Genomic DNA, 56,522 nt, shown 5'->3' on the forward strand with positions numbered 1-56,522 from the left:
TGGACGCTGGTTATGGCTGGGGTTTGTTTTTATAATGGGGGCTTAACACAACCACAGAGGTACAACGGCATCATGACAACTGAAGTTGCAAGTTGCACAAAAAAAAGCCGTGGCCGACCAAAAGTGTTCGACAGGGATGTGGCGCTTGATAAGGCCATGACGCTCTTCTGGCAGCACGGGTATGAGGCAACGTCCCTTGCGGATTTAGTCGAAGCCACGGGCGCGAAAGCCCCCACGCTGTATGCAGAGTTTGTAAATAAAGAAGGTCTGTTCCGGGCCGTTCTCGACAGATATATTTCGCGCTTTGCGGATAAGCACGAAGCCCAGCTGTTTTGTGAAGAGAAACCGGTCGAAACCGCGCTGCGTGACTATTTCACCGCCGTCGCGACCTGCTTTACCAGCAAAGACACCCCGGCGGGCTGTTTTATGATTAACACCTCCGCCGCCCTCGCTGCTTCCTCAAAAGAGATTGCGCATACGATTAAATCTCGCCATGCAATGCAGGAAAAAACGCTGCAGGAATTTTTGACCAAGCGTCAGGCGAACGGTGAGATCCCCGCAGACAAATGTGTTGCTGAACTGGCGCAGTTTCTGAGCTGTATTCTGCAAGGCATGTCAATCAGCGCCCGCGAAGGTGCCAGCTTAGCAACGCTGATGCAAATCACCGAAACGACCCTTCGCCTGTGGCCACAGATGCTGAAAATCTAATCCGCGCCATAAAAAAGGCCCCTCAGCCTGAGCGAATGAGGGGCCAATTAACACGTAACGGCAGTGCTTTTTTACGCTTTGTTATTCAAAACCAGCTGACCGTTGCTGTCGAGTGGGATCTGGCTTCCCGGGTCCTTATCCATACGGATTTTCCCCTGCTGATCGCCAATTTTGTAGGTCACATCGTAACCCAGCATTTTGTCAGATTTGTCATACACCGTTTTACAACGCTGCTGCGTGGTGGTGTACGTGTCGTTATCCTGCATTGAGCCCTGGATCTGGTTACCTGCGTAACCGCCACCCAGCGCACCGGCAATCGTCGCCACGTCTTTACCACGGCCGCCACCGAACTGGTGACCAATCACACCACCGGCCACCGCACCCAATACTGAACCGGCGATACGGTTTTCATCCTGCACCGGACGACGGTGCGTCACGGCTACATTACGGCACTCCTGACGCGGCGTTTTGACAGACTCTTTAATCGGTGTGGCTGAAATAACCTGTGCATACTGCGGGCCACGATCTAACACGTTCAGACTGGCCACCGCTGCCACACCCAGCGCAGCAGCTACGCCAATCCCTATACCCGCTAACATTGATTTATTCACGGGAGTTCCTCCTTTGTTGCTGTTGGTAACAATTTTGCAACCAGAAGACCGGGATGGATATAAGAAAAGGGATGAAAAAGTGGGGTGACTACGCGGAGGAGAGCGTGATTCGGAGAAGTCCGAAGCATGCTGCCCGGCAAGCTCACGCCGCCGGGCAATCGGGCAAAACTTAGTGCAGCTTCAGGCGCGGGCGAATCACCCGGTTGATACTGCCCACCAGCATCATCAGCCCGGTTTTAAAGTAGCCGTGCAGCGCGATCTGGTGCATACGGTACAGCGAGATATACACGAAGCGCGCGATGCGCCCTTCCACCATCATCGAGCCACGCATCAGGTTGCCCATCAGGCTGCCCACGGTGGAGTAGTTCGACAGCGAGACCAGCGAGCCGTGATCTTTGTAGGTGTACGATTTCAGCGGCTTGCCCTTGGTTTGCGCCAGAATATTGCTGAGCGCAAGGCTTGCCATCTGATGTGCAGCCTGGGCACGCGGAGGTACAAAGCCACCTTCAGGACGCGCACAGGAAGCGCAGTCGCCAATAGCATAGATGTCGGCATCACGCGTGGTCTGAAGCGTTGGCTCAACCACCAGCTGGTTGATACGGTTGGTTTCGAGGCCGCCGATCTCTTTCATAAAGTCCGGGGCTTTGATACCTGCCGCCCACACCATCAGATCGGCATTGATGTATTCGCCGTCTTTCGTGTGCAGACCGCCCGCATCAGCGCTGGTGACCATCGTCTGCGTCAGGACACGCACGCCCATTTTGGTGAGTTCGCTGTGCGCGGCGCTGGAGATGCGCGGCGGCAGCGCAGGCAGGATACGCTCCCCGGCTTCTACCAGCGTCACATTCAGCGCATCGTTGGTCAGCCCTTTGTAGCCGTAGCTGTGCAGCTGTTTTACCGCATTGTGCAGTTCAGCAGAAAGCTCAACACCGGTCGCGCCACCGCCGACAATGGCAATATTGACCTTGCCGTTCGCACCCAGATTGCTTGAGTGTTTCAGGAACAGATTAAGCATTTCCTGGTGGAAACGACGCGCCTGATGCGGGTTGTCGAGGAAAATGCAGTTTTCCTTCACGCCTGGCGTGTTGAAGTCGTTGGAGGTACTGCCCAGCGCCATCACCAGCGTGTCGTACGGCAGCTTGCGCTCCGGCACCAGCAGTTCGCCCTTCTCATCGCGCAGTTCGGCCAAAGTGATCGTTTTGGCTTCGCGATTGATATCCACAACCGACCCCAGCTGGAACTGGAAGTGGTGGTTGCGGGCGTGTGCCAGGTAGCTCAGCGCGTCCACACCTTCGTCCAGCGACCCGGTTGCCACTTCGTGCAACAGCGGTTTCCACAGGTGGCTGTGGTTACGGTCCACCAGCGTGATTTTCGCTTTTTTGCCACGGCCAAGCTTTCTACCCAGTTGAGTAGCCAACTCCAGCCCGCCGGCACCACCACCCACAATCACAATCTTTTTCAATGGCGTAGTCAACGTGACCCCCTAAATTATTAACCAATTGTTAATTAAAAGTTATTGAAATAGCTTTTAATTAACAACAAGTTACCAGCCTGAAACCTGACATTGACGGCAAGAATATCACGCGAGGTGCATTGGTCATACCAAAATTGATATGAATCAAGTTTTACCGCTGAAAAGTTGAGCAAGTGTAGCTGATGCGAGGGAGATTGCGCGCCTGGAAGCGGGTTGCCACCAGGCGCAGAGCAGGACTAGCCGAGGGTTTTAAACGCTTTGATACGCTGCAGATGCGGAGAGATGTTTTTGAACTTGTGCGTCTGCACTTCGTCCCAGATGATTTCGTAATAGTGATGCAGCAGATCCGCCGAGCGCTGGCTGTTCAGGGCTTCATCCTGACGGGAAAGCACCACCAGGCAACGATCGCGGTTCTTCTCACGGAAGTTGCTCACGCATTTGGTGGCAATATCGCTGTACTCTTCCGGACGGTCAATCTTCCCTTCCATGTTCTCATTCGGGAACAGGTTCGGGTTGAAGATAACCTGACGAATATCGCACAGGAAACCGATGCGCTCCGCCCAGAAGCCGCCGAGCCCGACGCCACAAATTAGCGGACGGTCGTCCGCATTCAGCTGCAGCATTTTGTCCACTTCCTTCAGCAGATGCTGCATGTCGTGCTTCGGATGACGTGTGCTGTAGCTTATCAGGCGAACGTCCGGGTCGATGAACTGCAGCTGCAGCACCTTCTCGTGGTTTCCCGGACTGTTTGAATCGAAACCGTGCAAATAAATAATCATACGTCCTCACAACACTGCTAATCCCGTAGCGGGAGATTAAGGAGCGGCTTTGTGGGCCTGCCAGCGTTCGTGCAGTTCATTCAGCTGCGCGCTGACTGTCTTCCAGCGAGCGGAATCCATCAGCTCCTGACGGGTAAATGAACCTTTATGATACAATTTTGTAACACGCTCAGCTTTGATCGGCGACAGGTTATCCAGCACGCTAACCGCACCTTTACGATTATTGCAGACCAGGATCATATCGCAACCCGCGTCCAGAGAGGCCTGACCGCGCTCCGCATAGCTACCCATAATGGCCGCGCCTTCCATGGACAGATCGTCAGAGAAAATCACGCCGTCAAAGCCCAGTTCACCGCGCAGCACGGTTTTCAGCCAGTGCGGCGAGCCGCTGGCAGGACGTGGATCAACATCGTTGTAAATCACGTGCGCAGGCATAATGGCGTCGAGGCGATTTTCGGTGACCAGCGTCTGGAACACGGCCATATCTTTGGCACGAATCTCTGCTTCGTCACGCGGATCATGCGGCGTTTCCTTGTGTGAATCGGCAGTGACCGCGCCGTGGCCCGGGAAGTGTTTCCCGGTGGTTTTCATGCCTGCGTCGTGCATGCCGTCAATAAAATGGCGCGCCATTGCCAGCGCCTTGTGCGGATCGGCGTGATAGGAACGCTCGCCAATCGCCGCGCTGATATGCCCGACGTCCAGCACTGGCGCGAAGCTGATGTCGATGTCCATGGCGATCATTTCAGACGCCATCAGCCAGCCCGCGGCCTTCGCCATTTCGCCGCCCTGCTCCATACCCAACAGTTCAGCGAAGGATTGTGCGGCAGGCAGACGAGTGAAGCCTTCGCGGAAGCGCTGCACGCGCCCGCCTTCCTGATCCACGGCGACAACCAGATGATTTTTTGAAGCAGCGCGGATCTGGCGAACCAGCTCGCGCAGCTGGGCCGGATCGTGGTAATTACGGGTAAACAAAATCAGCCCACCGACCAGCGGGTGCGCCAGAATTTCCCTCTCTTCCGCATCCAGCTCATAGCCTTCAACATCTAACATCACTGGGCCCACATAAACCTCTCTTATCCTTTATTCGTAAACTGACGCCAGCCTTCATCGGCAAGCGTAATAAATTGTTGGTCGCCGGTCTGCTGCCAGCGGTACTCATACCAGGTCGTCATCAGCAGCTGCGTCCAGGGCCGCCATTTTTTGATTTGCCGAATCAGAATGGCTTCACTCAGATGCGCCCGCCTGGCGTAAGCGGCAATGAGCGTCGTCTTATCATCCGCCCACAACGCGGCCAGTTCGAGGGCGATATCACCGTCGGCGGCATATTCCCAGTCAATCAGCCTGAGCCCCGCTGGCGTATCAATGATATTCCCTGCGTGAACGTCCATGTGCAGCGGCGCCAGCCGTAAGGGCTGCGGTTCTCCCCGTTTGCGTAGCCGTTTTAATAAACGTAGCCAACGCGGCGTGCGGCGGGATGGACTGGCACCTTGCCAGTAACGTTCAAGCAAAGGCAAGAGCGAGACTCGCCAGCCAAAAGGCTTTTGCTGATGCAAATGATACAACAGCGCCGCCGTGGCGTCGGCATCCGGAAGCGTGGCGGGTATCTCACCTTCGAGATATTCCACCGCCATCCAGCCGGAAAAATAGCCGAGTGGTTTTGGGGCGAGCGTCGAAGGCAAGGAATGCAGCGCGCGATACTGGCGCAGGAAGTGAAAATCAGGTGCGGACGGGTCGTGATGCTGTCGCAGAACAACCCGCTGCCCCTGACCTTCGATAATGCAGCTTCCTCCGCTCAGCCCCGCCGTAGCGGAGCGAGTCAGAGGTTGAAACCCATGAAAATGGCGTGACAGGCATTCGTCACGAGTCAGCTTACTGTTGCGCAACCGAACCTTTACCTGACCAGACGATCTCGCCCGTCTGGACCATCATCAGCTGCGAGGAGAGCGTTGGCGTGTTGACGTTACCTGTCGCATTGGAATAAAGCACGTACTGCGCGCCCACGGTGCGGGCCAGGCCCATCGCTTTGTTGCGGGAACCCAGGCTATCCTGTGGTGAGAGGCCCAGCTGCTGCTTCGCCACGGCCAGCTGCTGCGGCGACACAAGGGTAAACGTCGTATTGCCTTTCAGCGCACTGGCCAGCGCACTTGTCGCTTCCGCCGTGTTCAGTGAGCCGTTGGTGCGGTTATTTACGCTATCGACCAGCAGCACGCTGCCCGCCGTCACGCCATCGGCCTTCAGCATTTTCGCCACCAGAGGCTGTGCGGCGCCATTCCAGTCGTAATGACGCACGCGCGGAGCAGGCTGCTCAGGCTGTGCGGCACCGTTTTCGATTGGGCCCGGCTGAGTTGGGATAGTGGGCACCGTCGGTACGGTCGTGGGTGGCGGCGTCTGCGGTTGTTCAGGCGTGGGCTTTGCTTCTTCTACCGGTGCGGGCTGTTCACGATGCCCCACGCACCCTGCCAGAAAAACGGCCACCGCCGCGATAAACGCATAGCGACTCAGTTTACTCATTACATTTTACCCCTCAAAGATAAAGATAAAGCCGGACTTTGTGCGCACCCAGACTGTTTGCGCTGCCGTAAAGTGTGACCGAAGACCTGGCCGGGATCGTCACCGTACGCGGTGTTTCCAGCGGATGCATTTCCAGCCCTCGCGCGTCATACCAGTAGAAACGATAGTGAAGCTTGACCGGCGCGGAGCGTTCGTTATAGATCCGCGAGGACGCTGTCGCCTGAATTTCTGAGGAGGTCAGTTCAGGATTTTCCGCACTGATCCCGGCCGCCAGCACGTTGGCTTCCATCACCAGCGTCTGCTGTTCTCCGACCGGGATCTCCGGGTGCGAGCCGCAACCCGCCAGCAGCAACGCCCCCAGCAAAGCAGCAATTCGGCCACTTTTCATTTTATTATCCTTTATGCGCCAGCATTGGCCCAAGCGGACGACCACCCAGCAGGTGCATATGGATGTGGTAAACCTCCTGCCCGCCGTGGCGATTGCAGTTCATGATCAGCCGATAGCCCTCTTCTGCGATGCCTTCCTGTGCTGCAATTTTTGCCGCTACCGTCATCATGCGGCCTAAGGCCAGTTCATGCTCAGCCGTGACGTCATTGACCGTCGGGATCAGTACATTCGGGATAATCAGAATATGGCTTGGTGCCTGGGGCGAGATATCACGAAAGGCGGTGACCAGTTCATCCTGATAAACAATATCTGCCGGAATTTCACGACGGATAATTTTGCTGAAAATTGTCTCTTCTGCCATGGCCTGTTCCTTTTTATAGAATACCCTTCGGTGCCGGGTTTTTATCTGACAACGTAAGAGTATGAGCGACTTACTTCCTCTCTTTCAAGCCGAACCCTCTATTTTCTTCCTCAATTCTGGATTTGTTGCTGCTTGCCTGAGCACAGCGACTTCCTCCTCGTCTCAGCGGATTTCAAAACAAAGTTTCAGATGCACTCTTACATTTGTTTACAGGGGTAATATGAATGCGTATATTTCGCATTTGCATTTTCATGCAGTGGCTTTTATATAACACAACAACATTAAGGGTTTATCGATGCCTTCCGTTTTTGACACCAGAGACAAGCAGCAAAGACTTGCCACCTCACCCTCCCGACTCGCCGCCTGTATTGCTTTCGCACTGATGCCCGCAGCCGCCTATGCCGCTGACACCAGCAAGGAAGAAACCGTGGTCGTGGAAGGAACAGCAAATGCTGTTACCGATAACGCACAGGATCAGGATTACAGCGTCAAAACCACCACCACCGGCACTAAACTTTTATTGGTGCCGCGCGATATTCCGCAGTCCGTCAGCGTTATCAGCCAGCAGCGTATGGAAGATCAGAATCTTCAGACTATCGGCCAGGTTCTGACCAACACCACCGGCGTCACGGCGCAGGTGCAGGACAGCGATCGTACGGTGTTTTATTCACGCGGCTTCTTCGTCAGCAACTACGCGTATGACGATCTGCCCACCTCCATCAGCGAAGTGTGGAACTTCGGCGATACCGCGACCGATACCGCTATCTATGACCGTATTGAAGTGGTGCGTGGCGCAACGGGCCTGATGAGCGGCACCGGCAACCCGGCGGCCTACGTCAATATGGTGCGCAAACATGCCGACAGCCGGGAATTCCAGGGCAACGCCACCGTCAGCTACGGCAGCTGGGACAAGCAGCGCTATGTGCTGGATTTGCAGGCGCCGCTGGTGGAATCTGGCAATGTGCGCGGGCGCGTGATTGCGGGTTATCAGGACAACGATTCGTGGATGGACAACTACCACTATCGTAAGAAATTCCTCTACGGCGTTGTGGATGCAGACATTACCGACAGCACCACGCTGTCTCTTGGCTATGAATATCAGGAAAGCAACACCGCCGATCCAACCTGGGGCGGCCTGCCAACCTGGTATGCGGACGGCAGCAAAACCCATTACAACCGCAGCGATACCGTCGCACCAGACTGGGCCTATTCCGATAAAGACAGCACCAAAGTCTTTGCCAACTTTACCCAGCGCTTTGATAACGGCTGGGAAGCCCACGTCAACGGCATGCACACAGATACCAACTTCGATACCAAAATGATGTACATGTACGGCTATCCGGACAAAGAAACCGGCAGCGGTATGGTAGGCTACGGCGGATGGAACCGCGGCGAACGCAAGCAGGATGCGGTGGATGCCTTCCTGCGCGGCGGCTTCGACCTGTTTGGTCGCCAGCATGAAATGATGATCGGCGGCAGCCTCAGCCATCAGAAGAACCATTACGACAACTCACTGCCGGATTCGCTGTACGGCATGGTCGATATTGGCAGCTTCAATAACTGGAACAGCAACATCGCGGATCCGCAGTGGACCGCCTGGAAGCTCTACAGCAAAGACGATATCAACCAGTCTTCCGCTTACACCTCCGCGCGCTTCTCGCTGATGGATCCTCTGCATCTGATCGTCGGGGCGCGTTATACCAACTACAACATTAAGTACAACCCGGCAGGCGCCCCGGACACGCGTCTTGAGAGCACCAAAGACGACGTCACACCGTATGCGGGCCTGGTTTACGACATTAACGAAGACTGGTCGGCGTATGTCAGCTACACCAACATCTTCCAGCCGCAGGACAAGCGTGACGCCAATGGCCGTTATCTCGATCCGACCACCGGGAAGAGTTACGAAGCCGGGGTGAAGGCTGACTGGTTTAACACCCGCCTGACGACCTCACTGGCCGTGTTCCGCATCGAGCAGGACAATGTGGCGAACAACACCTACACCTATCTGCCAAGCGGTGAATCGATCTATGAATCGCTCGATGGCGTGGTGAGCAAAGGGGTTGAGTTTGAACTGAACGGTGCACTGACGGATAACTGGCAGCTCACCTTCGGCGCGACTCGCTACGTGGCGGAAGACAAAGAGGGCAACGCGGTCGCTTCCGATCAGCCGCGCACCACGTTCAAATTGTTCACCCGTTACCAGCTACCGATGGTGCCTGAGCTCACCGTCGGTGGCGGTGTGAACTGGCAGAACAAAACCTGGGCCAACGTCGACGGCGGACCGAACGGTCGCGACTATATCGACCAGGGCAGCTACGGCCTCGTCAACCTCTTCAGCCGCTATCAGGTCACGAAGAACTTTGCCCTGCAGGCTAACGTCAACAACCTGTTCGATAAAGAGTACTACGACTACGTAGGGTCATACCTTGTGTATGGCGCACCGCTGAACTTCTCGGTTTCCGCCAGCTACGACTTCTGATGAAATCCCCGGTGGCGCTTCGCTTACCGGGGCTACAGTTTCGTAGGCCCGGGCAAACACAGTGCCGCCGGGTCATTATTTTGATATGTGCAATAAAAAAGGCAGCCATCTGGCTGCCTTTTGTTTCTCCCCAATTCACAACTTAGTTGTTGCGGATGTAATCATCCATTTCGGTTTTCAGGTTATCGGACTTGGTGCCGAAAATTGCCTGAACGCCGGAGCCTGCAACAACCACACCTGCCGCGCCCAGTTTCTTCAGGCCTGGCTGGTCAACTTTTGCCACGTCGGCAACGCTGACGCGCAGACGAGTGATACAAGCGTCGAGGTTGGTGATGTTTTCTTTACCGCCGAATGCCGCAACCAGTGCTGGGGCCATTTCGCCGCCGGCTACGCCTGCTTTGGACTCTTCGGTTGCATCTTCACGACCCGGGGTCTTCAGATCCAGTGCTTTAATCAGCACGCGGAACACGGTGTAGTAAATCGCCGCATAGCACAGACCAACGATCGGGAACAGCCACAGCTTGCTGCTGTTGCCGGACAGAACGATGAAGTCGATCAGACCGTGGGAGAAGGACGTACCGTCACGCATACCCAGCAGGATACAGATTGGGAACGCCAGACCCGCCAGAATCGCGTGAATGATGTACAGGATCGGCGCCACGAACATGAAGGAGAATTCGATTGGCTCGGTGATACCGGTCAGGAATGAGGTCAGCGCAGCAGAGATCATGATCCCGCCCACTTTCGCGCGGTTCTCTGGCTTAGCAGAGTGCCAGATAGCGATAGCGGCAGCCGGCAGACCGTACATTTTGAACAGGAAGCCGCCGGACAGTTTACCTGCGGTCGGGTCACCTGCCATGTAGCGTGGGATGTCACCGTGGAACACCTGACCTGCGGCGTTGGTGTATTCACCAATCTGCATCTGGAATGGAACGTTCCAGATGTGGTGCAGACCGAACGGCACCAGGCAGCGTTCAATGAAGCCATAGATACCGAACGCGACAACCGGGTTCTGGTAAGCAGCCCACTGGGAGAATTCCTGAATAGCCGTACCAATTGGTGGCCAGATGAAGGACAGAACAACACCCAGGAAGATAGCGGTCAGGCCGGAGATAATCGGCACAAAGCGTTTGCCCGCGAAGAAGCCCAGGTACTCTGGCAGCTTGATGCGGTAGAAACGGTTGAACATGTAGGCCGCAATAGCACCCGCGATGATACCGCCGAGAACACCGGTATCAGCCAGGTGTTTCGCTGCGATCTCTTCTGCAGGTAAATGCAGAACCAGTGGCGCAACAACCGCCATGGTTTTGACCATGATGCCGTAAGCAACGACGGAGGCCAGGGCCGATACACCATCGTTATTGGTGAAGCCCAGCGCCACGCCGATAGCAAAGATAAGCGGCATGTTAGCAAAAACAGAACCGCCTGCTTCCGCCATAACGTGGGAGACGACGGCTGGCAGCCAGCTGAAGTTTGCAGACCCGACGCCCAGCAGGATACCTGCGATAGGCAGTACGGATACTGGCAGCATCAGCGATTTACCGACCTTCTGCAGGTTAGCAAATGCATTCTTAAACATAATTGAGAGTGCTCCTGAGTATTTGTGCTTTTTTTACGCTTTCACGCATTGGCGAGGGGGGAGAACCTTGCCGTATACAGGACATCTAAGTGTCCTTTTATTTATTACGCAGAGTAAAATAATTCGGATTAATTTTGTTTGACAGCCATCACGTTTCAGCCAGCAATCACAGAAAACCTTGCACTATTTTACAAAAGTTGTTTCTGACCGTTACAAAGAGGAGGTTCACCGCCCCTTTGAAGGCGGTGAACTTTACTCGCTTTGAATATTAATTACGAGCTTTAAAATAAGCAGACGAATCAGGCAGATTGCAGGCGGGAGGGGGCGATGTGGAACAGCGTGGCGAAGTTTTCGGTGGTCTGCTGCGCCAGTTGCTCAAGCGACACCCCTTTCAGTACAGCCATGTATTCTGCGACATCGCGCGTCATCGCCGGCTGGTTCTCTTTCCCACGGTGCGGAACCGGCGCCAGATACGGCGAGTCCGTCTCCACCAGAATCCTGTCGAGCGGTACGTAACGTGCGGCATCGCGCAGCTGTTCAGCGTTGCGGAACGTCACAATGCCCGAAAACGAGATGTAGAATCCCAGATCGAGCAGCTTACCCGCCGTCTCTTTGTCCTCTGTGAAACAGTGTAGTACGCCTCCGCAATCCGTCACTTTTTCATCGCGAAGGATAGCCAGCGTGTCTTCACGCGCATCACGGGTATGCACGATAACTGGCTTGTTCAGCTCACGGCCGATGCGGATGTGGTTGGCGAAGGACTCCTGCTGCCGAGGTTTAGTTTCCGGCGTGTAATAATAGTCGAGGCCCGTCTCGCCGAGGGCTACTACGCCCTCTTCTGCCGCCATCCGGCGCAGATCTTCCACGTCATACATCTCATCCTGATTCAGCGGATGGACACCACAGGAAAACACCACATTGTCGCGCGTACCAACCAGATCGCGCATCCCGCGATAGCCAGGCAAGGTGGTTGCCACAGCCAGGCAGAACTTCACGTCCCGCGCTGCGGCTTTCGCCAGCACGTCGTCCACGTCTTTGTGCAGGGACTGATAATCGAGGCCATCAAGATGGCAGTGCGAATCGACTAAAAACATACTCTTTATCCTGGGTTATATTCTGACAGGTGATCTTTTACAGCGAAGGCGTTGGCAGCGGATCAGCCGAGCGCAGCCAGTGCTCCCAGCGTAATAAACAATCGTTGAGCATCAGCTCCCGGTTAAGACCCGTGACGCTCTGGAGCCGTTCACGACATTCACTGGCATCGCGAACCATTGCCTGCAGGCGTGCGGAAGATAGCTGATTTGCCACGCGCTGAACCAGCGCCCACGCGTCCACATTGGTCAACAGCGTGATGCCTTGTTGCATCTTCTGCGCGTCCAGCAGCAGCGAAGCCAGCCAGTACAGACGATCGGCAACGCTGTCGTGATTCAGGACCGGCAGTAGCGATAGCCAGTCGCCGCTTTGCAGCGCACCGTCGAGCGCCGCACAGAGCTGCTGGCGCGGAGCGGAATGTGATTCTGCCAGAAGGTCAAGCGCAGCGGCGGGAGCACCAGCGGTCAAACGCAGCGCAGTCAGCAGATGCTCTTGTGACATTGTCACTTCTCTGCCCAACCACGCCAGCCCATAATTCTCGGCAGGTGGAGCCAGATGAAAATGGCGGCAGCGGCTGCGAAGCGTGGCCAGCAGCCGGGCGGGCTCCTCACACTGCAGGAAGAACCAGGTGTTTTCCGGCGGCTCCTCCAGCGTTTTCAGCAGCGCATTGGCGGCCGCTTCCGTCAGCAGGGCCGCATCGTTCAGCCACACCACTTTCGCGCCGCCGAGACGCGCACGTTCATAGAGCTTTTCGGTGATATCCCTTACGGCATCAATCCCCAGCGTGCTCTTGCCCTTTTCTGGCGCGAGCTGATAGTAGTCGGGATGCGTGCCCGCCTGCATTAGCTGGCAGCTGTGACATTTGCCGCAGCTTTTTTGTCCTTCCGGCGAGTGGCACATCTGGAAGCGCACCAGCGCATATACCAGCGCCTCTGCGCCCATACCGGGCAACGCCTGCACTAGCAGCGCATGGTGACCGCGACCGGACTGATAGCTGCTGACCAGCTGTTCAAACGGCGGGCGCAGCCACGGATACCATTTCATGCGCCCTGCTCCTCAACCCAGGCAGCCAGCGTGTTGCGGATGTCCTGCATCACGGCTTCAAGCGGCTGCGTGGCGTCAATGGTACGGATGCTTGGGTCCTGAGCCGCCAGTTCCAGATAGCGCGCACGGGTGCGGTGGAAGAAGTTGAACGACTCCTGCTCAATGCGATCGAGATCGCCGCGAGCACGGGCGCGCTTAAGACCGACTTCAGGCGTAACATCAAGATAGAGCGTGAGGTCCGGGCGGAAATCGCCCAGCACGGCATCACGCAGCGTCGCCAGCAAATGTTGATCGATGCCACGCCCGCCGCCCTGATAGGCCTGAGTGGAGAGATCGTGGCGATCGCCAATGACCCATTTGCCTTCGGCCAGCGCCGGTTTGATGACCGTTTCTACAAGCTGCACGCGGGCTGCGTAGAACATCAGCACTTCCGCTTTGTCAGTAATGACTTCATCGCCGACGGATTTGATATCCAGCACCAGGCTGCGCAGTTTTTCGGCAAGCACAGTGCCACCCGGTTCACGGGTAAACACCAGTTCACGGATGCCCATCTGTTCCAGAGTCTCCACCACCAGATTGCGAGCGGTGGTTTTCCCTGCGCCTTCCAGGCCTTCGATGACGATATACTTACTGCGCATTTTTTTCCTTAAGTGCTTTCAGGTAATCCTGCACGGAGCGATTGTGGCTCGCAAGATTGGTATTAAAAGTGTGCCCGCCTTTGCCGTCGGCCACAAAATAGAGATACGGCGTTTTCGCCGGATGCGCGGCGGCGTTCAGTGACGCTTCGCCAGGCGTGGCTATCGGGCCCGGCGGCATACCGGCAATCACATAGGTATTGTAGGCCGTTGGCGTCTCGAGATCCTTGCGACTCAGCTTGCCATTATAGCTTTCACCCATGCCGTAAATCACCGTCGGGTCGGTTTGCAGGCGCATGCCAATCCGCAGACGATTGATGAACACCGAGGCCACGTTGTCGCGCTCTGCGGCGACGGCCGTCTCTTTTTCGATGATGGACGCCATGGTCACCAGCTGGTTTTTGTCCTGGTACGGCAGATTCTCCATCCGCCCTTCCCAGACCCGATCGACGGTTTCCACCATTTTTTGATGGGCGCGTTTGAGGATCTGCAAATCGGTGGTGTTGGCGGTATACATCCAGGTGTCCGGCCAGAACCAGCCTTCTACCCAATCGGCATGCTTCAGCTGCAGTGCCTCGGCAAGGGTCGCATAGCTGTCATCTTTCAGCGTGTGTTTCACGTAAGGCGCTTCGCGCAGCTGCTTGAGGTAATCGCTCACGCGCATCCCTTCGATAAAGCGCAGCGGGAACTGCGCCTCTTTGCCGCTGGCGAGAAGTTGCAGCATTTCACGCACGCTCATGCCTGACGTCAGGCGATAGGTGCCAGCTTTAAAGTGCGAAAGATCGGGCTCAACACGCAGCAGCCACTGAAATACGCGCGGGCGATTGATGATTTTTTCCGCATACAGCGAATCACCCAGCGCCATGCGGCCAGTGCCGGACTTGAGGGTAAAGATGGTGTCTTCTTTAATCAGGATTTTACTGGTCGCAAACTCGCGAACCTTCCACATCCCGACGCCTGCAGCGAGGGCAAACAGAACCAACAGCAGGAGGACAAAGCGAAACATTTTCTTCATGACTTCTTCGACTGCTCACAAAGGGGGGCCAAAAATTCAAACAGCTCGCGGGAAAGGTAGCGAGCCTCAGCATACTGGTTCACGGATACAACGGGCATCAGCGCATTACAGATCAGGACTTCATCCGCCTGGCGGACAGCCTCCTCCCTGGCACTGACTTCGACAACGCGAAAGCGACTTTGTGCCAGCAGCGACAGGCAATGCTGCCGCATGATGCCGTTAACGCCAGCGTGATCGAGGCGCGGCGTAAAAACCGTGTCGCCTGCACGCCAGAATAAATTCGCGGCACAGCATTCCGTAACCCAGCCTTCGCTGTCAAGCACCAGCGCTTCGTCGGCCTGCGTCTGTTCAAGATGCGTGCGAATCAAAACCTGCTCAAGGCGATTGAGATGCTTCAGACCCGCCAGCATCGCATTTCGACCGAGCCTGACCGGGCTCAGCGCAAGCGTAATGCCCTGCTGCTGCCAGAGAGGATAGTGTGCAGGTGCGGCAGAAACGCTAAGAATACGGCTGGGACGCTGGCAGGCTGACGGACTATACCCTCGCCCGCCGCTGCCACGGCTGATAATGACCTTCAATACACCATTCTGCTGGCTTTGTGCCAGAGCGTGCATTTCCTGACTGAGCAAGGTCCAGTCGGTGAAAGGGATCATTAATGTCTGACAGGTTTGCTGCAGGCGTTGCAGATGCCGGTCAAAAAATTCGGGGATACCGTTGGCAATTCGTGCCGTGGTGAAGCAGCCATCGCCAAACTGGACGCTGCGGTCGCTGGCAGCGAGTGAGTCCTGCTTCACACCATTAATCAAGAACATCGCGGCTCCTTGTCAGTGGCCCGTTAGTCTGGCAGGGGGAAGATAGGATCTCAAGCGGAGAAACCTTAAAGAAAAGGCCTGCATTGCAGGCCTTTTTCAGCGGGTCGGAGCCTCAGACCTTTTTAAAGATCAGCGATCCGTTGGTGCCGCCAAAGCCGAAGGAGTTACACAAGGTGTACTCCATGCCGCTGACCTGACGCGCTTCGTGAGGTACGAAGTCGAGGTCGATACCCTCTTCCGGATTATCCAGGTTGATGGTAGGCGGTACGGCCTGGTCACGCAGGGCCAGAATCGAGTAGATCGACTCCACAGCGCCCGCTGCACCGAGCAGGTGACCGGTCATGGATTTAGTGGAGCTGACCATCACACGGCTGGCTGCATCACCAAACACAGATTTCACGGCCTGTGCTTCAGCGATATCGCCCGCAGGAGTAGAGGTACCGTGGGCGTTGACGTAGCCAATCTGACCCGGTTCGATACCCGCATCGCGAATGGCGTTAACCATTGCCTGCGCGGCACCCGCACCGTTTTCCGGTGGCGAAGTCATGTGGTAAGCATCGCTGCTCATACCGAAGCCGATGAGTTCAGCGTAGATTTTCGCGCCGCGTTTTTTCGCGTGCTCATACTCTTCAAGCATCAGAATGCCTGCGCCGTCACCGAGGACGAAACCGTCGCGATCTTTATCCCACGGACGGCTTGCCGCCTGAGGATTATCGTTACGGGTGGAAAGCGCACGCGCCGCACCGAAACCGCCTACGCCCAGTGGCGTACTGGCTTTTTCAGCACCGCCGGCAAGCATCGCGTCTGCATCACCGTAGGCAATCATACGTGCCGCATGGCCGATGTTGTGCACACCTGAAGTACAGGCGGTCGCGATAGAGATGCTTGGGCCGCGCAGGCCAAACATGATGGTCAGGTGACCGGCCACCATGTTAACAATCGTGGACGGGACGAAGAACGGGCTAATCTTACGTGGGCCGCCGTTAACCAGCGAGCTGTGGTTTTCTTCGATTAAGCCAAGACCGCCGATACCTGAGCCGATTGCGGCACCGATACGCGTGGCGTTCTCTTCCGTCACTTCAAGGCCAGAATCCTGCATGGCCTGAACGCCAGCGACAATTCCATATTGAATGAAAGCATCCATCTTGCGCTGTTCTTTGCGCGAGATGATGTCTTGACAGTTAAAATCCTTTACTAAGCCAGCAAATTTCGTTGCATAGGCGCTAGTATCGAAATGGTCGATTAGGCTGATGCCGCTCTGACCGGCAAGAAGAGATTTCCAGGTGGACTCTACGGTATTGCCGACAGGAGACAACATGCCAAGTCCGGTCACAACTACACGACGCTTAGACACGCTTGTCCTCCAGGGAGGGATAAAAAAAGAGAGATGTGGGACCAAAAGATAAAACTCAGGCGGTCGAATGACCGCCTGGAGATGTTCACTTACGCCTGGTGACCGTTGATGTAATCAATGGCAGCCTGAACGGTGGTGATTTTCTCAGCTTCTTCGTCCGGAATCTCAGTATCAAACTCTTCTTCCAGAGCCATTACCAGCTCAACGGTGTCAAGAGAATCAGCGCCCAGATCTTCAACGAAGGAAGCGGAGTTAACAACTTCTTCCTGCTTAACGCCCAGCTGCTCACCGATAATTTTCTTAACGCGTTCTTCGATAGTGCTCATACTCTTAAATTTCCTATCAAAACTCGCTTTCGCGATGGTTTTCGTAGTGTATAAAATGTTGAAAAATTTGCAACTAAATCCCGGCAGGTCGTACCACGATTTTGCGCTATTTTGCGGGTGTTTGCCCTAATAACGCAAATCATTTTGCACATATTACTGCTCAGAGTCGCACAGACTGCGCGGATCCTGAGCATTTTGTGCAAACTACGGTCAGACCATATACATCCCGCCATTGACGTGGAGAGTTTCACCAGTGATGTAACTCGCTTCGTCAGAGGCTAAAAATGCAACCGCGCTGGCAATTTCTTTTGGATCGCCTAAACGACCCGCTGGAACCGCTGCCAGCGTACCCGCACGCTGATCATCAGTCAGCGCACGCGTCATGTCCGTTTCAATAAAGCCCGGAGCAACAACGTTCACAGTAATACCGCGAGACGCGACTTCACGCGCCAGCGATTTACTGAAGCCGATCAGACCCGCTTTCGCCGCAGCGTAGTTGGCCTGACCCGCATTTCCCATGGTACCAACCACAGAACCGATAGTGATAATACGACCATGACGCTTTTTCATCATAGCTCGCATTACCGCTTTTGACAGACGGAAAACTGATGACAGGTTGGTTTCGAGAATATCGTTCCACTCGTCATCTTTCATTCGCATTAACAGGTTATCGCGAGTGATTCCGGCATTATTGACCAGAATATCCACTTCGCCAAACTCTGCGCGAATATTTCCCAGAACAGATTCGATAGATGCCGGATCGGTCACATTCAACATCAGACCTTTACCGTTGACACCCAGATAATCGCTGATGGCCTGCGCACCGCTTTCGCTGGTCGCAGTGCCGACAACTTTCGCTCCACGGGCAACGAGCATTTCAGCGATAGCACGGCCAATGCCGCGGCTTGCACCGGTAACCAGTGCAACTTTTCCTTCAAAACTCATGGTTTTGCTTTCCCTCTTCTTATTGTTCAAGCGCCGCTGACATCGCCGCCGGCTCGTTAATGGCCGAGGCAGTCAGGGTGTCAACAATGCGTTTCGTCAGGCCGGTGAGGACTTTACCCGGGCCCACTTCATACAGGTGCTCAACGCCCTGAGCGGCCATAAACTCAACGGTTTTGGTCCACTGTACCGGGCTGTAGAGCTGGCGAATCAGCGCATCACGAATCGCGTCTGCCGCCGTTTCGCACTTCACATCCACGTTGTTGATTACGGAGATCTGCGGTGCATTGAAGGTGATATTGGCGAGCTCTGCGGCGAGTTTCTCTGCGGCAGGCTTCATCAGCGCACAGTGAGAAGGCACGCTTACCGGCAGCGGCAGCGCACGCTTGGCGCCCGCAGCCTTACAGGCAGCGCCTGCGCGCTCAACGGCTTCTTTATGGCCAGCGATAACCACCTGGCCCGGTGAGTTAAAGTTCACCGGAGAAACCACCTGCCCTTCAGCGGACTCTTCACAAGCTTTGGCGATGGCCGCGTCATCCAGACCGATAATCGCAGACATACCGCCAGTGCCTTCCGGCACAGCTTCCTGCATGAACTTGCCACGCAGCTCAACCAGTTTTACCGCATCGGCGAAAGCAATCACGCCAGCGCAGACCAGCGCGGAATATTCACCCAGGCTGTGACCGGCCATCAGCGCAGGGGTTTTACCGCCCTGCTGCTGCCAGACGCGATACAGCGCCACGGAGGCGGTCAGCAGCGCAGGCTGAGTCTGCCAGGTTTTGTTCAGTTCTTCTGCCGGACCCTGCTGAGTCAATGCCCACAGGTCATAGCCGAGTGCCGCAGAGGCTTCTGCGAAGGTTTCTTCGATAATCGGGTAGCTCGCGGCCATGTCAGCTAGCATGCCGACGGTCTGAGAGCCCTGCCCCGGAAACACAAATGCAAATTGCGTCATCTTATAATCCTTAATTAGAAACGAACCAGTGCGGAGCCCCAGGTGAAACCGCCACCGAAGGCTTCGAGCAGCACCAGCTGACCGCGTTTGATACGGCCATCACGTACGGCTTCATCAAATGCGCAAGGCACGGAAGCGGCAGAGGTGTTGCCATGACGGTCAAGGGTGACCACCACGTTATCCATCGGCATACCGAGCTTTTTCGCCGTGGCGCTGATGATGCGCAGGTTGGCCTGATGCGGCACCAGCCAGTCAAGCGCAGAGCGATCGAGGTTATTGGCCGCCAGCGTCTCTTCGACGATGTTCGCCAGCTCTTTCACCGCCACCTTGAACACTTCGTTCCCTGCCATCGTCAGGTGAATTGAGTTTTCCGGGTGAACGCGATCGGCGTTCGGCAGCGTCAGCAGCGCACCGTAGTTACCATCAGCATGCAGATGCGTGGAGATGATGCCTGGCTCTTCTGAAGCACTCAGTACGACGGCACCCGCGCCGTCGCCAAAAATAATAATTGTGCCGCGATCGGTTGGATCGCAGGTGCGTGCCAGGACGTCTGCACCGATAACCAGGGCGTGTTTCACCGCACCTGATTTGACGTACTGATCGGCGATGCTCAGCGCGTAGGTGAAGCCCGCGCAAGCGGCGGCGACGTCAAACGCCGGGCAGCCTTTAACACCCAGCATGGACTGAATCTGGCAGGCCGCACTTGGGAAAGCATGCGTCGCGGAGGTGGTTGCCACCACGATCAGACCAATCTGTTCGGCATCGACACCCGCCATTTCCAGCGCGCGCTTCGCAGCTTCATAGCCCATTGTGGACACGGATTCATCTGGCGCGGCGATACGACGCTCACGGATACCTGTGCGGGTGACAATCCACTCGTCAGACGTATCTACCATTTTTTCCAGATCGGCGTTCGTACGCACTTGTTCAGGCAGATAGCTGCCGGTACCTACAATCTTCGTATACATGTACGCTCAGTCTTTTGGTGGTAATACAGATTCGAGGCGAGCGGCGATCCGCTGTGGGACCTCACGCTGCACCGCCTGCACTGCCTGTTCAATCGCCACGCTGAACGCGCGCTGATTGGCTGCACCATGACTCTTAATCACCGTGCCGCGCAATCCTAACAGACAGGCGCCATTATACTGGTCGGGGTTGAGGTGACTGAATCGCCTTGAGAGGCTTTTTTGTAACCAATGCTTCACTATTTTCAGCCACCACGGTCGTTTTTTCCCCTCGCCCTGAGATTTCAGCAGGGAAAGAAACATTCTGACAACGCCTTCCATCGTTTTTAATGTGACGTTTCCCGTAAATCCGTCACAAACCAGCACATCAGTCTTGCCGGTTAATAATTCGTTCGCTTCGAGATAACCAATATAGTTGAGGGAATCGACATTTTTCAGCATCGCGGAGGCATCACGGATGCTGTCGAGCCCTTTGGTTTCTTCTTCACCGATATTGAGCAGCGCAACGCGTGGTTTGTTAATGCCGACCACTTCTTCGGCCATCACCGCGCCCATCACCGCAAACTGCACCAGCATCGTGCTGTCACAATCGACGTTGGCGCCTAAATCAAGCACCACCGTTTTGCCCTTTTGCTGATGCGGCAGAACGGTCATCAGCGCCGGACGCTCAATGCCTTCAATAGGCTTGAGCAGTAATTTGGCCAGCCCCATCAGCGCACCAGTATTACCGGCGCTGACGCAGGCCTGCGCCCTTCCTTCTTTCACTAACTCAAGCGCAATGCGCATCGAGCTTCCCCGGCTGTTGCGAATCGCCTGGGCCGGGCGGACATCACTGGCAATAACTGACTGGGCAGGGATAATCTGCAGACGTGAACGTTGTTCGAAGTCAGCTTTGGCAAGTAATGGCGTTATGGTGTCGGGATCGCCGACGAGAAGAAGCGAGAGTTGCGGGTTAGCGTGCAGTGCCTGCAATGCTGCAGGCACCGTCACGGTAGGGCCAAAATCGCCCCCCATGACATCCAACGCTAAGGTCAGACGTGTCAAGGTTTCGTCGCCGCCTGGTTCGGTGTATCCCCCGCTTGCGCGGGGAAATCCTCACTAAGCTTCATCACGCTCGCGCGTGATTACTTAGCGATAACCTTGCGACCGCGGTAGAAACCGTCGGCAGTGATGTGGTGACGCAGGTGTTTCTCACCAGAAGTCTTGTCTACAGACAGGCTGGTAACTGCAGTCAGAGCGTCATGGGAACGACGCATGCCACGTTTGGAACGAGTTGGTTTATTCTGTTGTACGGCCATGGACCTTACTCCTCAATTACTTACGCTTTAAGCTGGCTAATACGGCAAATGGGTTTGGTTTTTGTGCCTCTTCAGGCAGTTCGCCAAAGACCATGTCCGCGTCGGACACTTCACAGTGTTCAGAATCATGCACCGGAACTACAGGTAAAGAGAGGATAATTTCATCCTCAACTAAAGCCCGCAGATCGATTTCGCCGTATTCGTTAACCTGAATAGGCTCATACGCTTCCGGGAGTGCTTCAGCCTGCTCATCATTTTTGACCGGGCTGAAACAATACGTTGTGTGAACGGCAAGGGGGAACGGTTTCCCGCAGCGCTGGCATTCGAGAGTCACCGACACCTTTGCATCGCCCTTAATAACGGCGAGACGCTGGTTGTCGATGGCGAATGTCATATCGCATTCCACATCACTGTCCACACTGACTACAGACTCGGCAAGACGCTCCACCTGCTCCGGGGTGTAAACACCCTCGTAGTCGAGGCGTTTTTGAGCGGTGCGAACCGGATCAAGAGTCAGGGGTAATTTTACCTTTTGCATAGGGCGCGCATATTAACTTTGTAACGTCATAGAGTCAAAGAAAAAGGCACCCGCGGGAGCCTTTTGCCAATTATTCGCACACATTGCGGCCTGTAGTTTAAAATGTCGCAATCCGAATCACCAGATCCTGGTAAAAAAAATATGCCACAGCTTGTTCTTGCTTCCACTTCTCCCTGGCGTCGCGAACTGCTCAAGAAGCTTGAGATCCCTTTCCAGTGTGCGGCACCTGAGGTGGATGAACTCGCCCTGCCCGGCGAATCACCCCGCCAGCTCGTACTGAGACTTGCCCAGGCCAAAGCAATGGCGCTGGCGGAGCGCTTTCCCAACAACCTCATCATTGGTTCCGATCAGGTTTGCGTGCTGGGCGGGAAAATCACGGGAAAACCGCACACCGAAGAGAACGCGCGTCGCCAGCTGCGTGAAGCCAGCGGGCACGTCGTGACGTTTTATACCGGCCTTGCGTTGTATAACAGCGCTAACGGGCATTTGCAGACCGAATGCGAGCCCTTTGACGTCCACTTCCGCCACCTGACCGACGCTGAGATTAATCATTACATCCAGAAAGAGCAGCCGCTGAGCTGCGCAGGCAGCTTTAAAAGTGAAGGACTGGGGATTAGCTTATTTGAAAGGTTGGACGGACGTGACCCGAATACTTTGGTCGGGCTGCCGCTGATTGCGCTGTGCAAAATGCTGCGCAACGAACATTACAATCCGTTGATGCAATAGACAGCAAAACGCCCCTTTCGGGGCGTTCAGCTATCATTTCTTACTGCGTAACACCTTCAGACAATGTTTTAGCCCATTGTCCATTGGCGCTTCAACGCGCAGCGTTTCGCCAGTGCCCGGATGGGTAAACTTTAGCGCTGCGGCGTGCAGGAACAGGCGATTCAGCCCCGTGCCCGCCAGCTGTTTATCAAATTCACGATCGCCATAACGGTCGTCAAAAGCAATCGGGTGCCCGGCATGCAGCGTATGTACGCGGATTTGATGCGTGCGGCCTGTCACCGGGCTACAGCGTACCAGCGTCGCAAATTCGAATCGCTCTTCGACTTTAAAACGCGTTTCCGACGGTTTCCCTTCCTGGCTCACACGCACAATACGCTCGCCGCTTTGCAGAATGTTTTTCAGTAACGGCGCCTGCACCACTTTGGTGTGCGACTGCCATTGGCCGCGAACCAGCGCCAGATAATCCTTCTGCATGCCTTTGTCACGCAGTTGCTCATGCAAAGAGCGCAGCGCAGAACGCTTTTTGGCGACCAGCAGCACGCCTGACGTATCACGATCCAGACGATGCACAAGCTCCAGGAAGCGCGCTTCAGGCCGCAGCGCACGCAGCCCTTCAATCACGCCGAAGCTCAGCCCGCTGCCGCCGTGCACTGCCGTACCGGAGGGTTTGTTCAGCACCAGAATATGGTCATCTTCATAAAGGATAACGTCGTTCAGCGCCGCCACTTTTTGCAAATGCGGCGATACGGCGTCTTCTTCACGCTCGGCAACGCGAACCGGCGGAATGCGCACTTCATCGCCCGCTTCCAGTTTGTACTCCGGCTTCACGCGCTTTTTATTCACGCGCACTTCGCCCTTACGCAGGATGCGGTAAATCATACTTTTCGGCACGCCTTTCAGCTGAGTGCGCAAAAAGTTATCAATTCGTTGCCCGGCCTCATCGTCGGCAATGGCAACCATTTTTACGGTCGGTGTCTCAGTTTTCATGGGGGGCGATTCTAAAGAGGCACAGGCATTCGCGCCACTCCTTTTTCTGTGCTTATATTAACTTCGCTGCGGTGCTCATTTTTGCCTTCGCTTGTCGGATTGCTGCTTATTAGAGCAATCGGTTCCGGAAAGTGAAGAAACTGTGAGTAACCGGGTGATAAATGGCAAAAGTCATCTTGCTATAACAAGGTTAGCAGGGAATAATGATGCAGTTTCCGTGTAGAACCTTGTGAATAACAAGTGTGTATCGGAATGACCCATTTTGTCTGAACGATCTTTTATGCAGCAATGGCGTAAGACGTATTTATCTTTCAGACAGTTAGCGGGCTGCGGGTTGCAGTCCTTACCGGTTGATACTCTCTATTTCAAGCTGCAGGAAGGCGGCAAACCTGGGATCTCCAGGCGCTACTCCAGTAGATGACTGGGGTAAGCAGGTGAAGCCAACGCACCTGCAACTTGAAAGACAATGAGTATAGAAGGAACCTTGCTCTGGAGAATTATTCCCAGGCTGTTCCCCTGAATAATTGCGCTGTGTTTCCGTTTGAAACGCAGGCTACCGACACTCTGCGCCTCTTAAGCGAGCGACAACCGTGAGGTTGGCGACGTGAACAGTCACGAGGCCATCGGTTTACCCCCGGCAAGGAAAACTCTGCCCGTAGCTTAGTCGTCAATGCAAGAATAATGAGTAAGTTACGATGAAAAGAATGTTAATCAACGCCACTCAGCAAGAAGAGTTGCGTGTCGCCCTCGTTGATGGGCAGCGTCTGTACGATCTGGATATTGAAAGCCCAGGACACGAACAGAAAAAAGCGAACATCTACAAAGGCAAAATTACCCGTATCGAACCCAGCCTTGAAGCCGCATTCGTAGACTACGGTGCCGAGCGTCATGGTTTCCTCCCTCTCAAAGAAATCGCCCGCGAATATTTCCCTGCTAATTACAACGCTCATGGCCGCCCGAACATCAAAGATGTACTGCGCGAAGGTCAGGAAGTGATTGTGCAGATTGATAAAGAAGAGCGCGGCAACAAAGGCGCAGCGCTGACCACCTTTATCAGCCTCGCAGGCAGCTATCTGGTGCTGATGCCAAACAACCCACGTGCCGGTGGTATTTCACGCCGTATCGAAGGTGACGATCGCACCGAGCTGAAAGAAGCCCTTTCCAGCCTGCAGTTGCCAGACGGCATGGGCCTGATTGTGCGCACCGCAGGCGTCGGTAAATCTGCCGAGGCGCTGCAGTGGGATTTAAGCTTCCGTCTGAAGCACTGGGAAGCAATTCAGAAAGCTTCTGAAAGCCGCCCTGCTCCGTTCCTGATCCACCAGGAAAGCAACGTCATCGTGCGTGCCTTCCGTGACTACCTCCGTCAGGACATCGGTGAAATCCTTATCGACAACCCGAAAGTGCTGGAGCTGGCTCGCCAGCATATCTCCGCGCTGGGCCGTCCGGATTTCAGCAGCAAAATTAAGCTCTACACCGGTGAAATCCCGCTGTTCAGCCACTATCAAATCGAATCGCAGATTGAGTCTGCCTTCCAGCGTGAAGTGCGCCTGCCGTCCGGCGGTTCTATCGTTATCGACAGCACCGAAGCCCTGACCGCTATCGACATCAACTCCGCGCGTGCAACCCGCGGCGGCGACATCGAAGAAACCGCGTTCAACACCAACCTGGAAGCGGCCGATGAAATCGCTCGCCAGCTGCGTCTGCGCGACCTCGGCGGCCTGATCGTTATCGACTTCATCGACATGACTCCCGTTCGCCACCAGCGCGCGGTGGAAAACCGCCTGCGTGAAGCGGTTCGTCAGGATCGTGCGCGTATCCAGATTAGCCATATCTCCCGCTTCGGCCTGCTGGAAATGTCCCGTCAGCGTCTGAGCCCGTCGCTCGGCGAATCCAGCCATCACGTCTGCCCACGCTGTAGCGGCACCGGCACCATCCGTGATAACGAATCGCTGGCGCTCTCCATTCTGCGTCTGATTGAAGAAGAAGCGCTGAAAGAGAACACCCAGGAAGTCCACGCGATCGTCCCGGTTCAGGTGGCCTCTTACCTGCTGAACGAAAAACGTGCGGCCATCAGCGCCATCGAAACCCGTCAGGGTGGCGTGCGCTGCATCGTCGTGCCAAACGATCAGATGGAAACCCCACACTACTCCGTGCTGCGCGTACGCAAAGGCGAAGAGACTCACACCCTGAGCTATCTGCTGCCGAAACTGCATGAAGAAGAGATGGCGCTGCCGTCGGAAGATGAACCGGCAGAACGTAAACGCCCTGAGCAGCCTGCTCTGGCAACGTTCGTGATGCCTGATGCGCCGCCGGCACCGGTTGAAGAAGCGCCTAAAGCCGCTGCGCCACAGCCAAAAGCTGCCGCTGCAACCGCAGCTGCGCCTGGCCTGGTATCTCGCCTGGTTTCTGCCCTGAAGTCTCTCTTCAGTAGCGAAGCCCCTGTTGTGGCAGAGCCAGAACCGGTTAAGAAAGAAGAGAAGCCAGAGCGTCAGCAGGATCGTCGCCGTTCCCGCCAGTCCAACCGTCGTGACCGTAATGACCGCAACGACCGTCGTGATAACCGCGATAATCGTGGTGAGCGCAACGATCGTGACAACCGTGGTGACCGTGGTGAAAACAACGAAGGTCGTGAAGACAATCGTCGTAACCGCCGCGAGAAGCCGCAGCAAAATGCTGAAACCCGCGAAGCACGTCAGCAAAACGTCGTGGAAGACGCAGATAAAGCGAAATCCCGCGACGAGCAGCAGCCGCGCCGTGAACGTAACCGTCGCCGTAACGACGACAAGCGTCAGGCACAGCAGGACGTCAAAGTTCAGACTGAACAGCCCGCTCAGGAAACCGAGCAGGAAGAACGCGTTCAGGTAATGCCACGCCGCAAACAGCGCAATCTGTCGCAGAAGGTTCGCTTTGAATCTGCTGAGACTGTTGCCGCAGCAGAAACCGCAGCAGTGGCCACTGCGCCAGTTGAAGCCGCTCCGGCAAAACGTACTGAACTGGCGAAGGTCGATCTGCCAGCCGTTATCGACGCGCCAGCGGAAGAAGAAAGCACCGAAGGCCGTGATGCAGCCGGTATGCCACGCCGCTCCCGTCGTTCTCCGCGCCACCTGCGCGTAAGCGGCCAGCGTCGTCGTCGTTACCGTGACGAGCGTTACCCGGCTCAGTCAGCCATGCCGCTGACCGTCGCCTGCGCATCGCCGGAGATGGCTTCCGGTAAAGTGTGGATCAGCTACCCGGTTGCCCGTTCTCAGGAAAGCCAGGTGGAAGAGACCCGCGAGCAGGAAACCGTTGCACCGGTCATTGAAATCGCGCCAGTGGCAGCCGCCGTTGAAGCTCCGGTGGTTGAGCAGGTTGCTGCTGAACCGGTTGTTGTGGCTGAGCCGCAGGCTGTGGAAGCTGAAGTGGCTGCGCCAGTGGTTGAAACCACCCATCCTGAAGTGATTGCCGCGCCTGTCAGCGAAGCGCCGCAGGTCATCGCGCAGGAAGATGCCGTCGTGGCAGAAACCGTTGCCGAAGAAGCTGCGCCAGCTGCTGTGGTTGAAGAAGTGGAACAGGTCATTGTGGCTGAGCAACCAGTGGTTGAAGAAGCGCCAGCTCCGGCACCGGTTGTTGAAACCGCTCCGGTTGCGCCTGAAGTGGTTAAACCGGCTGTTACAGAGCAACCTGCCGCTGTAGCCAACAAGCACGCTACTGCGCCAATGACGCGCGCGCCTGCTCCGGAGTATGTGCCGGAAGCTCCGCGCAACAGCGACTGGGTTCGCCCGGCCTTCGGCTTCGAAGGTAAAGGTTCCGCCGGTGGCCACAGCGCCACTCATACGGCAACCGCAGGCCCGACCCGTCCGCAGTCCGTGGACTAAGCTTTAAAGCTCTGACTAAACCGCCTTCGGGCGGTTTTTTTATGCCCTCAGTAATCCCTGATGCCGGATGGCGCTGGCTAATCCAGCCTACAAATCCCCAGCATGTCAGGTAAGCCCAGCGCCACCTGACAACATTTTGTCACCCGTAAGCAGATAAAAAAAGCCCGCGCCGGGGTGAGTGGCGCGGGCACAGAGAACATGGCTGATTCAGGGCATGTTCAAAACCGTTAAATCACTTGTTCAGCTGGAACAGCGACATGCCCTGCATATCGCTGAACGCTTTGTAGGAGGCCTGAAGCGCCGCCTGTTGCATGGTGTAGTTGGAGATGGTCGAGTTCCAGTCCACGTCAACGAGGTCGCTCATTTGCTGGGTCTGGTTGAGCTTGCGGTCATCGCCAAGCGCATTGAGCTTATCGAGTTCGTTCAGCTGCGTGCCGACCTCCGCCTGTACGCTCAGCACGTTGTTGAGCGAGTTACGCAGTCCACGGTTGGTTTCATCAATAGTCGCCTGAGCCGTTGCCTGCAGGGCATCATCCCCAGCCACTGGCTTGTTCAGCGCGTCAATGGCGTTATCCAACAACTTAAAGATATTTTTCTCCGGCAGAGTACCGTCCGGATTTTTCACCGCGTTTAGCGTGACGGCATCGAAAATTTTGTCGCCAGTGTGGCCGATGACCATCGAGCGGGAGGAGTCCACCTGCTGTTCAACGTTGGTGTTGCCGCCACCATAAACGCCCGAGGATGAATCAAACGGCGCGCTGTCCGTTTTATAGCCGGCAAACATATAACGACCGTTGCCGTCCTGGCTGTTGGCCAGGTTCATCAGCTGATCGCGAATTCCCTGTAATTCCGTCGCCATCGAGGCGCGGTCATCGTCGCTCAGGGTGCCGTTACCGGCGTAAACGATTTTTTCCTGCGCCGTCTGAATGGCGGTCGTCACCGACGCCAGGGTGTTGGTTTCCTGCGAGATACGCTGCGTTGCGAAACTGCGGGCGGAAGCAAACTGCGCCGTCTGGGCCTGCGCCTGGGACAACACCACCGCCTGAGAGGCTGCAATCGGATCGTCTGAAGGACGGTTGACGCGCTGGCCGGTGGACATCTGCTCGCCATATTTCAGCCAGGAGGACTGGGAGTTGGTGATCCCGCCCATCGTCTGCTGGTACATCATTAAGGTACTGATACGCATTCGTCACGTCTCCTTAGCGAATATTGATCAGCGCGTCGAACAGCGTGCTGGCGGTCTGCATCACCTGGGCATTCGCCAGGTAGTACTGCTGATACAGCTGCAGGTTGCCGTACTCTTCATCGAGGTTAACGCCAGAAATGGACTGCTGCTGTTTGGTGAGCTGGGTAACGACGTTGCCCTGCGTAGTGCTGCTGGTTTCCAGCGTCGAGGTTTTGTTGCCCACGTCGCTGACCAGAGAAGCATAAGCATCGTTGACTGTTTTATTGCCGCCCACCAACTTGCTGTTTTGCAGATCCAGCAGCGCCTGGCCGTTGCGGTTATCGCTCTCGCCCGTTTCTAAGTCATCAACGCCCATGGCAATTTTGCTGGAGTCGCTCAGCGCCACGCTCATGTTCACAATGGCGTTAGCCACTGGCTTGACGGTAAAGCTGTCATTGGTCTGAACGTTGCCGCTGCTGATTTTGACACTCAAGCCGTCGAAATTGAGGCTGCCATCGGTTCCGGTCGTCGTTTTTACCGCCGTGTTATCCGATAAGCGCGTCACGTTCCAGTTCGTGCCGTCCCAGCTGACTTTATAATCCGTGGCCTGAACCTGGGTGCTGTCCGTCATGCTGACGCCGAGGCTGGCATCACCGGCGTTTTTGGTATTGCTAAGGGTCGTCGGGCCGCCGATATTGAAGAAATCACCGCCGTCATCGCCGTTGGCGTCAATGCCCTGCGCGTTCTGCTTGTTGAAGGCATCGGCAAAGGCCAGCGCCATCTGGTTCAGGCTGTTACGGGTCTGGTCCAGATCCTGCGAGCGGAAGGTCAGCAGGCCGCCGAGGGAGCCGGTGGTCAGCAGCTTCTCAGGAATTTCAATATTGCCCGCAACGTTGTCTACATAGGCCACGGTCGTACGAGAAGGATCTGCGCTGCTCGGTACAGCCGCCAGCTGGCGCGCAGTGCTGCCCTGCACCAGGCTGTAACCGTTCGCCATGGTGATGTTGTAGGTGCCGCCGTCCTGCACGTTCACTTCCACACCCACCAGCTGATTCAGCTGGCTGACGAGCTGGTCGCGCTGATCCAGCAGATCGTTAGGGGAAGCACCTGCCCCGACGCCGGTCAGTTTGGAAATTTTGTCGTTGAGCGTCGCAATCTGCTGCGAGTAGTTGTTGATCTGCGAAACGGTGGAGGCGATGGCGCCATTGACCTGTTTGTCCTGATCGCGCAGATACTGATCTGTAGTCTTAAACTGATTCACCAGCCCCTGAGCTTTGCCGAGCACGGACTGGCGCGCAGCCGGATCTTCGGCGTTGCTGACCAGCGTTTGCAGGCTGGAGTAGAAATCCTGCAAGGTCGCGGAAATAGAGTTGGTGGTGTCCGACATCAAATCATCGATTTTCGACATCTGCTGGTAACGCGTCGTCAGGCCGCTGCTCTGGTTCTGCGCCGCATTCAGCTGGTTGGTGATGAAGGCATTGTACTCGCGCTGTACGCCGGAGACCGTCACCCCGTTGCCCACCCAGCCGCCTGCGCCCAGCGTGCTGTTCGCCGCGGAGAGCACCGTCGTCTGACGGGTGTAGCCAGAGACGTTGTAACTGGCAATGTTGTTACTGACGGTGTTCAGTGCCGCCTGAGCCGCACCGAGCCCGCTCATGGCGCTATTCATTAAACTGGACATGGAGGTTCCTTTATTCTTTTAGACACGAGTCCTGACCAGAATTATCGGCACCGGTCAGCCGAACTTGAGCGGTTTCAGAACAGATTCTGGATATCGTTGCCGTAAGCCTTGCTCACCTTCTCACCCATCGCTTTCAGCTGCTGGATCATCCCGGTCAACTTACGGGCATAGTTTGGATCGGTGGCATAGCCCGCTCTCTGCAAAGCCTGTGCGCCCTGCTCTGGCGTTGCCGCTGATGTCACTGCCGCATAGCGCGGGTTACGGGTCAGTAGGCCGACGTAGTCGGAGAGCGCTTCAAGGTAAGAGCCGTAAACGCGGAAACGGGCTTTCACCTTCTTCATCTCCCCGTTTTCATATTCGGTGGTGGTGATTTCAGTGACTTTACCTTTCCAGTCGTTCGAGGCTTTCACGCCGAACAGGTTGAAGCTCGGCTCGCCATTTTCACGACGAATTTGCCGCTGGCCCCAGCCGGACTCGAGCGCCGCCTGGGCAAGGATCAGGTGATGTGGGATCCCGCTCTGTTCACTGGCAAGCTTAGCCGGGAGCGAAAGCTGGGCGAGGAAGTCGTGGCTGTCGCCCGGCAGATCTGCGGCATCGCTGGCATCCGGGGCTTTCGGCATCGCTTTGCGCACCATCTGCGTCAGCGCTGAGTTCTGATAGCTGGTGACGGTTTCCAGGTCAAACTTCAGCGGCACCTGGGCAGGCGCATCTTTCGGCCCGCCCTGTGCCGCGGTCATCTGACGGACCATTTCGTCCGCCAGCCCCAGGCCTTTGCCCGCGGTCATCTGCTGGGCAATTTGCTGATCGTACATACTGGTGTAGAGGCGCGTCTGGTCGCTGTTGAACAGGCCGTCTTTCGGCAACGCCTCGCGCATGCTTTTCAGCATCATCTGCACGAACATGCCCTCGACCTGCCGGGCCACAGGCCTTAAGTTTGCCTGCGGATCGTTCCCGGCCTTCACCTTCAGCTCGTTCAGCGACTGCGCGTCCCAGGCCGCGCTCGCCATTAGCTTGCTGTCGCCCAGCATCAGATAATTTCCACTTTGGCGCGCAGGCAGCCTGCGGTTTGCATCGACTGGAGAATCGACATCAATTCCAGCGGGGAAGCACCCAGCGCGTTCAGTGCCCGCACCACGTTGTTCAGGTTGGCGCTGGAACGAATGCTCTGCATCGCCCCGCCGCTCTGGCGCAGATCGATTTGCGTTTGCGGCGTCACCACCGTTGACCCTCCGCCAAATGGCGTATCCGGCTGGCTGACCTGGGCAGAACGGTTCACCGTTACCGACAGATTGCCCTGTGCCACCGCACAGCTATCGAGCGTCACTTCGCGGTTCATCACCACCGAACCGGTGCGAGAGTTGATTATCACTTTCGCATCCTGAGGCGTGACGTTCACTTCCATATTCTGAATATCCGCCAGCATCCGCACCTGATTGCTGCCGCCACTTGAAGCACGGATCTGCACGGTACGCGCATCAAGCGCCGTGGCACTACCGAAGCCGCCGCGGCGGTTGATGGTGTCGGCAATCTGCTGCGCCATGCCAAAATCATCGTCATTCAGCTGCAGGTTGATGGTGTTACCGGCGCCAAACTGCGTCGGCAGTTCACGCTCGATGGTGGCGCCATTGGTGATGCGCCCGCCGTTCAGCTGGTTGACCTGCACGCTGCTGCCGCCTGCCGAGGCACCTGCGCCGCCGACCAGGATGTTCCCCTGCGCCAGCGCATACACCTGGCTATCGACGCCCTTCATAGGCGTCATCAGCAGCGTCCCGCCGCGCAGGCTTTTGGCGTTGCCCATTGAGGAGACGACGACGTCAATCATCTGTCCCTGACGGCCAAACGCCGGAAGCTGCGCGGTTACCATGACAGCCGCCACGTTCTTCAGCTGCATGTTGGTGCCCGCAGGCACGGTAATGCCTAGCTGGGACAGCATGTTGTTCAGCGTTTGCGTGGTGAAAGGTGTCTGGGTTGTCTGGTCGCCCGTGCCATCGAGGCCGACGACAAGGCCGTAGCCAATCAGGGAGTTTTCGCGCACGCCCTGCACGCTGGTGAGGTCGCGAATACGCTCGGCCTGAGCGAATCCCACCACCAGAATCAGAGCAATACCTAGCAGAGTTTTAAACATGTTCCACCTCATTACATCGGCGACAGGTTAAGGAAGAAACGCTGCAGCCAGCCCATGTTTTGCGCTTCGTTAATATAGCCGTTGCCGACATACTCAATACGGGCATCCGCCACCTGAGTAGACGGCACGGTGTTGCTGCCGCTGATGGTGCGCGGGTTAACGACGCCGGAGAAGCGAATAAATTCGGTCCCCTGGTTGATGGCGATTTGCTTCTCGCCCACCACGTGCAGGTTGCCGTTCGCCAGCACCTGATCGACCGTTACCGTCAGCGTGCCGCTGAAGGTGTTGCTGGCGTTGGCCCCGCCTTTACCGTTAAAGGAGTTGCCGCCGGAAGCCTCCACATCGGCGCGCGCATTGCCAAACAGGCCCTGCAGATAGCGCGGCACGGTGTCGAAGCCGAAATTGGTTTTGCCATCGCGGCTGGCGTTCGCCGACGAGCTTTTCGACGCGCTGACGTTCTCCTGCAGCTGGATGGTCAGCGTATCGCCGATGTTGCGCGGACGTCGGTCTTCAAACAGCGGCTGATAGCCGTAGTTAATGGGCTGCGCGCTCTGGAAAATTGAGCCATTGACCACCGGTACCGGGCCGGGTACGGGCTGTGCGGTTGTCGCCCCTTCCACCAGCGGTTTTGAGGGGATCCATGCGCATCCGGCCTGAGTCAGGGCCAGGACCACGAAAAGCGGATAACGAAACGCTGAGGATTTTTGCATTGCTCTTATCTTCTGAATCAAAAAACCGGTGCAGGACATCTGCACCGGTAGAGTCTTACAGCTGTGTGAGTTTCTGCAGCATCTGGTCGGTGGTGGACACCGCCTTGCTGTTGATCTCATACGCGCGCTGCACCTGAATCATGTTGACCAGCTCTTCCGCCACGTTGACGTTAGAGGTTTCGACATAACCCTGATACAGCAGGCCCGCGCCGTTCAGCCCTGGCGTGGTGTCATTCGGTGCGCCGGAGGCCTGGGTTTCGGTGTAGAGGTTCTCACCGATGCTCTCCAGGCCCGTGTCATTCATAAAGGTCGTCAGGTTCAACTGACCGACCTGCACCGGGTTGGTCTGTCCCTGCTGAGTCACGCTCACAATGCCATCACGTCCGACGGTAATGCTCAGGGTGTTAGTCGGGATGGTGATCGCCGGCTGTACCTGATAGCCGCCCGCCGTCACCAGCTGGCCGTTCTGATCGACCTGGAACGAGCCGTCACGGGTGTAGGCAGAGGTACCGTCCGGCAGCAACACCTGGAAGAAGCCTTCACCTTTGATGGCGACGTCCTTGCTGTTATCGGTCTGCGACAGGTTGCCCTGGGTGTGAATACGCTCGGTCGCTACCGGGCGCACGCCGGTACCGATTTGCAGGCCGGAAGGCAGCGTGGTCTGTTCGGACGACTGCGCGCCGGGTTGGCGTACAGTCTGGTACAGCAAGTCTTCAAAGACCGCACGCTGACGCTTGAAACCATTGGTGCTGACGTTCGCCAGGTTGTTGGCGATAACGTCCATGTTGGTTTGCTGGGCGTCGAGGCCGGTTTTGGCAATCCATAATGAACTGATCATGTTTATTCCTGTTGTTAGCTCATGGATAACAGCTGGTTAGACTTCTGGGCCATTTCGTCCACGCTGCTGATCACCTTCATCTGCATTTCAAAGCGACGGGAGCTGGCGATCATGTCCGCCATCGCCGCCACCGGCTTGACGTTACTGCCTTCCAGCACGCCGGACTGCAGGCGAATGGTTGGGTCAGACTGCAATGTCTGACCACGGGTGGCCTGCGCCGCAGAGGTCAGACGGAACATGCCGTCATCGCCGCGCGTCACTTCGTTATCCGCCGCTTTCACCAGTTTCAGCTTGGCCACCGGGGAAATGGTGTTCGCCGGGTCGCCAGGGTTGAGCGCAGAGACAGTGCCGTCGGCACCGATGGTTATCTGCGAGCCTTCCGGTACCGTCACCGCCCCGCCACCGTCGCCCATCACCGGTAACCCCTGGATGGTGAGCTGCCCGGTGGAGGACACCTGAATGCCGCCGTTGCGGGTGTAGCCTTCCGAGCCATCAGCGGTTTGCACCGCCAGCCAGCCGTCCTGCTGTAACGCCACATCGAGCGGACGTCCGGTGTAGTCCAGCTGACCCGGCGTCATGTCGGCGCCCGGCGTAGAGCCGGTCACCAGCGTACGGGTCTGATACGTTTCGCCGTTGACCGGCACCGCACGCAGCGCGGTCAGCTGGGCACGAAAGCCTGGCGTGGAGGTGTTGGCAAGGTTGCTTGCGGTCACCCCCTGCATCTCCATCGTCTGGCTTGCCGCGCCCATCGCGGTATATATCGCGTGATCCATAAAACCGTCCCGTCAGGCGCTTAGCGCAGGTTAACCAGGGTGTTGAGGATCTGATCCTGGGTTTTGATGGTCTGCGCGTTCGACTGATAGTTACGCTGCGCGACAATCATGTTCACCAGTTCTTTACTCAGATCGACGTTCGAGGCTTCCAGCGCGCCGTTGGTCAGGGTGCCGAAGTTGCCGGTGCCTGCGGTGCCGAGCAGCGCCACGCCAGAGGCCTGCGTCGCCGACCAGACGTTGTCGCCTTCGGACTGCAGCCCTTCGTTGTTGGCGAAGTTTGCCAGCGTGATCTGCCCCAGCAGCTGCGTCTGTTCGTTGGAATAGTTGCCTACCACGGTGCCATCGTCGTTGATCTGATAGCTCACCAGGTTGCCCGGCTTATAGCCGTTCTGGTTGGTGGCCACGATGTCGTTGGAGCCGGTGTTCTGCTGCATGGAGTTCAGGAAACTCAGCTGGAAGGTGCTGGCCGCGGAGCCGTTCAGGCTGGCCAGGCTTACCTGGAAATCTGGCGTTGCGTTAGGTGCCGTGTTGAGGACGCCGCCGACGTAGTTATAAACGCCTTTCAGCGAACCGTTGTCATTAAACTGCATCTGCGCCTGCTTCACGGCAGTTGCCCCTGCCACGCTGGAATCCTGGGTATAAACATCCCAGTTGTTGGCGCTGTTTTTCACGTAATAGATGTTGACGTCGTGGGAGTTACCCAGGCTGTCAAACACCGTCACGGTGCCTTTTTTGTTGTAAGTGTCGGCGTCGGTGGCATCAAACGGGGCTTTCGTCGGAACGGCGTCCGTGGAGTTCAGGTTGATCTGCATGGAGGCGTTGGAAGTCACTTTCGCCGCCATCAGCGTGTTTGGAATGGTCAGGCCCACAGGGTTAGCACCCTGCTGGATGGTTGGCGGCGTGCCAGTTGCCGGGTAGCCGGTCAGCTGCAGGCCCTGCATGTTCACCAGGTTGCGGTTTTCATCCAGCTTGAACTGACCGTTACGGCTGTAGTACACGGAGCCGTTGGCGTCGGTCAGACGGAAGAAGCCGTTCTGGCTGATGGCCACGTCCAGCGCGCGTCCGGTGCTGGTGGTGGTGCCGTCGTTAAAGTCCTGGGTGATGCCAGCCACTTTCACGCCGAGGCCCACTTTGGAGCCGGCGAACATATCGGCGAAAGAGGCGGTACCGGCTTTAAAACCGTAGGTTGCGGAGTTGGCGATGTTGTTGCCAATCACGTCGAGGTTGGTGGAGGCCGCGTTCAGGCCGCTGACCGCTTGAGAAAATGCCATGTCTTAACTCCTGCCAGGTTGAAGGCTTAAATAATCTGACGAACTTCGTCGAGCGTGGTGGTGCCATACGTGCCGAGATCCAGCAGATTACCGCTGCTTCCCTTCGTGACCCCTTGCACCAGCGCGAACTGGAGCGGCTGAGCGACCAGCTGCGTGCCGTTGGTGCTGGCAGCAATCGAGACGCTGTAGGCGCCGTCAGGAACGGTAGAACCATCTGACGCGGTGCCGTCCCAGGTAAAGGTATGCACGCCCGCCGTCTGGCTACCGAGATCCAGCGTACGAATGACTTTGCCCGTGCTGTCGGTAATGGTGGCGGTCGCTTTATCTGCGGCCTGGGTCAGCTCCACACCAAACGGCGTTGTGCTGGCTTTGCCGTCCGTATCGGAACCGGCAAGCACGACGGAGCCCGGGATCATCACGCCGTGGCCAATCAGGTTTGAGGCCTGTAATGACTGGCTGTTGTCGATCTGTCCGGAGATAGAACCGAGGGTGGTATTGAGCTTTTCAATCCCGCTGACGGTGCTGATTTGCGCCAGCTGAGAGGTCAACTGGGCGTTGTCCATCGGGTTGGTTGGGTCCTGGTTTTTCAGCTGCGCCACCAGCAGCGTCAGGAAGCTGCTTTGCAGATCGTTGGCGCTGCTGCTGGTCAGGCTTCCGCTTGAAGTAGTGGACTGGACACCGGTGTTAGTCGGGTCATTGACGTTCACGGCAATAGACATCGTTTTCTCCGTTACTGACCGAGGGTCAGCGTTTTGAGCATCATGCTCTTGACGGTATTGAGGACTTCAACGTTGGCCTGATAGCTACGGGAAGCAGACATGGTGTTGACCATCTCTTCCACCACGTCCACGTTAGGCATCTTGACGTAGCCTTTGGCGTCCGCCAGCGGATTCCCCGGCTGGTAAACCAGTTTGAAGGGATCCTGGCTCTCGACCACGTCGGCCACTTTCACACCGCCCGTAGCCGCACCCACTGGCGCATCCACCTGGAACACAACCTGTTTGGCGCGATAAGGCTGGCCGTCAGGGCCGGTCACGCTGTCGGCGTTGGCGAGGTTACTCGCCGCCACGTTCAGGCGTTTGGACTGCGCGGTCAGCGCCGATCCGGCCACGTCAAAAATATTCAGTAATGCCATGACTTAGTTCCCCTGTAGCACGGTCATCATGCTTTTGATTTGCCCGCCCAGCACGGTGAGACCGGTCTGGTATTGCAGGCTGTTGTCAGCGAATTGCGTGCGCTCCCGGTCCATATCGACGGTGTTCCCGTCCATGGATGGCTGGTCAGGTACCCGATACATCAGGTCTACAGAGGGGGCGGTCATCGCCTGGGCTGGAATGTGACGTTCAGAGGTCAGCGTGAGTGACACGCCGGTGGTCTCCGCGCGCCCGCGATCCATCACTTTTTTCAGTTCCGAAGCAAAGTCAACATCGCGCGCCTGATACCCCGGGGTATCGGCGTTGGCAATGTTGGCCGCCAGGATTTCCTGACGCTGGGCGCGCAGGTTCAACGCTTCCTGTTGAAAACGTAGCGCGGCGTCGAGTTTATCGAGCATGTCTCCTCCGCTGGTGGCAGGTGTTCATTCAGCGTTCAGATTAATCCCAATTCCGTCACGCCATCGTCGGAATAAAAGCAAAATGCAGCGCTATTTGTTGCGTTGAAGTTATTCGCTTCCGGGTAAAATTTGCTTCATCCTGATGAGTGGAGTTGCCCATGCGAAACCTGAAAAACACGCTTATGCTGACGCTCACGCTGCTGAGTCCGGCGGCTATCGCGCAGGATTTAACGCAGCAGCTGGACGCTTTTTTTGTTCAGCGTCTGGCAGGGTTCAGCGACTCGGTGAAGGTGAGCCTGCGTAATCCAGGCAATGCGATGCCGCAGTGCGAACAGCCTGCGCTGAGCGTGATGGGTAACAACAAGCTCTGGGGAAACCAGACGGTACAGGCGCAGTGCGGAACGGAAAAACGCTATCTGCAGGTCTTTGTTGAAGCGACGGGGAACTACGTCGTTGCCGCACAACCTGTTGTCCGTGGCACGAAGCTCGAACCCGGCAGCGTGACGCTCAAGCGTGGGCGGCTGGACCAGCTGCCGCCGCGCACGATGCTGGACATCAATCAGGCTCAGAACGCGGTATCATTGCGGGATCTGGCCGCAGGACAGCCGGTGCAGCTGTCGATGCTGCGCCAATCCTGGCGAGTGAAGGCCGGGCAGAAGGTGCAGGTTATCGCCCAGGGCGACGGCTTTAGCGCCAATGCGGAGGGCCAGGCGCTGAACAACGCCGCCGTGGCGCAAAACGCCCGTGTCAGAATGCCGTCAGGCCAGGTGGTGAGCGGTCAGGTAGACGCTGATGGGAATATTCTTATTAATTTATAATGGCCTTAAAGAATCTGCGAACCCTGCCGATAAATAATCAAACACTGATGATGGCAGGCCACCGCGCCATATAACCTCGATGAGGACAGGACAATGAGCATTGATCGTACATCGCCCCTGAAGCCCGTTAACGCCGTTCAGCCGCGTGAGCCGAATGAAGCCCAGGCGCAGAAAGCGCGTCTGGATAAAACCTCGGCTGCCAACAGCACCAGCGTCACGCTGAGCGAAGCGCAGTCCAGCCTGATGCAGCCGCGCAATAGCGACGTCAACATGGAACGCGTTGAAGCGCTGAAAACCGCTATTCGTAATGGCGAACTGAAAATGGATACCGGCAAAATCGCCGATTCGCTGATTTCTGATACCCAGAGCTGGCTGCAGAGTAAATAACCCAATGAGTCACCTGCCGGAAATACTGGATCATATGACAGTCATCCTCAACTCGCTGAAAGAGGTGATGGATGCCGAGCAGCAGCAGCTTTCTGCGGGCAGCGTTAACAGCAGCGCCCTGCAGCGGATAACCGAAGAAAAAAGCTCGCTGCTGGCGACTCTCGACTATCTGGAAAAACAGCGTCGCCTCGAGCAGGAAGCACAGCGTTGTGCCAACGACGACGTTGCAGAGCGCTGGCAAAACATTACTGAGAAAACCCAGCATCTGCGCGATCTCAACCAGCATAACGGCTGGCTTCTGGAGGGTCAGATTGAGCGCAATCAGCAGGCGCTGCAGGTGCTGAAGCCACATCAGGAACCGAGCCTGTACGGCAAAGACGGCCAGACCTCGTCGACGCCGCGCGGCGGGAAGAAGTTTTCGGTTTAATCCCCTCTGCCATTCACTTGTGCAAGCCAGGCTTTCACCGCCGGGCTGCTCTCCTTTTTGCGGCTGATAACCAGCAGGTTTGCCGTAAGCTCCGGGGCATTTAACGCCCGGTAGATAAGCCCCGGCACGCTCACCTGACGCAGAGGAACAGGCACCAAAGCCACGCCGAGGCCCGAGGCCGCAATCGCCAGTACATTCAGGCTGCTGCCCGTGCGATGAGCAATATTCAGTTGTTCTCCCAGCGCCTTTGCCAGCAGCAGACTTAACCGTTCATCGGCATCATGCGCCTCATATAATATCAACGCTTCGTGTGCCAGCATGGCAAGGGTGATTTCGGGCACGCTGGCCAACGGATGATCGTCCGCCATCGCCACCAGCATTCCCCACTCACCGATTTTTTCAGCATGCAGATCGGGCTGGCGCAGCGCGCTATGATCGGGTGAGTAACCAATATCCAGAAGCCCCGCCTGGATTGCCTCCACCTGGCGTCGCGGCGTCATCTCCTCAACGCTTATCTCAACCTCAGGGCTGACGTGGTGAAAATGGCGTAAGTCGCGCATCAGGGTGCCGCTAAAAATGGCGTTACCGGCAAAGCCAATTCTCACAATGCCCGTTTCGCCGCGTAAAGCTCTCTGCGTCGACTCACGGGTGAACTCGGCCTGCGCCAGCGTGCGCCGTGCCTGGGTTTCAAGCACCTTTCCGGCCTCCGTCAGCTCAACGCGACGACTGGTGCGTTCAAACAGTGGCCCGCCCAGTTCTTCTTCCAGAGCGCGAATTTGCATACTCAGCGCAGGCTGAACGATATTCAATGCTTGAGCCGCGCGACCAAAATGCTTCTCTTTTGCCACGGCGAGAAAGTAGCGCAGCTGACGTAAGTCCATGCGATCCCCTTTTAATCATTTTTAATGATTGATTGGTCATTATTGCATATTGGATGTTATCAATCAGATCCCCAATACTCTATCGCATCGCAGCACCTGCTGCTTATTAGCCGGAGTTACCCTATGTCATATAACGTTGAAGATCGCCTGCAAATTACCGACCTGATGACCGGCTGGATCCACCGTGACCTGGCCGAGTGGGATAAAATGCACGCGCTGTTTCACGAAGGTGCAACGATTGAAATCACCTGGTTCGAAGGGCTTGCCCGCGAGTTTGTTGATGCTTCTGCCCGGATGGGCGAATCCGCGCTGAAAACCAAACATATGATTGGCAATCCGGTGATCACCTTTAACGGTGACAAGGCGCTGGTCGAAACCAATGCGATGATTATTGGTGAGAATATTGAGCTCAATGTGGGGTGCTGCACACACAACCGGTTTTTCGACCGGGTGGAAAAGCGTAACGGCCAGTGGAGGATCGTCCATCGACAGAGCGTCTACGATATGGGCAGCTTCACCTTCCCGGTAGGGCTGGTAGAGATTGATATGCACGTTGCGAAGAAATACCCGCGCGAATATGCGGCGCTGGCATATGTGCTTGAGAAAAGCGGCTTCCCTGTGAGTCGTGTATTCGCAACGCGTGGCAGCGAACTTGAGAAGAAGATGAAGGCAGAGGGCAAAGCGTGGCTTAAGGTGGCAAGGTAAATAGCAAAAATCCTCATACGAGAGGATTTTTTAATGTTTGCTCCCCTCGCCCTGTGGGAGAGGGGTTGGGGGAGAGGGCATCAGACAGCTCAGTCCCGTAAGCATTTACAGTATCAAGACTTAACCTCAGGCAGTCCTGCGCGCGAACTCCTTCACGCGGAAACCCAGCACCAGCAGAGTCGCAAAGTAAGCGGCAATGCCTGCCACCACGACCGCCATCAGGCGCAGAATACGGAACGGCATCGTCCCCTGCGACCATTCCGGCATGATGTACATCATCCCCAGCAGCACTGCGGCCATCACCACCACGGCGGCAACCAGGCGCGCCAGGAATTTCCCCCAGCCTGGCTGCGGGGTGAAGATTTTCTGCTTGCGCAGCTGCCAGTACAGCAGGCTGGCGTTCAGGCAGGCCGCCAGACCAATCGACAGTGACAGACCCGCGTGCTTCAGCGGGCCGATAAATGCCAGGTTCATCACCTGGGTCAGAATCAGCGTTACGATAGCAATCTTCACCGGGGTTTTGATGTCCTGGCGGGAATAGAAGCCCGGCGCTAACACCTTCACCACAATCAGGCCAATCAGCCCGACGGAATACGCCACCAGCGCGCGCTGGGTCATCGCAGCATCGAAGGCGGTGAATTTACCGTACTGGAACAGCGAAACGGTCAGCGGCTTGGCCAGAATACCCAGCGCCACGGCGCTCGGCAGCGCCAGCAGGAAGCACAGGCGCAGGCCCCAGTCCATCAGGCGGCAATATTCATCGTGGTTGCCGCTGGCGAAGCTTTTTGACAGCGATGGCAGCAAAATAGTGCCAAGCGCCACGCCCAGTACCCCGGACGGGAACTCCATCAGGCGGTCAGCGTAGTACATCCAGGATACCGACCCGGAAACCAGGAAGGAGGCAAAAATGGTGTTGATGATAAGCGAAATCTGGCTCACGGAAACGCCGAGAATGGCCGGGCCCATCTGCTTCACCACCCGCATCGACCCGGCATCTTTCAGGTTGATGCGTGGCAGCACCAGCATGCCGATTTTCTTCAAGTGCGGCAGCTGATAGAACAGCTGCAGCACGCCGCCAACGGTTACCGCCCACGCCAGCGCGAGAACGGGTGGATTGAAGTACGGCGCGGCAAACAGCGCAAAGCCAATCATGCTGACGTTGAGAAACGTTGGCGCAAAGGCCGGGACCGAGAAGCGGTTCCAGGTGTTCAGGATCGCGCCCACCAGCGAGGCCAGGGAAATCAGCAGAATGTACGGGAAGGTGATGCGCAGCAGCTGGCTGGTTAAGGCAAACTTATCGGCGGTATCGGCAAAGCCTGGTGCGGTAATGGTTATCACCCACGGCGCTGCTAGCATCCCGAGGATGGTCACAACGGCAAGTGCGAGGGTTAATAAGCCTGAAACGTAGGAGACAAACACACGGGTGGCATCTTCGCCCTGCTTGCTTTTGTACTCCGCCAGAATCGGTACGAACGCCTGGGAGAATGCCCCTTCGGCGAAGATTCGACGCAGCAGGTTCGGCAGCTTGAAGGCCACAAAAAAGGCATCCGTCGCCATTCCCGCGCCAAAAACCCTTGCCACGATGGCATCGCGCGCAAAGCCGAGCACGCGAGAGAACATGGTCATTGAGCTGACGGCCGCCAGCGATTTTAATAAATTCATTAACGTGAAATTCCACACCCGGGAACAAAAACGCCTGTCAGCAAACAGGCGTTGGAAAGTGGCGATAGTCTACCTTGATTCGCGCTAATTACTACTGGCAGATGTTACAGCCTCTTACTCGCTGATGGCCTCCTGCCACAACATTTCGACGATGCGCTGGGCGGCAATCGCCTGCTCACCGGCGGTTTCCGGAACCGTCTGATTTTGCACGCATTCGATAAAGTGATGTGCGCAGCCAGCGAACCCACGCTGTTCGAGCGTGCTTTGCCAGCCCGGCACCGGACGAGTCAGTAGACCGCTGCCCCGCTCCTCTCGCCAGTCACGCATGTCGGTGATATCAATCAGACCGCCGTCGGTTACGGCCTGAACACACTCCCGCTGGCTGCCCGCGCGACGGTGCATACTGGTGGTGATTTGCATCTGCGGCAGCGCGAAATGGTGCTCTGCATAAAACATCTCGCCCTGTTCGGTAGTCTGTAGGGTGCCACCGCTCAACTGCGGCTTACCCCCCGCCAGCCACAGCGCGGTATCCACCACGTGCAGGTAATCATCGAGCAATGTGAAGCGCAGATCGTTCGGCCCGATGCTGTCAGATCTGTGCTTGTCCATGCGCAGCGAAGCGCCGTGGGTAAGGCCTGCTTTTAGCTCGCGATAGAGCGGCGCAAAGCGGCGGTTGAAGCCCACCATCAGCGTCAGCTTTTTCTTCTCCGCTAATTCAATCAGGCGTATTGCATCGCTCAGTTTATCGGCCAACGGTTTATCAACGCAGACGTGCACGCCTGCGTTCAGTAATTCGCTCACCACGGCGTAGTGAGTAGACGTTGCGCTGTGGACAAATACCGCATCGCACTGCGAAGCCAGATGTTGCAGGGAATCCGCCAGCGGAATACGGTAGGTTTCACAGATACGCAGTGCTTTTTCACGCCCCGGTGACCATGCGGCCTGAAGCGTCCAGTTGTTGGCCGCGGTAAGTACGGGAAGCCAGGCTTTTTGCGCGATACCGCCGAGCCCTACTACGCCAATTCGAAGTTTTGCCGTCACGATCAGTCTCCCAGATGGGCCAGTAAGGAATCGAGGCGCTGTTTCAGCTCCTCTACTTCACTTTCAAGCGCTTCCACGCGTGCAACCAGGTCGTCCGTTGCAGGTGCCACCGCTTCCACGGCGGTAATCAGGCTCTCAACGTCACCACTAAACAAATGCATGTAGCGATGCTCCCTCTTGCCCGGTTCGCGCGGCAGGCGCGCCACATACGGCCCGTCTTCCCGCGTCGCCAAATGCTCCAGCGCGTTTTCTACTTCCGCCGTATCGGCAAACTCATGCATACGCTGGCCACGACTGCGCAGTTCTCCCGGCGTTTGCGGGCCGCGCAGCAGCAAGGTGGTAATAATGGCCACTTCGCCCGCGGTCAGTTTCAGGTCGCCAAACTCAGAGTTGCAGAAGCGCTGTTCATATTTAGTGACCCGGTTGCCAAAGCCGCTGACGGTCCGCAGATAGTGACGCTTGACCAGCTGGTCGAGCAGGTCCTGCACTTCGCTCTCACTCAAGGACAGCACCGGTTCGCGGTTACTCTTTTGATTGCATGCGAGCGTCACGGCGTTCACTGACAAGGGATACTGTTCTGGCGTAGTGACCTGCTTTTCCAGCAGGCAGCCAATCACACGCGCTTCGTGCGCCGTTAACTGATACTTCATGGTTTCTCCTTAGCGGCCCGCCGTCCACTCACGGGTGGTCAGCGCCGTCAGCACATGGTCACGCCACTGCCCATCGATCAGCAGATAATCTTTGGCGTACCCTTCTTTTTCAAATCCGAGCTTTGCCAGCAGCGCCCCGCTGCGCTGGTTATGCGGCATGTAGTTGGCCATTATGCGGTGAATATGCTGGGTGCGCTGCATGTAGCGAATAGCGGAGGTCAGCGCCTCATACATCAGCCCTTGCCCCTGCCATTTTTCACCGATCGAGTAGCCCAGATAGCAGGCGTGGAACGAGCCTCGCACAACGTTTGAAAAATTGGCAACGCCGACAATTTCTTTTTCTTCCGGATCCAACAGGACAAAATAATACGCGGAGCCCTGCTTGTGGAATTCGTTAATCATCGACAATCGGGCCTGCCAGCCGGAGGGATAGCAATGGCTGTCATCGCGGACGGGCTCCCAGGGCTTCAGGAACGCCTTGTTTTCCGCGTAATAATCGGCAAGACGCCAGGCGTCACGGTCATGAACCAGACGCACCACCAGCCGGTCTGTTGTTAAACGCACTTTCGGGGCATTACTGCGATAGCCAAACATCTTTCCCTACCCTTTTGAACCAGCATAAGCTTCACTATACCTGCCCGCTGCCACCTTGGGAAAACAGCGACATACGATTTTCTGAGGCACTTCCGTTTTTCGATAAAAAAACTCTATCAAAACTGTCTTTTGATAAAAAAATATTGTTGCCTGCGCCGCCGGAAACACAGCGCTGAGACGGTAGAATAGCAGCCTCACACCATCTGATTCCCCTGGAGGGGAAATGCCATCGCGCATCTCGCAGGCTCGCAGCCTGGGCAAATATTTCCTGCTCGTCGATAACATGCTGGTCGTGCTCGGCTTCTTCGTTGTTTTCCCCCTGATATCTATTCGCTTCGTTGACCAGATGGGCTGGGCCGCGCTGATGGTTGGCATCGCCCTTGGGCTTCGTCAACTGGTACAGCAAGGGCTGGGTATTTTTGGCGGCGCGATAGCCGACCGCTTCGGTGCCAAGCCAATGATTGTCACCGGTATGCTGATGCGGGCGGCAGGGTTCGCCACCATGGCTATAGCGCATGAACCCTGGATGCTCTGGCTCTCCTGCATACTTTCCGGGCTGGGCGGCACGCTTTTCGATCCGCCACGCGCGGCGCTGGTAGTGAAACTTGTTCGCCCGCATCAGCGGGGCCGCTTCTTCTCTTTGTTGATGATGCAGGACAGCGCGGGCGCGGTTATTGGCGCCCTTCTTGGCAGTTGGCTGCTGCAGTACGATTTCCGTCTGGTGTGCAGCGTCGGTGCAGTGCTGTTTATCCTCTGTGCCGCGTTCAACGCCTGGTATCTCCCGGCGTGGAAACTTTCCACCGTTAAAACCCCCGTGCGTGAAGGCTTATCGCGGGTGATGCGTGACAAACGTTTTGTCACCTATGTGCTGACGCTAACGGGCTATTACATGCTGGCGGTTCAAGTGATGCTGATGCTGCCCATCATGGTGAATGACATTGCCGGCACGCCGTCAGCGGTGAAATGGATGTATGCCATTGAGGCCGCGCTCTCACTGAGCCTGCTCTACCCCATTGCCCGCTGGAGCGAGAAACGCTTCCGTCTTGAGCATCGTCTGATGGCAGGCCTGCTGGTGATGACCCTGGCGATGCTGCCCATTGGCTTATCGTCCAGCCTTCAACAGCTGTTCACGCTGATTTGCGTGTTCTACATCGGCTCGATTATCGCCGAACCGGCCCGGGAGACGCTGAGCGCAGAGCTTGCCGATCCGCGCGCCCGCGGCAGCTATATGGGCTTCAGCCGTCTTGGCCTCGCCTTCGGCGGTGCGCTAGGCTATGCAGGCGGCGGCTGGCTTTTTGACGCGGGCAAAGCCAGCGGCCAACCGGAGCTGCCATGGGTGATGCTCGGCGTGATTGGTCTTATCACTTTCCTGGCTCTGTGGTGGCAGTTCAGCGCTAAGCGCATCTCCACCGGGATGGTCGAACCGCGGGTCTGATGTTAATTGTGGTAACAATTCAGCTAATTCTGCTGGCACGTCTCTGGCTGACAGGGCATGCTGCTTTGTGTCAGGATGAGACACAGGCATCATGTTGAGGAACCCCATGAAGAAGATGTTGATGGTCGCCACGCTTATCGTAAGCGGCCTGCTGGCTGGCTGTAACCAGCTAACGCAGTACACCGTGAGTGAACAGGAAATTAACCAGGCGCTGCAAAAGCGCAATAACTTTTCCAAAGATATTGGCCTGCCGGGCGTGGCTGCCGCTCATATCGTGCTGACCAACCTTTCCAGCGCCATTGGTCGCGAAGAGCCAAACAAAATCACGCTCAACGGCATAGCCAATCTCGACATGAGTTCGCTATTCGGCAATCAGAAAGCCACCATTGATCTGAAACTCAAAGCGTTGCCGGTCTTCAACAAAGAGAAAGGCGCTATTTTCCTGCAGGAAATCGAAGTGGTGGACGCCAAAGTTCAGCCTGAGAAGATGCAGTCCGTGGTGCAGACTATGCTGCCCTACCTGAATCAGTCCCTGCGCAGCTACTTCGACAAGCAGCCAGCCTATGTACTGCGTGAAGATTCGAGCAAGGGTGAAGCGCTGGCGAAGAAATATGCCAAAGGCATTGAGGTCAAACCCGGCGAGATTGTCATTCCCCTCACCGACTGACCCCACTCACTGTGAAACGGGCGCTGCGGTGCCCGTTTTTTTTCACGGAAAGGAGTGCAAAGGTAAACGATTCCGTTTAACCTTAGTGCCCGGCAAAAATAGCCCTTCTCAATCAGCCGGAGCCCTCTTATGTCATCCCCATCCCAGGTCCTGAAAATCCGCCGCCCCGACGACTGGCATATCCATCTGCGCGATGGCGACATGCTGAAAACCGTGGTGCCTTATACCAGCGAAGTGTATGGCCGGGCGATTGTGATGCCAAACCTGGTGCCGCCGATCACGACCGTTGATGCTGCCATCAGCTATCGCCAGCGCATTCTGGATGCTGTGCCTGCGGGCCACGATTTCACACCGCTGATGACCTGCTACCTGACCGACACACTCGACCCGAACGAACTGGAGCGCGGCTTCAACGAAGGCGTATTTACCGCCGCCAAACTCTACCCGGCCAACGCCACAACTAACTCCAGCCACGGTGTAACAAGCATTGATGCGATCATGCCTGTGCTTGAGCGCATGCAGAAGCTGGGAATGCCGCTGCTGGTCCACGGCGAAGTCACTCACGCCGAGATTGATATTTTCGACCGCGAAGCCCGCTTCATTGAAACGGTAATGGAGCCAATGCGCCAGCGCCTGCCTGCGTTGAAAGTGGTGTTTGAGCATATCACCACCAAAGATGCCGCAGAGTATGTCCGCGACGGCAACGACCTGCTGGCCGCAACCATTACGCCACAGCACCTGATGTTCAACCGTAACCATATGCTGGTTGGCGGCGTGCGCCCTCACCTCTACTGCCTGCCAATCCTCAAACGCAACATCCACCAGCAGGCGCTGCGCGAGCTGGTCGCCAGCGGCTTTGAGCGCGCTTTCCTCGGAACAGACTCTGCGCCACATGCGCGCCATCGCAAAGAAGCCAGCTGCGGCTGCGCGGGCTGCTTTAACGCGCCTACCGCTCTCGGCAGCTACGCTACCGTGTTTGAAGAAATGGACGCCTTACAGCACTTCGAAGCGTTCTGCTCGCTCAACGGCCCGCGCTTCTATGGCCTGCCGGTGAATGAAACCTTCATCGAGCTGGAGCGTAAAGAGAGTCAGGTCACCGACAGCATTGCCCTGACGGACGACACGCTTATCCCGTTCCTCGCAGGAGAAACCGTGCAGTGGAGTGTTAAGCGCTAAAAAGTGTTTGTCCCCTGTTGTAAGTTTCTTAAACTAACTGTATAAATACACAGTATATTCAACAGGGGGCACATTATGCGTATTGAAGTGACCATTGCCAAAACCACCGTTTTACCTGCTGGCGCCATTGATGCGCTCTCCAGCGAGCTTTCCCGCCGTATTCTCAGCCAGTTTCCCGATCGTGACGGCCAGGTCAGCGTACGCTACGCTGCTGCCAACAATCTCTCCGTCATCGGCGCGCCAAAAGAAGACAAAGATCGCATCAGTGAAATTCTTCAGGAAACCTGGGAAAGCGCAGACGACTGGTTTAACCCTGCCTGATCCCGCTACAACAGATTAAAAAACGCTCCATTCTGTGTCATTTTTGCCGGGTCGCCCCGGCTTTTTTCATTTAAATCTGCCGCTTTTTTAACCTTTTTCTGATTGCATCACTTTTCAATTAAAAAATAACGAACTAACTGCCGTTTTATTGTTCGAATAAGCGATCTATCTGGAAAAAGATGTTGCAGCCTGGCCAAAAATTCGAATATTTTCTTAATTGTTGTATAATTACTTTGCTTCAGAAAACACGCATTGAACCTCGAACCGTTGTCTTTAAACACGCAAATAAGGGGTTATGATGGAAAAGAATAATGAAGTCATCCAGACCCATCCCCTCGTCGGATGGGACATCAGCACCGTAGACAGCTATGACGCGCTGATGCTGCGCCTGCACTACCAGAACCCCACACTTTCGAGTCATAACGAAGCAGAAATCGGCCAGACCTTATGGTTAACAACCGATGTGGCCCGCCAGTTTATTTCAATACTAGAAGCGGGCATCGCCAAAATTGAATCCGGCGATTTCCAGGAAAACGAGTATCGCAGGCATTAGCGCTTAATGCTTAAAATTTACTCAACAGGCACCCGCGGGTGCCTTAATTATTTCTGCCTTGTCACGCAGAATCAGATTAATTACCCTGCTAAATAAAGAACAGACCTGAGAGACACGCATGAACTACGATTTAATTATTATCGGCAGCGGCTCTGTCGGTGCCGCCGCGGGTTTCTATGCCGCCCGCGCAGGGTTATCGGTTCTGATGACCGATGCTCACCTGCCGCCGCACAGCGAAGGCAGCCATCATGGCGACACGCGTTTGATTCGTCATGCCTATGGCGAAGGGGAGAAATACGTCCCGATGGTGCTGCGTGCCCAAACGCTGTGGGACGAACTGGCAGAGCTCAGTGGCGAAGAGATTTTCGACAAGAGCGGCGTCGTTAACCTCGGGCCCGCGCATTCCACCTTTCTGAGCAACGTCGAGCAAAGCGCCCGCCAGTTCGGCCTGAACGTCGAAAAGCTTGATGCAAAAGCGCTCATGGCTCGCTGGCCTGAAATTCGCGTGCCGGACGATTATATCGGTCTGTTTGAACCCGCATCCGGCGTGCTGCGCAGTGAAAAGGCGGTGAAGGCCTGGATTGACCTTGCTCGTGAAGCGGGTTGCGCTCAGCTGTTTAACTGCCCTGTGACCGCCGTCCATCACCACGACGATGGCGTGACGGTAGAAACGGCCGACGGCAGCTACACGGGCAAACGCCTGCTGGTGAGCGCCGGAACCTGGGTCACGAAGCTGCTGCCCGAGTTGCCCATTCAGCCCGTGCGAAAAGTATTTGCCTGGTTCCAGGCGGATGGCCGCTACAGCCGTAAAAACAACTTCCCGGCCTTTACCGGAGAGCTGCCAAACGGCGATCAGTATTACGGCTTTCCGGCGGAAGACAACGAACTGAAAATCGGCAAGCATAACGGTGGTCAGCTGATTGACTCACCGGAACAGCGCAAACCGTTTGCAGCGGTGGCGAGTGATGGCTCCGAAGCGTTTAACTTTCTGCGCAGCGTTCTGCCAGGTATTGGCGGCTGTCTGCACGGTGCGTCCTGCACCTATGACAACTCCCCGGACGAAGATTTCATCATCGACACCCTGCCCGGCCATGCATCGACGCTGGTCATTACCGGCCTGAGCGGACACGGCTTCAAGTTCGCTTCGGTACTGGGCGAGATTGCCGCTGATTTTGCCCAGGGTAAAACCCCGGCGTTCGATCTTTCTCCGTTCCGTCTGGCGCGTTTTAACGCATAACAGAGATAAAAAAGCCCGGCGCATTGCCGGGCTTCTGGTAACAATATGATGATCCAACGTGCCTATCATTATCTGGTGAACAACATCCGCGAGCACTTCGTGGTGTGGATTGTTCTGTGGCTGACGCTGGCCGCTATCGACCTGATTTACATCTTTTTTTACTGACCCTGTTCCGGGTCAGGAATGCCCAGACGCGTGTTCAGCTGGCCGCGAGACTTGTTGAAGATCTTGTTGCCGTTTTCGCGTCCTGCGCGACGGCGACGCTGTTCTTCCTCTGGCAGGTTGCGCTCTTCCTGACACAGTTCACTGCAGCAGCCACTGTATTTCTCCGCACATGCCGGGCACTGAATAAACAGCAGATGGCAACCGTCGTTCAGGCAATTGGTGTGCGTATCGCACGGGGTGCCACATTGATGACAGTGGGCAATCACGTCGTCGGAGATGCGTTCGCCCATCCGCTCATCGAAGACAAAGTTTTTGCCGATAAAGCGCACCGGCAGACCTTGTTCACGCGCCCGACGGGCATACTCGATGATCCCACCTTCAATGTGCCAGACCTTGTTGAAGCCTTTGTGCTTCATAAAGGCGCTGGCCTTTTCGCAGCGAATGCCGCCGGTGCAGTACATGACGATTTTCTTGTCACGGTACTCTTCCATCATTTCGACGGCTTTCGGCAACTGGTCGCGGAAAGTATCCGCCGGGATTTCCAGCGCATTCTCAAAATGCCCCACTTCGTATTCGTAGTGGTTACGCATGTCGATAAATACCGCGTCCGGGTCATCCAGCATCGCATTCACTTCTGCGGCTTTCAGGTAGTCGCCGACGTCGCTTGCGTCAAACGTCGGATCGTCGATGCCGTCCGCCACGATGCGCTCACGCACCTTCATGCGCAGCACCCAGAAGGATTTGCCGTCGTCGTCCAGCGCCACGTTCAAACGCAGATTGTTCAGCGCCGGGTCGAAGGCGTACAGCACATCGCGGAAGGCTTCAAATTTGCTCTGCGGGACGCTGATTTGCGCGTTGATCCCTTCATGAGCGAGGTAAACACGGCCAAACACGCTGAGCGCAGAAAGCGCCTGATAGAGCGCATCGCGGGTCGCTTTAGGATCGGCAATGGTGAAATATTTGTAGAATGAGACTGTGGTGCGCGGCTCGGTTTCGGCCATTAACTGCGCTTTCAGCTGCTCATTCGAGATGCGGTTGTGCAACACTGGCATGGTGTGGTTCCTGCATTATCGATGAGAAATTTCGCGGCCCGCATGATATAGCATAACCTGCGAATTTACATCCCCACATTTTGCGCTACATTTCTCTCACCTTAAATGGACAGTTACATCAACAACCGTACAAAAAACAGTCGCGCGTCCGACCTCGTTTGGGCAAGAGGGAAAAAAATGCGATAATAAACACGGTTGTCAAAATAACAGGAAAGAGATGACGCATTTACCTAAGTTCTCTACTGCGCTACTCCATCCCCGCCACTGGCTAAGCTGGCTGGGTGTCGGAGCTTTGTGGCTGCTGGTTCAACTTCCTTACCCGGTACTTTACCGTCTCGGCACCTCACTTGGTCGCCTCTCGCTGCGTCTGATGAAGCGACGCTCCCACATCGCGTACCGCAATCTGGAACTCTGTTTTCCCGATATGGACGAAAAAGTGCGCCACGACTGGGTCGTCAAAAACTTTGAGTCCGTCGGAATGGGTCTGATGGAAACCGGCATGGCCTGGTTCTGGTCAGACAAACGCATGGCACGCTGGAGCGAAGCCAGCGGCGTGGAGCACATCCGGGCGCTGGAAGCAGAGAACAAAGGCATTCTGCTGATCGGCATTCACTTCCTGACGCTGGAAATTGGGGCCCGCATGTTCGGCCTGCACGCCTCTCCGGGGATTGGCGTTTATCGCCCGAATGATAACCCGGTAATCGATCTGGTCCAGACCTGGGGCCGCATGCGCTCCAATAAAGACATGCTCGATCGCAAAGATTTGAAAGGGATGATTCGCTCCCTGAAGAATGGCGAAGTCATCTGGTACGCACCGGACCATGACTACGGTCCTCAGGGCAGCGTGTTTGTCCCATTGTTTGGCGTGGATCAGGCGGCAACCACTTCTGGCACCTATACTCTGGCGCGCATGTCAAAAGCCTGTATCGTGCCTTTCGTTCCCCGCCGCAAGCCTAACGGCAAAGGCTATGAGCTCATCATCCTTGAACCGGAATGCGCACCGCCGCTGGACGATGCTGAAACCACCGCGGCCTGGATGAATAAAGTAATCGAGAAATGCATTCTCATGGCCCCAGAGCAGTATATGTGGCTGCACCGTCGCTTTAAAACGCGCCCGCAAGGCATGCCTTCGCGTTACTGATCTCAAGCCCCGAACCGGGGCTTTTTCTTTGCCTTTTTCTTCTCTGGTTCATCGCTGCGGATTGCAGTCATGATTTAGCAAGCGCATAATTAGCCTGCTTATCATCTCTTTTTCGACTGACCTTGCGCCACAACGCGGAACCCTATGCTCGCCTCAGATGCCCCCATAAACTGGAAACGGAATCTCACCATTGCCTGGATTGGCTGTTTTCTTACCGGCGCCGCCTTCAGCCTGGTGATGCCCTTCCTGCCCCTCTACGTTGAACAGCTTGGCGTTGCTGGCCACGGCGCGCTGAACATGTGGTCCGGACTGGTTTTCAGCATCACCTTCCTGTTTTCAGCCATAGCCTCACCGTTCTGGGGCAGTCTTGCGGACCGTAAAGGCCGCAAGATAATGCTGCTGCGTTCAGCGCTCGGGATGTCGATAGTGATGGTGATGATGGGCCTGGCGCAGAATATTTGGCAATTTCTGGTTCTGCGGGCATTGCTCGGGCTGCTCGGCGGCTTTGTGCCCAACGCCAATGCGCTTATCGCGACACAAATCCCCCGCCACAAAAGCGGCTGGGCGCTGGGAACCCTTTCGACCGGTGCCGTCAGTGGCGCTCTGCTCGGCCCGTTGGCTGGCGGTTTGCTGGCAGACAGCTACGGCCTGCGTCCTGTATTCTTTATGACGGCAAGCGTCCTGTTTCTGTGCTTTGTACTCACGCTGTTTCTGATTCGCGAGCAGTTCGAGCCAGTAGCCAAGAAAGAGATGCTACATGCCAGGGACGTCATTGCGTCGCTGAAAAGCCCGAAACTGGTGCTGAGCCTGTTTGTCACCACCCTGATTATTCAGGTCGCCACAGGCTCGATAGCCCCTATTCTGACGCTTTATGTCCGCGAACTGGCCGGTAACGTCAGTAATATCGCGTTTATCAGCGGTATGATTGCGTCTGTCCCCGGCGTTGCGGCGCTGATGAGCGCCCCGCGGCTGGGCAAGCTCGGCGACAGAATCGGCCCGGAAAAAATCCTGATAGCCGCGCTGGTCATTTCCGTTTTGTTGCTCATTCCCATGGCGTTCGTGCAGTCGCCGTGGCAGCTTGGCCTGCTGCGCTTCCTGCTCGGCGCGGCCGATGGTGCGCTGCTCCCCGCCGTGCAGACACTGCTGGTTTACAACTCCACTAACCAGATTGCCGGGCGCATCTTCAGCTACAACCAGTCGTTTCGTGATATTGGCAACGTCACCGGACCGCTGATTGGCGCGTCGGTTTCCGCCAGCTACGGCTTTCGTACGGTCTTTTTCGTTACCGCAGGTGTGGTGCTGTTCAACGCCATCTATACGGGCTTCAGCCTGCGCCGCACGCGGCAGGCACTGGGTTCCTCTGCGGAAAGTGACGAAGAGCGCCAGGCGGTCAGTTAATCCATCCGAATGATTTTTGGCCGGTCGTCCTTGCGAAACCGGATCTTCGTCTATTCTTTCGAAGAAACCACATCAACCCGCAGGGAGAATGAGATGACCATGTATGCCACGCTCGACGAAGCTATTGATGCGGCACGCGAAGAGTTTATCGCCAACAGCCCCAACGCCGGAGAGGATGAGCTCTCCGTTCAGCAGCTGAACCTCCAGAAATACATCCTTCAGGATGGCGACATCATGTGGCAGGCGGAGTTTTTTGCCGATGAGGGGGAAGAAGGCGAATGCCTGCCGATGGTAAGCGGTGAAGGCGCGCAAAGCGTGTTTGACGGGGACTTCGATGAGATCGAATTAACCCAGGAGTGGATTGAAGAAAACACGCTGCACGAATGGGATGAAGGCGAGTTTCAGCTTGAGCCGCCGCTGGACACCGAAGAGGGTCAGACGGCAGCCGACGAGTGGGATGAACGCTGATTATTCATAAGGGCCGTGGTGTGCATCAATCGGCAGCAGCAGGGTGTCAAAAACCAGCGAGAACGGCAGATCGAGAATGGTGATATAGCGCCATGCCGAATCGCGGACGTCCCACTGAACGCCCGGGTAATACTGATTGCCGTGCCCCTGCCCCGGAATGGTCCGGCTGATAATGCTACCGCAGCCGCTCAGCAGCATCGCCATTACGCCGATCATCGCGACCTTCATTACCCTGTTTTTCATCTTCACCTCAGATAAAAAAATACCGGCCAACTGACCGGTATTTTACTTTTTAGACGTCTTCTGACCGTTATGCTTTCGCTTTCAACGCCAGCGGATTGAGCTTAATCGCCGAATAGTGGCTCACCCAGGAGGAGTATTTCTCCGGAGAGGACCAGACGCGATAGTGCATACGCGCCATGGTCATCGGGTCGCTCAGCAGCACCAGGCGACGGTCGCGGGTCAGCTTGTCCGGCGTTTCGTTCAGCGCCTGTTCGACGTGGCGATCGCGGGCAATCTCCAGCACCTTACTCTCACGGTGACGCGCCGTTGCCATCGCGGTGGCCAGGGCGTTAAAGGACGGGTTGAAGACCGCATGCATAAAGCCATCGTTCAGCGTTCGGGCGCGGTTCAGCTCCACAAAGCGGTCGGTATCCTTCAGCACCTGCGGCGTGTCGTACTCTTCCGGGATCAGGAACAGCTTCGCACGCTTGCTGCGCAGACCGACCGTTGAACGGCTGGAAATCGCCGACACAAACGGGGAGAGGATCAGCGAGAAGACAATCGGTGCCAGCCAGAACAGGAAGCGCAGATCCAGCCACGCCATCCCCACTGCCCACACCAGGCCGAGCAGCATCTGAGAGCCATGACGCATGAACGCTTCACTCCACGGCGTGGAGTCATCGTCACGCTGCGGTGAGTTCCAGACCACTTCCCAGCCCAGGAACGCGCTGACCACAAACACGGTGTGGAACAGCATACGTACCGGCGCCAGCAGCACAGAGAACAGCACTTCAAGCAGCAGGGAGAGCGTCACGCGGATGAAACCACCGTACTCTTTCGGCCCTTTGCACCAGATGAGGATGATACTCAGCAGCTTAGGCAGGAACAGCAGCACCATGGTCGAGGCGAACAGCATGATTGCCAGCTCTGGACGCCACTGCGGCCACACCGGGAACAGCTGACGCGGCTGCAGGAAGTACTGCGGCTCGGTGAGCGCATGCACAACCTGAAGCGCGGTGGATAACGCCAGGAACATAAACCAGAGCGGTGCCGACAGGTAGGACATCACGCCCGTCAGGAACACGGCACGGTGAACCGGGTGCATGCCTTTCACCAGGAACAGGCGGAAGTTCATCAGGTTACCCTGACACCAGCGGCGGTCGCGCTTCAGCTCATCCAGCAGGTTCGGCGGCAGCTCTTCATAAGAGCCCGGCAAATCGTAGGCAATCCACACGCCCCAGCCTGCACGACGCATCAGCGCCGCTTCGACGAAGTCATGAGAAAGAATAGAGCCTGCGAAGTTACCTTCACCCGGCAGCGGCGCCAGCGCACAGTGCTCGATGAATGGCTTCACGCGGATAATGGCGTTGTGACCCCAGTAGTGCGATTCACCCAGCTGCCAGAAGTGCAGGCCTGCGGTAAACAACGGGCCGTAAACGCGGGTGGCAAACTGCTGACAGCGCGCATACAGCGTGTCCATGCCGGACGCTTTTGGCGAAGACTGAATGATACCCGCATTCGGGTTGGCTTCCATCAGACGCACCAGGCCGCACAGGCAGTCACCGGACATCACGGAGTCCGCATCCAGCACCACCATGTAGCTGTACTGATTGCCCCAGCGACGGCAGAAGTCATCGATGTTACCGCTTTTACGCTTCACGCGACGACGACGACGACGGTAGAAGATCTGCCCTTCACCCTGCACTTCCGCAATCAGCTCCATCCAGGCTTTCTGCTCCCGCATGCAGATATCCGCATCGTAGCTGTCGCTCAGGATGTAGACGTCAAAGTGCTCCTTGTTGCCGGTGGCTTTCACCGACTCCCAGGTAGCACGCAGGCCCGCGAATACGCGGTCCACGTCTTCATTACAGATAGGCATGATTAGCGCGGTGCGGTGTTCAGGATTCAGCGCCTCGTCACCGACGGTCGACGCAGAAATACTGTATTTATCGCGGCCAATCAGCAATTGCAGGA

At 56.3% G+C, this 56,522-nt stretch carries 60 protein-coding genes (1 of these 60 cut by a window edge); 18 read left to right on the forward strand and 42 right to left on the reverse strand.

Features of this window, described 5'->3' with window-relative positions; genetic code table 11:
* The first annotated feature begins 72 nt into the window (after positions 1-72).
* Complete coding sequence (locus tag CRO87_RS01850; protein WP_097161223.1) at positions 73-708, forward strand: TetR/AcrR family transcriptional regulator; 636 nt, start codon at positions 73-75, stop codon at positions 706-708.
* A gap of 71 nt (positions 709-779) precedes the next feature.
* Here CRO87_RS01850 and CRO87_RS01855 read toward each other — a convergent pair whose 3' ends face one another.
* From CRO87_RS01855 to hinT, 8 genes are all read right to left on the reverse strand, one after another.
* Positions 780-1,319, reverse strand: coding sequence for a glycine zipper 2TM domain-containing protein (locus CRO87_RS01855; RefSeq protein WP_097161224.1), 540 nt, complete (start codon positions 1,317-1,319; stop codon positions 780-782).
* Between the two features lie 169 nt (positions 1,320-1,488).
* Positions 1,489-2,793, reverse strand: coding sequence for an NAD(P)/FAD-dependent oxidoreductase (locus CRO87_RS01860; RefSeq protein ID WP_097161225.1), 1,305 nt, complete (start codon positions 2,791-2,793; stop codon positions 1,489-1,491).
* A 236-nt stretch (positions 2,794-3,029) separates the two neighbouring features.
* The gene (ycfP, locus tag CRO87_RS01865) at positions 3,030-3,572 is read right to left on the reverse strand and encodes an alpha/beta hydrolase YcfP (RefSeq protein ID WP_097161226.1); all 543 of its coding nucleotides are present in this window, start codon (positions 3,570-3,572) and stop codon (positions 3,030-3,032) included.
* Between the two features lie 36 nt (positions 3,573-3,608).
* A complete protein-coding gene (gene nagZ / locus CRO87_RS01870; RefSeq protein WP_097161227.1) occupies positions 3,609-4,634 on the reverse strand; it encodes a beta-N-acetylhexosaminidase in 1,026 nt (341 codons plus the stop codon).
* Positions 4,635-4,645: 11 nt separating this feature from the next.
* A complete protein-coding gene (thiK, locus tag CRO87_RS01875) occupies positions 4,646-5,455 on the reverse strand; it encodes a thiamine kinase (protein ID WP_097161228.1) in 810 nt (269 codons plus the stop codon).
* Positions 5,442-6,074 (reverse strand): penicillin-binding protein activator LpoB, encoded by a 633-nt coding sequence (lpoB, locus tag CRO87_RS01880; RefSeq protein WP_176504249.1) that lies wholly within the window; start codon positions 6,072-6,074, stop codon positions 5,442-5,444. The genes thiK and lpoB overlap by 14 nt, the downstream gene beginning before the upstream one ends.
* Before the next feature lie 22 nt (positions 6,075-6,096).
* On the reverse strand, positions 6,097-6,471 hold the full coding sequence (locus CRO87_RS01885; protein WP_097161230.1) for a YcfL family protein: 375 nt from the start codon (positions 6,469-6,471) through the stop codon (positions 6,097-6,099).
* Between the two features lie 4 nt (positions 6,472-6,475).
* Positions 6,476-6,832 carry a purine nucleoside phosphoramidase gene (hinT, locus tag CRO87_RS01890; protein WP_097161231.1) on the reverse strand — a complete coding sequence of 119 codons (357 nt, stop codon included), beginning with the start codon at positions 6,830-6,832 and terminating at the stop codon, positions 6,476-6,478.
* Between the two features lie 295 nt (positions 6,833-7,127).
* Here hinT and fhuE point away from each other — a divergent pair, with 295 nt between their 5' ends.
* A complete protein-coding gene (gene fhuE, locus CRO87_RS01895; RefSeq protein WP_097161232.1) occupies positions 7,128-9,314 on the forward strand; it encodes a ferric-rhodotorulic acid/ferric-coprogen receptor FhuE in 2,187 nt (728 codons plus the stop codon).
* Between the two features lie 142 nt (positions 9,315-9,456).
* Here the strand turns inward: fhuE and ptsG are convergent, their stop codons facing one another.
* The 14 genes from ptsG to yceD form a co-directional block, all read right to left on the reverse strand.
* Positions 9,457-10,893: a PTS glucose transporter subunit IIBC gene (ptsG, locus tag CRO87_RS01900; protein ID WP_097161233.1), complete on the reverse strand. Its 1,437-nt coding sequence runs from the start codon at positions 10,891-10,893 to the stop codon at positions 9,457-9,459.
* A gap of 299 nt (positions 10,894-11,192) precedes the next feature.
* Positions 11,193-11,987 (reverse strand): metal-dependent hydrolase, encoded by a 795-nt coding sequence (locus CRO87_RS01905; protein WP_097161234.1) that lies wholly within the window; start codon positions 11,985-11,987, stop codon positions 11,193-11,195.
* A gap of 37 nt (positions 11,988-12,024) precedes the next feature.
* Positions 12,025-13,029 carry a DNA polymerase III subunit delta' gene (gene holB / locus CRO87_RS01910; RefSeq protein ID WP_097161235.1) on the reverse strand — a complete coding sequence of 335 codons (1,005 nt, stop codon included), beginning with the start codon at positions 13,027-13,029 and terminating at the stop codon, positions 12,025-12,027.
* Positions 13,026-13,667, reverse strand: a complete 642-nt coding sequence (gene tmk, locus CRO87_RS01915; RefSeq protein WP_097161236.1) for a dTMP kinase — start codon at positions 13,665-13,667, stop codon at positions 13,026-13,028. Before tmk ends, holB begins: the two co-directional genes overlap by 4 nt.
* Positions 13,657-14,679, reverse strand: coding sequence for a cell division protein YceG (yceG, locus tag CRO87_RS01920; RefSeq protein ID WP_097161237.1), 1,023 nt, complete (start codon positions 14,677-14,679; stop codon positions 13,657-13,659). The genes tmk and yceG overlap by 11 nt, the downstream gene beginning before the upstream one ends.
* Positions 14,676-15,491 (reverse strand): aminodeoxychorismate lyase, encoded by an 816-nt coding sequence (pabC, locus tag CRO87_RS01925; RefSeq protein WP_097161238.1) that lies wholly within the window; start codon positions 15,489-15,491, stop codon positions 14,676-14,678. Before pabC ends, yceG begins: the two co-directional genes overlap by 4 nt.
* A 112-nt stretch (positions 15,492-15,603) precedes the next feature.
* The gene (fabF, locus tag CRO87_RS01930) at positions 15,604-16,845 is read right to left on the reverse strand and encodes a beta-ketoacyl-ACP synthase II (protein ID WP_097161239.1); all 1,242 of its coding nucleotides are present in this window, start codon (positions 16,843-16,845) and stop codon (positions 15,604-15,606) included.
* An 89-nt stretch (positions 16,846-16,934) separates the two neighbouring features.
* Positions 16,935-17,171, reverse strand: a complete 237-nt coding sequence (acpP, locus tag CRO87_RS01935) for an acyl carrier protein (protein WP_003857954.1) — start codon at positions 17,169-17,171, stop codon at positions 16,935-16,937.
* Between the two features lie 210 nt (positions 17,172-17,381).
* Positions 17,382-18,116: a 3-oxoacyl-ACP reductase FabG gene (gene fabG, locus CRO87_RS01940; protein ID WP_097161240.1), complete on the reverse strand. Its 735-nt coding sequence runs from the start codon at positions 18,114-18,116 to the stop codon at positions 17,382-17,384.
* Positions 18,117-18,135: 19 nt separating this feature from the next.
* Entirely contained in the window at positions 18,136-19,065 is a 930-nt protein-coding gene (gene fabD, locus CRO87_RS01945; protein WP_097161241.1) for an ACP S-malonyltransferase, read from the reverse strand.
* A 14-nt stretch (positions 19,066-19,079) separates the two neighbouring features.
* Positions 19,080-20,033: a beta-ketoacyl-ACP synthase III gene (locus CRO87_RS01950; RefSeq protein ID WP_097161242.1), complete on the reverse strand. Its 954-nt coding sequence runs from the start codon at positions 20,031-20,033 to the stop codon at positions 19,080-19,082.
* A gap of 6 nt (positions 20,034-20,039) precedes the next feature.
* Complete coding sequence (gene plsX / locus CRO87_RS01955; RefSeq protein ID WP_097161243.1) at positions 20,040-21,074, reverse strand: phosphate acyltransferase PlsX; 1,035 nt, start codon at positions 21,072-21,074, stop codon at positions 20,040-20,042.
* A gap of 80 nt (positions 21,075-21,154) precedes the next feature.
* Positions 21,155-21,328, reverse strand: a complete 174-nt coding sequence (gene rpmF, locus CRO87_RS01960; protein ID WP_000290724.1) for a 50S ribosomal protein L32 — start codon at positions 21,326-21,328, stop codon at positions 21,155-21,157.
* Between the two features lie 16 nt (positions 21,329-21,344).
* Positions 21,345-21,866 carry a 23S rRNA accumulation protein YceD gene (gene yceD, locus CRO87_RS01965; RefSeq protein ID WP_097161244.1) on the reverse strand — a complete coding sequence of 174 codons (522 nt, stop codon included), beginning with the start codon at positions 21,864-21,866 and terminating at the stop codon, positions 21,345-21,347.
* A gap of 141 nt (positions 21,867-22,007) precedes the next feature.
* Here yceD and CRO87_RS01970 point away from each other — a divergent pair, with 141 nt between their 5' ends.
* Entirely contained in the window at positions 22,008-22,592 is a 585-nt protein-coding gene (locus CRO87_RS01970) for a nucleoside triphosphate pyrophosphatase (protein ID WP_097161245.1), read from the forward strand.
* Positions 22,593-22,625: 33 nt separating this feature from the next.
* On the opposite strand, the gene rluC is transcribed toward CRO87_RS01970, so the two are convergent.
* Positions 22,626-23,579, reverse strand: a complete 954-nt coding sequence (gene rluC, locus CRO87_RS01975; protein ID WP_097161246.1) for a 23S rRNA pseudouridine(955/2504/2580) synthase RluC — start codon at positions 23,577-23,579, stop codon at positions 22,626-22,628.
* A gap of 695 nt (positions 23,580-24,274) precedes the next feature.
* Here rluC and rne point away from each other — a divergent pair.
* On the forward strand, positions 24,275-27,433 hold the full coding sequence (gene rne, locus CRO87_RS01985; protein WP_097161248.1) for a ribonuclease E: 3,159 nt from the start codon (positions 24,275-24,277) through the stop codon (positions 27,431-27,433).
* A 232-nt stretch (positions 27,434-27,665) separates the two neighbouring features.
* Here rne and flgL read toward each other — a convergent pair whose 3' ends face one another.
* The 11 genes from flgL to flgB form a co-directional block, all read right to left on the reverse strand.
* Positions 27,666-28,619, reverse strand: coding sequence for a flagellar hook-associated protein FlgL (gene flgL / locus CRO87_RS01990; protein ID WP_097161249.1), 954 nt, complete (start codon positions 28,617-28,619; stop codon positions 27,666-27,668).
* A gap of 13 nt (positions 28,620-28,632) precedes the next feature.
* On the reverse strand, positions 28,633-30,279 hold the full coding sequence (gene flgK / locus CRO87_RS01995; protein ID WP_097161250.1) for a flagellar hook-associated protein FlgK: 1,647 nt from the start codon (positions 30,277-30,279) through the stop codon (positions 28,633-28,635).
* A 74-nt stretch (positions 30,280-30,353) separates the two neighbouring features.
* The gene (gene flgJ / locus CRO87_RS02000) at positions 30,354-31,307 is read right to left on the reverse strand and encodes a flagellar assembly peptidoglycan hydrolase FlgJ (protein WP_097161251.1); all 954 of its coding nucleotides are present in this window, start codon (positions 31,305-31,307) and stop codon (positions 30,354-30,356) included.
* The gene (locus CRO87_RS02005; RefSeq protein ID WP_097161252.1) at positions 31,307-32,404 is read right to left on the reverse strand and encodes a flagellar basal body P-ring protein FlgI; all 1,098 of its coding nucleotides are present in this window, start codon (positions 32,402-32,404) and stop codon (positions 31,307-31,309) included. Before CRO87_RS02005 ends, flgJ begins: the two co-directional genes overlap by 1 nt.
* An 11-nt stretch (positions 32,405-32,415) precedes the next feature.
* A complete protein-coding gene (gene flgH / locus CRO87_RS02010; protein ID WP_097161253.1) occupies positions 32,416-33,114 on the reverse strand; it encodes a flagellar basal body L-ring protein FlgH in 699 nt (232 codons plus the stop codon).
* A 55-nt stretch (positions 33,115-33,169) separates the two neighbouring features.
* On the reverse strand, positions 33,170-33,952 hold the full coding sequence (gene flgG / locus CRO87_RS02015; protein ID WP_097161254.1) for a flagellar basal-body rod protein FlgG: 783 nt from the start codon (positions 33,950-33,952) through the stop codon (positions 33,170-33,172).
* A gap of 14 nt (positions 33,953-33,966) precedes the next feature.
* A complete protein-coding gene (locus CRO87_RS02020; protein WP_097161255.1) occupies positions 33,967-34,725 on the reverse strand; it encodes a flagellar basal body rod protein FlgF in 759 nt (252 codons plus the stop codon).
* Positions 34,726-34,745: 20 nt separating this feature from the next.
* Positions 34,746-35,996 (reverse strand): flagellar hook protein FlgE, encoded by a 1,251-nt coding sequence (flgE, locus tag CRO87_RS02025; protein WP_097161256.1) that lies wholly within the window; start codon positions 35,994-35,996, stop codon positions 34,746-34,748.
* 26 nt (positions 35,997-36,022) lie between these two features.
* Positions 36,023-36,715 (reverse strand): flagellar hook assembly protein FlgD, encoded by a 693-nt coding sequence (gene flgD, locus CRO87_RS02030; protein WP_097161257.1) that lies wholly within the window; start codon positions 36,713-36,715, stop codon positions 36,023-36,025.
* Between the two features lie 11 nt (positions 36,716-36,726).
* Positions 36,727-37,131, reverse strand: a complete 405-nt coding sequence (gene flgC, locus CRO87_RS02035) for a flagellar basal body rod protein FlgC (protein ID WP_097161258.1) — start codon at positions 37,129-37,131, stop codon at positions 36,727-36,729.
* A 3-nt stretch (positions 37,132-37,134) separates the two neighbouring features.
* Positions 37,135-37,548 carry a flagellar basal body rod protein FlgB gene (flgB, locus tag CRO87_RS02040; protein ID WP_097161259.1) on the reverse strand — a complete coding sequence of 138 codons (414 nt, stop codon included), beginning with the start codon at positions 37,546-37,548 and terminating at the stop codon, positions 37,135-37,137.
* Positions 37,549-37,706: 158 nt separating this feature from the next.
* Between flgB and flgA the strand changes: the two genes are divergently transcribed.
* The 3 genes from flgA to flgN all read left to right on the forward strand — a co-directional run bounded on the left by flgA (position 37,707) and on the right by flgN (position 39,180).
* Positions 37,707-38,366 carry a flagellar basal body P-ring formation chaperone FlgA gene (flgA, locus tag CRO87_RS02045; RefSeq protein ID WP_097161260.1) on the forward strand — a complete coding sequence of 220 codons (660 nt, stop codon included), beginning with the start codon at positions 37,707-37,709 and terminating at the stop codon, positions 38,364-38,366.
* A gap of 93 nt (positions 38,367-38,459) precedes the next feature.
* Positions 38,460-38,753: a flagellar biosynthesis anti-sigma factor FlgM gene (gene flgM / locus CRO87_RS02050; RefSeq protein ID WP_097161261.1), complete on the forward strand. Its 294-nt coding sequence runs from the start codon at positions 38,460-38,462 to the stop codon at positions 38,751-38,753.
* Positions 38,754-38,757: 4 nt separating this feature from the next.
* Entirely contained in the window at positions 38,758-39,180 is a 423-nt protein-coding gene (flgN, locus tag CRO87_RS02055; RefSeq protein WP_097161262.1) for a flagella biosynthesis chaperone FlgN, read from the forward strand.
* On the opposite strand, the gene CRO87_RS02060 is transcribed toward flgN, so the two are convergent.
* Positions 39,177-40,061: a LysR substrate-binding domain-containing protein gene (locus CRO87_RS02060; protein WP_097161263.1), complete on the reverse strand. Its 885-nt coding sequence runs from the start codon at positions 40,059-40,061 to the stop codon at positions 39,177-39,179. The two genes, flgN and CRO87_RS02060, sit on opposite strands and share 4 nt — an antisense overlap.
* Before the next feature lie 123 nt (positions 40,062-40,184).
* Here CRO87_RS02060 and CRO87_RS02065 point away from each other — a divergent pair, with 123 nt between their 5' ends.
* Entirely contained in the window at positions 40,185-40,766 is a 582-nt protein-coding gene (locus CRO87_RS02065; RefSeq protein ID WP_097161264.1) for a nuclear transport factor 2 family protein, read from the forward strand.
* A 126-nt stretch (positions 40,767-40,892) separates the two neighbouring features.
* On the opposite strand, the gene murJ is transcribed toward CRO87_RS02065, so the two are convergent.
* The 4 genes from murJ to rimJ form a co-directional block, all read right to left on the reverse strand.
* Positions 40,893-42,428, reverse strand: coding sequence for a murein biosynthesis integral membrane protein MurJ (murJ, locus tag CRO87_RS02070; RefSeq protein WP_097161265.1), 1,536 nt, complete (start codon positions 42,426-42,428; stop codon positions 40,893-40,895).
* 114 nt (positions 42,429-42,542) lie between these two features.
* Complete coding sequence (locus tag CRO87_RS02075; RefSeq protein ID WP_097161266.1) at positions 42,543-43,469, reverse strand: Gfo/Idh/MocA family protein; 927 nt, start codon at positions 43,467-43,469, stop codon at positions 42,543-42,545.
* A 2-nt stretch (positions 43,470-43,471) separates the two neighbouring features.
* Positions 43,472-44,119 (reverse strand): YceH family protein, encoded by a 648-nt coding sequence (locus CRO87_RS02080; RefSeq protein ID WP_097161267.1) that lies wholly within the window; start codon positions 44,117-44,119, stop codon positions 43,472-43,474.
* Between the two features lie 9 nt (positions 44,120-44,128).
* Complete coding sequence (gene rimJ, locus CRO87_RS02085) at positions 44,129-44,713, reverse strand: ribosomal protein S5-alanine N-acetyltransferase (RefSeq protein WP_097161268.1); 585 nt, start codon at positions 44,711-44,713, stop codon at positions 44,129-44,131.
* Positions 44,714-44,936: 223 nt separating this feature from the next.
* Between rimJ and mdtH the strand changes: the two genes are divergently transcribed.
* From mdtH to CRO87_RS02120, 7 genes are all read left to right on the forward strand, one after another.
* On the forward strand, positions 44,937-46,148 hold the full coding sequence (gene mdtH / locus CRO87_RS02090) for a multidrug efflux MFS transporter MdtH (RefSeq protein WP_097161269.1): 1,212 nt from the start codon (positions 44,937-44,939) through the stop codon (positions 46,146-46,148).
* Positions 46,149-46,254: 106 nt separating this feature from the next.
* On the forward strand, positions 46,255-46,815 hold the full coding sequence (locus CRO87_RS02095; protein ID WP_097161270.1) for a lipoprotein: 561 nt from the start codon (positions 46,255-46,257) through the stop codon (positions 46,813-46,815).
* Between the two features lie 129 nt (positions 46,816-46,944).
* On the forward strand, positions 46,945-47,991 hold the full coding sequence (pyrC, locus tag CRO87_RS02100) for a dihydroorotase (RefSeq protein WP_097161271.1): 1,047 nt from the start codon (positions 46,945-46,947) through the stop codon (positions 47,989-47,991).
* A gap of 75 nt (positions 47,992-48,066) precedes the next feature.
* Positions 48,067-48,312 (forward strand): DNA damage-inducible protein I, encoded by a 246-nt coding sequence (gene dinI, locus CRO87_RS02105; protein WP_097161272.1) that lies wholly within the window; start codon positions 48,067-48,069, stop codon positions 48,310-48,312.
* Positions 48,313-48,610: 298 nt separating this feature from the next.
* Positions 48,611-48,865 (forward strand): biofilm formation regulator BssS, encoded by a 255-nt coding sequence (gene bssS, locus CRO87_RS02110; protein WP_097161273.1) that lies wholly within the window; start codon positions 48,611-48,613, stop codon positions 48,863-48,865.
* A 118-nt stretch (positions 48,866-48,983) separates the two neighbouring features.
* Positions 48,984-50,102: an N-methyl-L-tryptophan oxidase gene (gene solA, locus CRO87_RS02115; protein WP_097161274.1), complete on the forward strand. Its 1,119-nt coding sequence runs from the start codon at positions 48,984-48,986 to the stop codon at positions 50,100-50,102.
* Positions 50,103-50,153: 51 nt separating this feature from the next.
* A complete protein-coding gene (locus CRO87_RS02120) occupies positions 50,154-50,267 on the forward strand; it encodes a DUF2770 family protein (protein ID WP_097161305.1) in 114 nt (37 codons plus the stop codon).
* Here the strand turns inward: CRO87_RS02120 and CRO87_RS02125 are convergent.
* Positions 50,261-51,319 carry a rhodanese-related sulfurtransferase gene (locus CRO87_RS02125; protein WP_097161275.1) on the reverse strand — a complete coding sequence of 353 codons (1,059 nt, stop codon included), beginning with the start codon at positions 51,317-51,319 and terminating at the stop codon, positions 50,261-50,263. The genes CRO87_RS02120 and CRO87_RS02125 overlap by 7 nt on opposite strands.
* A gap of 217 nt (positions 51,320-51,536) precedes the next feature.
* On the opposite strand from CRO87_RS02125, the gene CRO87_RS02130 reads away from it, so the two are divergent.
* The 3 genes from CRO87_RS02130 to CRO87_RS02140 all read left to right on the forward strand — a co-directional run bounded on the left by CRO87_RS02130 (position 51,537) and on the right by CRO87_RS02140 (position 54,326).
* Positions 51,537-52,460 carry a Kdo(2)-lipid IV(A) acyltransferase gene (locus CRO87_RS02130; RefSeq protein ID WP_097161276.1) on the forward strand — a complete coding sequence of 308 codons (924 nt, stop codon included), beginning with the start codon at positions 51,537-51,539 and terminating at the stop codon, positions 52,458-52,460.
* 144 nt (positions 52,461-52,604) lie between these two features.
* Positions 52,605-53,858, forward strand: coding sequence for a multidrug efflux MFS transporter MdtG (mdtG, locus tag CRO87_RS02135; RefSeq protein ID WP_097161277.1), 1,254 nt, complete (start codon positions 52,605-52,607; stop codon positions 53,856-53,858).
* A gap of 93 nt (positions 53,859-53,951) precedes the next feature.
* Positions 53,952-54,326 carry a MysB family protein gene (locus CRO87_RS02140; protein WP_097161278.1) on the forward strand — a complete coding sequence of 125 codons (375 nt, stop codon included), beginning with the start codon at positions 53,952-53,954 and terminating at the stop codon, positions 54,324-54,326.
* Here the strand turns inward: CRO87_RS02140 and CRO87_RS02145 are convergent, their stop codons facing one another.
* Together CRO87_RS02145 and mdoH are read right to left on the reverse strand one after the other, a co-directional pair.
* Positions 54,327-54,554, reverse strand: a complete 228-nt coding sequence (locus tag CRO87_RS02145) for a YceK/YidQ family lipoprotein (RefSeq protein WP_097161306.1) — start codon at positions 54,552-54,554, stop codon at positions 54,327-54,329.
* Between the two features lie 82 nt (positions 54,555-54,636).
* On the reverse strand, positions 54,637-56,522 hold the 3' portion of the coding sequence (gene mdoH, locus CRO87_RS02150) for a glucans biosynthesis glucosyltransferase MdoH (RefSeq protein WP_097161279.1). 646 nt of this gene lie beyond the right edge of the window; only the last 1,886 of its 2,532 coding nucleotides appear in the window; the start codon falls outside the window, past its right edge; its stop codon occupies positions 54,637-54,639.

Origin of the sequence: Enterobacter sp. CC120223-11, from assembly GCF_900215375.1 — a bacterium.
Lineage (GTDB): Bacteria > Pseudomonadota > Gammaproteobacteria > Enterobacterales > Enterobacteriaceae > Scandinavium.

Bases quoted from the DNA above. Each gene is read 5' to 3' on its own strand.
- fhuE (WP_097161232.1), top strand. From the start codon at position 7,128: ATGCCTTCCGTTTTTGACACCAGAGACAAGCAGCAAAGACTTGCCACC.
- CRO87_RS01850 (WP_097161223.1), top strand. From the start codon at position 73: ATGACAACTGAAGTTGCAAGTTGCACAAAAAAAAGCCGTGGCCGACCA.
- CRO87_RS02145 (WP_097161306.1), bottom strand. From the start codon at position 54,554: ATGAAGGTCGCGATGATCGGCGTAATGGCGATGCTGCTGAGCGGCTGC.
- yceD (WP_097161244.1), bottom strand. From the start codon at position 21,866: ATGCAAAAGGTAAAATTACCCCTGACTCTTGATCCGGTTCGCACCGCT.
- pyrC (WP_097161271.1), top strand. From the start codon at position 46,945: ATGTCATCCCCATCCCAGGTCCTGAAAATCCGCCGCCCCGACGACTGG.
- CRO87_RS02095 (WP_097161270.1), top strand. From the start codon at position 46,255: ATGAAGAAGATGTTGATGGTCGCCACGCTTATCGTAAGCGGCCTGCTG.
- CRO87_RS01885 (WP_097161230.1), bottom strand. From the start codon at position 6,471: ATGAAAAGTGGCCGAATTGCTGCTTTGCTGGGGGCGTTGCTGCTGGCG.
- hinT (WP_097161231.1), bottom strand. From the start codon at position 6,832: ATGGCAGAAGAGACAATTTTCAGCAAAATTATCCGTCGTGAAATTCCG.
- rne (WP_097161248.1), top strand. From the start codon at position 24,275: ATGAAAAGAATGTTAATCAACGCCACTCAGCAAGAAGAGTTGCGTGTC.
- CRO87_RS01905 (WP_097161234.1), bottom strand. From the start codon at position 11,987: ATGTTTTTAGTCGATTCGCACTGCCATCTTGATGGCCTCGATTATCAG.
- CRO87_RS02065 (WP_097161264.1), top strand. From the start codon at position 40,185: ATGTCATATAACGTTGAAGATCGCCTGCAAATTACCGACCTGATGACC.
- murJ (WP_097161265.1), bottom strand. From the start codon at position 42,428: ATGAATTTATTAAAATCGCTGGCGGCCGTCAGCTCAATGACCATGTTC.
- mdtG (WP_097161277.1), top strand. From the start codon at position 52,605: ATGCTCGCCTCAGATGCCCCCATAAACTGGAAACGGAATCTCACCATT.
- CRO87_RS02130 (WP_097161276.1), top strand. From the start codon at position 51,537: ATGACGCATTTACCTAAGTTCTCTACTGCGCTACTCCATCCCCGCCAC.
- fabD (WP_097161241.1), bottom strand. From the start codon at position 19,065: ATGACGCAATTTGCATTTGTGTTTCCGGGGCAGGGCTCTCAGACCGTC.
- rpmF (WP_000290724.1), bottom strand. From the start codon at position 21,328: ATGGCCGTACAACAGAATAAACCAACTCGTTCCAAACGTGGCATGCGT.
- flgD (WP_097161257.1), bottom strand. From the start codon at position 36,715: ATGTCTATTGCCGTGAACGTCAATGACCCGACTAACACCGGTGTCCAG.
- CRO87_RS02140 (WP_097161278.1), top strand. From the start codon at position 53,952: ATGACCATGTATGCCACGCTCGACGAAGCTATTGATGCGGCACGCGAA.
- CRO87_RS02060 (WP_097161263.1), bottom strand. From the start codon at position 40,061: ATGGACTTACGTCAGCTGCGCTACTTTCTCGCCGTGGCAAAAGAGAAG.
- flgH (WP_097161253.1), bottom strand. From the start codon at position 33,114: ATGCAAAAATCCTCAGCGTTTCGTTATCCGCTTTTCGTGGTCCTGGCC.
- acpP (WP_003857954.1), bottom strand. From the start codon at position 17,171: ATGAGCACTATCGAAGAACGCGTTAAGAAAATTATCGGTGAGCAGCTG.
- bssS (WP_097161273.1), top strand. From the start codon at position 48,611: ATGGAAAAGAATAATGAAGTCATCCAGACCCATCCCCTCGTCGGATGG.
- pabC (WP_097161238.1), bottom strand. From the start codon at position 15,491: ATGTTCTTGATTAATGGTGTGAAGCAGGACTCACTCGCTGCCAGCGAC.
- tmk (WP_097161236.1), bottom strand. From the start codon at position 13,667: ATGCGCAGTAAGTATATCGTCATCGAAGGCCTGGAAGGCGCAGGGAAA.
- CRO87_RS02005 (WP_097161252.1), bottom strand. From the start codon at position 32,404: ATGTTTAAAACTCTGCTAGGTATTGCTCTGATTCTGGTGGTGGGATTC.
- flgJ (WP_097161251.1), bottom strand. From the start codon at position 31,307: ATGCTGGGCGACAGCAAGCTAATGGCGAGCGCGGCCTGGGACGCGCAG.
- rluC (WP_097161246.1), bottom strand. From the start codon at position 23,579: ATGAAAACTGAGACACCGACCGTAAAAATGGTTGCCATTGCCGACGAT.
- ptsG (WP_097161233.1), bottom strand. From the start codon at position 10,893: ATGTTTAAGAATGCATTTGCTAACCTGCAGAAGGTCGGTAAATCGCTG.
- rimJ (WP_097161268.1), bottom strand. From the start codon at position 44,713: ATGTTTGGCTATCGCAGTAATGCCCCGAAAGTGCGTTTAACAACAGAC.
- flgK (WP_097161250.1), bottom strand. From the start codon at position 30,279: ATGTCCAGTTTAATGAATAGCGCCATGAGCGGGCTCGGTGCGGCTCAG.
- flgB (WP_097161259.1), bottom strand. From the start codon at position 37,548: ATGCTCGATAAACTCGACGCCGCGCTACGTTTTCAACAGGAAGCGTTG.
- solA (WP_097161274.1), top strand. From the start codon at position 48,984: ATGAACTACGATTTAATTATTATCGGCAGCGGCTCTGTCGGTGCCGCC.
- flgG (WP_097161254.1), bottom strand. From the start codon at position 33,952: ATGATCAGTTCATTATGGATTGCCAAAACCGGCCTCGACGCCCAGCAA.
- CRO87_RS01970 (WP_097161245.1), top strand. From the start codon at position 22,008: ATGCCACAGCTTGTTCTTGCTTCCACTTCTCCCTGGCGTCGCGAACTG.
- flgC (WP_097161258.1), bottom strand. From the start codon at position 37,131: ATGGCATTACTGAATATTTTTGACGTGGCCGGATCGGCGCTGACCGCG.
- dinI (WP_097161272.1), top strand. From the start codon at position 48,067: ATGCGTATTGAAGTGACCATTGCCAAAACCACCGTTTTACCTGCTGGC.
- CRO87_RS01950 (WP_097161242.1), bottom strand. From the start codon at position 20,033: ATGTATACGAAGATTGTAGGTACCGGCAGCTATCTGCCTGAACAAGTG.
- flgA (WP_097161260.1), top strand. From the start codon at position 37,707: ATGCGAAACCTGAAAAACACGCTTATGCTGACGCTCACGCTGCTGAGT.
- fabG (WP_097161240.1), bottom strand. From the start codon at position 18,116: ATGAGTTTTGAAGGAAAAGTTGCACTGGTTACCGGTGCAAGCCGCGGC.
- flgM (WP_097161261.1), top strand. From the start codon at position 38,460: ATGAGCATTGATCGTACATCGCCCCTGAAGCCCGTTAACGCCGTTCAG.
- CRO87_RS02080 (WP_097161267.1), bottom strand. From the start codon at position 44,119: ATGAAGTATCAGTTAACGGCGCACGAAGCGCGTGTGATTGGCTGCCTG.
- flgL (WP_097161249.1), bottom strand. From the start codon at position 28,619: ATGCGTATCAGTACCTTAATGATGTACCAGCAGACGATGGGCGGGATC.
- CRO87_RS02020 (WP_097161255.1), bottom strand. From the start codon at position 34,725: ATGGATCACGCGATATATACCGCGATGGGCGCGGCAAGCCAGACGATG.
- mdtH (WP_097161269.1), top strand. From the start codon at position 44,937: ATGCCATCGCGCATCTCGCAGGCTCGCAGCCTGGGCAAATATTTCCTG.
- yceG (WP_097161237.1), bottom strand. From the start codon at position 14,679: ATGAAGAAAATGTTTCGCTTTGTCCTCCTGCTGTTGGTTCTGTTTGCC.
- CRO87_RS02125 (WP_097161275.1), bottom strand. From the start codon at position 51,319: ATGCCAGTGTTGCACAACCGCATCTCGAATGAGCAGCTGAAAGCGCAG.
- ycfP (WP_097161226.1), bottom strand. From the start codon at position 3,572: ATGATTATTTATTTGCACGGTTTCGATTCAAACAGTCCGGGAAACCAC.
- flgE (WP_097161256.1), bottom strand. From the start codon at position 35,996: ATGGCATTTTCTCAAGCGGTCAGCGGCCTGAACGCGGCCTCCACCAAC.
- holB (WP_097161235.1), bottom strand. From the start codon at position 13,029: ATGAAATGGTATCCGTGGCTGCGCCCGCCGTTTGAACAGCTGGTCAGC.
- flgN (WP_097161262.1), top strand. From the start codon at position 38,758: ATGAGTCACCTGCCGGAAATACTGGATCATATGACAGTCATCCTCAAC.